This is a genomic window from Mycoplasma sp. 1781 (assembly GCF_053851675.1).
In genome coordinates this window covers 1-57,671 of the sequence record NZ_JBSQBC010000001.1, presented here as the reverse complement: position 1 = coordinate 57,671, position 57,671 = coordinate 1, and the positions used below count along the sequence as shown (strand labels likewise).

The following is a 57,671-nucleotide window of genomic DNA, read 5'->3' as shown; positions in this document are numbered from 1 at the left end:
TTGCCACTGGACGTTACGCATCAGATTTTGTTCTTAATTTAGCTAAACAAACAAATTCGCCATATGTAATATGTCAAAATGGTGGTTTGATTGTTGATTCAAATGGTGAAACCATATTAAAAAACGAAATTCAAAAAGACACTGTAATGTCTATTGTTGAAATTCTAAAAGAAAAAAAATTATTTTTCATTTTCAATAGTGGTAACACAATCTACGGTACATCCTCTAAACTAAAGTTATTCAGACCTTGAATTAAAAATTTAATTCAAAAAACTTATGATGATATTCCTCATATTACTAATGCCACAAAAATCATTACCTTTGGCGGAAGCAGAAAATATATAAGAATGTTAGCGGAAGAATTAGCTAAGAAATTCAGAAACCTTTCACTTCATATTGTTTCAAAGGGTTATGCGATTGAAATTAATGACATAAACGCAGGAAAAGGAAAAGCAATAGATTATGTCTGCAGACTTCTTGATATTAATCCAATTGAAACTGTACATTTTGGAGACTCAGGTAATGACACTTCAACAATCCCATATGTAGGGGCATTTATCGCTATGAATAATGCATTAAAAAACATTAAAATTCAAGCCAAATGAGTAGCTGGCTCTTATAAAAAATCTGGGGTTGCTAAGGCTGTAAAAAAGATCGAAGGTAATAATAACTAATTTTATATTTATTAATAAAAACAAAAATAAGGCACAACCTTTTTTTAATGGGTTGTACCTTATTTTTTTGATTGTTTCTAGCAAACTAATACAATGGTAATATTAAATCCCATAATTTTAAGCAATATTTTTAATAAAGTCCTCAAAATCTAAATTGTAATGATTTGTTAAATCTAAAATTTTATCTTCAAAATAAATTTCAAGACTGTTTTGCGATTCAAGAAGGGTTTTATCTGTATCGATATCTTTTATAAATGTTTGAAGATAATAATTCGTTATTTCTTTTGTTTTAGTTTCAATATTTAAATCCTTAAATGCATTAGCCAAATCATTTTTAAAATTATTCACTAATTCATCAATTTTTCCAAGCAAATCAATTCTAGTTTTTACGGTTTGATAATTAGCATCAGTCGAAAGAAATTTATCTAATAAAATATTAACAACATCATAATATGAATTTATTTCGATTGGATATAATAAAAACTTTTCATAATATTCTTTACCAAGGATACCCTTTTGAACCTTGTCATTATAAACGTCTATTAATTTATTGGCAGATAATAAAAAGTCAATCAATTGTTTATTAAATGTTTCCCTTTTTTGCCATCACAAATCATGCAAATCATAAAATTTTTGCAATTTAGGCATATCAATATTTAAATTATCATCATATAAACCATATCTTTGTATTCTTAACTCTAGTTGTAAATCTGAAAACGCTTTTTCTAGTTCAGCAAAAAACATTGTTTTAGGTGCATATGGTTTTTGATATTTTTCTTCGATATTTTTTTGGGAAGTTAAAGAATCAGTAAAGTCATAAACGTAATTGCTTCTATTAAAATGGGTATATAAAAGTGTTAAAAATCTTTTTAATAAAGGTGTATCAAGATTTTTAACTAATTGTCTATTAATAATAAATTTTTCATAATTTCAATAAAGCCCTTTGTCGTTATAATCCTTTTCTAGAACTTTTTTTAATTTATCATTAAAAACAAAAACATTTTTAAGTTCGTTAGGATAAAGTGGGGATGGGTCATGAGGATTATAAAAGTGCTGGCTGATTTGTTGTCTGACACCTTGCTCATATCTTTCTATAAATGCTTCGGTATTATAATAATGTCTCAATCCCGCTTTTTTAACTTCTTCAACATCTTTTAGATAAATTGGCAGTATTTTATTCTTAAAAATATTATTTAAGTATTCTGCCTTATAATAGCCGTCTGAGATTTTGAATTTTTCATCATTAAATTCTGAATTATCATTAAGAAACTTGCTAAATCTATAGTCACTTTGGTAGTAATCTTTATATTTTTCTTTAAAGTAATTATATTGTTCATTAAGTTCCTTAACATCGTAATTAAGAGCAAAAAATTTTAAGGTTGGTTTATCCTCGCCTTTGTACTTATATTTTAGTAGAATGTATAATTCAGCACTAGGATCGTTAATAATATATTTTTCGTCTTTTAATTGTTTAATGAAATTTTTATCAACAACCTTGATCTCGTTATATTCTAACTCATCCTTATTTGTTATTTTTAAAACCTTAGTATTATCTTTTAAATCTTTAAATAATTCTGGTTGAAATGGAACTTCTTCTTTTAAAACCACACTATTTTGCCTATCCATTGAAGGTTTAGTTTCTTTCGCTGGTAGCACAGTTTCTTTCTTCATTTGATAGGATTGACCTATCCTAATTCCGCCTAGCAAAGCGCCAACAACAACGCCCGTTCCAAAAATAAGCGGAAGTGCAATAGCTAATGCTTTCCTTTTTCTATTTTTTCTTTCTTCTTGCGAAACATTTCCATCTTGCATATATATTCTCCTTTTCATTTTTATTAGCAATTTATATTAATATTTGATATTCGAAAATAAAATAACGCTTATTTTTTAAACGAATCTACAAACTTATTCTTTTATTTACTAATGGATTTTTCTATCTAGTTTTCACCGATAGATATGCGAAAATTTTAAATTATTTTTTATGCTTTTTGAAAAAAAAAAAAAAATAGCGAAAATATAAAAAATAAAATTTTTAAACCTTAAAACTATACTTTTAAACTTTTTTTTAAAATTTAATTCTTGTTTTTTGCATTTTTATAATTTTTCTCTTGTGTAAAATTCTTTTAAATTTTTAAAAAATTCGATTTTTTTCATAATTAATTCCTTTTAATAACAAAAATCTAGACATTAATTTGTCTAGATTTTTAAACTTCATATATCAATATAGGTTTATTTTTTATAAAAAAATTAATATCAAAGTTTTTGCAAAAAACATTTTTGCTAAAAAAACTATTTAAACCAGCAAAAATTATAATGTCTTATTTTAAAAATCCACATTCATACTACACATCATTATTTTCTTCTATATTTTTTGCACTAGCATTTTTTTATATCAATATTTCTTTTTATACCAATAGTAATGTTCTATCACAAATATAAGAATCCTGGCGATTGTAAAAAAGCGGTAATATAAATAAGAATAACATAAAAGCGTCTCATTAGGTGGTCACAACCCAAATATAATATTTTTTTCATTAAAACAATTGTTTATGGCATTTTTTAAAATTATTTTAAGCAATAACAAATTCTTTATTTTGCTCAATATTTATCATTAACCCCCACTAATATATTGATTATCTATAAAAATAAATCAATGATAAGGCTAAAAACTTCTTGATTTTTTAGTTTTTTGAATTTGCTTGCACTACTAAAATAACTTACAAACTTATTAACATTTTGAATTACTCTTATTCTTTTTTAAAAAGGCATAAATCAATTTTTTTATATTTTCCATCCTAAATCGTAATGCGCCAATAAATTACTATTTTTATTTTGCCTACGGAAATAATCGTATGTTGTTGCTCCACCTACAAAAGCAGCTACAAGGTACTCATTTCCTTTAACTTCTTGATGAGTTCTTGCATTATCTAATAAAGCAGCAACGGAAAAAATTCCATCTTTACTTGGATTTTCCTTAAATTTTGCAAAGCCAAATCCTGCAATGGTATCTACAGTTGCATATAAATCCTCTATACTTGTAAGGTTTTTATCTTTTTTAGCTAAACTAATTGCCTGATCAATTAAATTATAGTAATTGTCTAGCGGAAATTGATTTCATTTATGATTTTGAACATAACTGTCATTATATAAATTTGGTTTTCATTGCGTAGCGGCACTGAATATATCTTTAGTGTCCTGCTGATTAAAATATCCAGTTTGATCGTTGCTAATTTGCACTCACATATGTGCAAATTGCGCTAGTGTTCTATCCGAACTATTTGATTCTGTATATGTATAATTATTTTGATACTTTGTTTCGCCGTTATTTTTAAATCCTTTAATAAAATCCTTTTCTTTAAATTTATTAATTAAATTAATATATTTAGGATTTAAAGATTTTTTTGCTTTACTAATAAGAATTTCGCCTATGAACTCAAGTGAATTGAGCACACTGTAAAGACGCTTTGATTCATAGTATCTGCCAAAAATAAATTCACGTTCAATTTGTTCTTCTTGTTGTACGTTAGAAGCTCTTTCAATCTTTTGTTTAAATTCCTTTATATATTGTTCTTCAGGAGCATTAAGAATTTGCTTCTTATTTTTTTCTGGATCAGAATTGCTTGTTTTTAACTGTTTTAATCTAGTTTCAACCCTTTGTACAATTAATTCTTTTCTAGCATTTGATATAATATTTTCTAATTTAGTTAAGGAATCAGCATCATCTAACATACCGTTATATTTTGATTTTGAATCATTACTTTTTAGTTTACTAATCATTGTTTTTAAATCACTTAGTTTTCTTTGATATGATCTTAGCTCAGGAATAATAACATTTTCAATTGTATTTTTATCAGGAGCTAATTGAACTCTTTGGTTAAAAATATTTAATACTGATTTAGGTATTCCACTTTTATCAATTATTAAATAATCAATATATCCATGATATAAAGGAATTGTATAATCATTAAATTTCTTTAACTCCGCTGCACTATTAAATGTTCTTGCATCATTAACTAGCTCTTCATATCGTTTAATTCCATTAAGAACATTTTTGCTTAGTAGGCCCTTGTTGTCTCTTATATATTTTTCAAGATTCTCAGAACTACTTCAAAATCTCGTCAACTCTCTTTTGTACTTTAGAAGATCATTTCTAATTTCTTCTAGCTGTGCTGCATCGCCTGCAGATGCAATCTTTTTAATATAAGCTTTTTCTACTAATAAATCGGTTTTAAATGAATCTTTTAGCAATCTAACCACTTCATTTGCCTTTTCTACAAATTGATTTAATTTATCAATATCATTTTCTTTTGTTATACCCAACTTATCCTTATAAGATTCACGAAGCTTAGACAATTCTTCATTTACTTGTTGACTATGAACTAGTTCATTACCGCTTCCAACATCAGATGATTGTAAATCCGTAATTCTATTAATCTTTTCTAAAACCTGGTCAAATTTATTTATTTTAGCAAGTAATAATCTTAATTTTTCTGATGTATCAGCTTTTGAAAATTCTTCATTTCAAACGGATGTTTTGGTTGCTACATCAATATTTTGAATTTTAGTCTTAATATTATTAACCAATTCATTGAGATTATTTAGTTTGGTTTCCAATGCTTGCACTTCTTGATGATTATTAATTTTAGTACTTATTTTTGTAAAACTATTAACCAAAATATTCTTTAAGTTATTCTTTGAATTCAAGGAGTTTGCTTGATTATGGTTATCATTAGGTAAAGCTAATTTATCAATGAAATTATTGTAATTCGCCTTAACTGCTTCAATATAAATTAAAGCAACTTGTTGCATCCTATTTTCGTCTGGAAAGCCATTTATAGTATCGATTCTTTCTATAAACACTTTTTTAGAATCACCTAAATGTTTGAAAGTGTTGATATGATTTTTAGCTAATACTTTCATTGTTAGCAATAATTGTTTCTCCAATTCACTAACCGTATGGTCAGAAGATTTAGGGTGGGTTCTATTAAATCTTGCTGCAAGATTCGTTTTATTTTGCGCTTCAAAATATTTTTCTAACACTTGCTTATAATAAGCAACTTTTTGACTTCAATCATCTGGAAAAGCAGTCTTTACTTGGAGTATAGTTGTTGCTTTATTTAATTCAGTTTTGATTGCTTGTTTTGCAAATGCATTATTTTCACTATATTGCAGTAAATCAACTTGCGGAGCCTTTTTGCTAATCTCATCATTAAGTTCGCTTAATTCAATTGCTTTATTTATAAATTGATCAATTGTATTTAAATTATCAACACCTACACTTAATACATTAATTGAATGTTGCGCCTCACTACTATTCTTATTTGGATAAGGAATATTATTAATAATTAATTTTAATTTACTCTTAAATTCAGATTTAATTTCATTTATCAAAGAGTTAGCTTCATCACCATCTTGGATAGCGTCAAGTTTTTTATTATATTGATCAAACCTTGTAGCATCTTTGTTATTAAGATTTTTATAGGCTTCAACTAACTCCTTAGATTCGTTATACTTAATTTTAAAATCATTAATTTGAACTATTATGTTTTGCATTGTTTGGATATCTAAAGCATTTAAAATTGTTTTATTAAATGTTGTTTTGTTACTATCCTTAGCAAATAAAGAAAGAATGTCTTTGGCAGTTTTCACTTTTTCATTAAATTGCTTAGCCTCATTTGTTATCCTAGTTATTTCACCATGATAATTTAAATAATTTATTCCTGCTTGTCTAAGTAAGATTATATATTTATTTTGTTGATTGATATTTAGAAAAATCAATTGCTTTACTTGTACAATTGCTTTTGCTCTTGCAATTTCAACTTCAATTTCATTTGCCAGTTGCGATGAAGTATCTGCTTCTTGCAATTTATCTAATCTCGTTTCAAAATCTCTAAGCTTAATTTCTTCTTTTTCATTTAGTGACTTATATTCGTTAAGTTTTAAAGTAGCATTGCTAAATTGATTTCTAAATTGTTCTATCTTATTCAACACATTTTGAATATTGCTTGCATTATTTGCATTTTCAATTTCCATCATTAATTTAGCTCTATTCCCAACCTTTCCAATTTGGGCTAGTTTATTTCTTGATTCAAGTACTTTTTCATTAAATATTTTAGCATCATTAACTTGGAGCTCAATTTGTTGCTTCGTAGTTGCTTTAAGAATTTCATCCCTATAATACTTATGAGCAGCCTGAGTTAGATTATCTTTGGCAATCAATAAATAATCAATAACACCATGATATAAAGGAACCACCTGTTCAATTATGCTCTGCAACTCATTTGGATTAGTTTGAGTTCTTATATGTTTAATGAATTCATCAAATGTTTTGAATTTTGTGCCATTAATTATTCTTTCATTATCGGGCTTGCCAGCATTTTCTAAAAGTTTGTCTCTATGATCAAAAATATAAAAACCGATATAAGGGGATGTCTTTTTTCAAAATACATCCATTTTCTTTTTAACTTCAGATGCATTATTCATTATGGTCTCAATTGAACCTACGCCAATAGCCTCTTTGATTTGCTTTAAAAACACTGACATCATTAATGTATCTCTTTTTACAAATAACATTTTTAGCTTATCATATGCGGCCTTTACTTCACTAACAATAGATTTTAACTGCATTATTTCAGATTGATTATTAGCGCTAAAAATGTAGTTTAATAATTTTTCTCTTAAACTTACTATGTTTTGATTTGCATCTAAAACATCTTCCGCCTTGCTACCGTAACTAATGTCAAATTCATTTTTTTCGAGATCAATAATGGATAAAATATCTCTTTGTAGCTCAACATACCGCTTGATCTTATTTTTAAGTTCCTTTAGTTTTTCTAAGTTATCTGCTCTTGAAAACAAATCATTGTAGAACATTTTTTTGGTAATATCTGTTATCAAATTTATCAGGCTATTTAAGTCATCAACCTGCTCTTTATATTTTCTTAATTTATCATGCAAAATTGTGACTTCTTCATTGACCAAAATAACTTGATTTATCTTAAACGAATCAACTAATTGAGTTTTAATTGTTGCTTTTGATTGGGCGGAATTACTATCTTGTGGATAAGCAAGATTTTGAATAAATTCAATCGCATCATCAGCAATAGCTTTATTAATAATTTGATGCGGTTTTTCAAAAATATCTTGATCTATAGCAAAAATTATACCATCAACTAAGATATCATTAATTTGCTTATGCAATTGTTGTTTTTTACCTTCATCAGCTACTAATAAACTATCAATTTTAATCTTTGCTTGTTTTTTAAATTCGGTTATTAATAGTTGACAAAATTCTTGCAAACTCAAACCTTCGCTATCACTTGCGTTCTTTTGAGGATATGTATGACTTAATTTATTGGTTACAAAATAAGAATTAATACCAAAGTACTTCTCAGCCAATTTCTTGAGTGTTTTAATATGCTGAGGTCAACTTTTAGGAAGAATTTGTTCTAATTCGGCAACTGAGGTTGCAGAATCAAAACCTTCCAAAATTTTAACTAGTGCATGCGAATTGCTTTCGCTATATTCAATGGTTTTTGCTAATTCTATCAATTCTTTGAGCTTAGTATCAAATGTTTGTATCTCTTGCTTCTTTATTGCAACTTCACTATTGTTATTTAAAGCTTGAACTTCATCCTTAATTTTTTTAATTGACTTAGCAACAAAATCATTATTTTTCTTAGGATAAGAAACCCGATCAATTAACTTAAATGTTTCTTCTTTTTTATTTTGCAACTTTGCAGATTCAACTACTAAATTAATGCCAATATCATTAGTTTTTTTATCTATTTCGCTTTTATAGTCTTCTTTTTGTTTGGTAGATAAATCACCTAAATTATCAATTACATCAGCTGCTTTGGCTCTAAGTAATTCTAATCTAATATTCTCAAGATTTTTTATGTCAGTAACACCATTAATTAACTTATTTATTTTATCTTTCCGAAAAGCATCTACAATCAATGAAACCTCATTATTTATTGTGGTTATTTCATTTTTTAATAAATCCAAAATATTGTTAATAGGATACAAGCCCTCTTCGCTCTGAACAGAATCAATTTTTGCATTAAATAAATTTCTTGAATTCTGTGAAGTCGCATCATTAATAGGATACGGTATTTTTTGAATCTTTTGCTTGGAATTTTGTTTTTGAGCTTCAAATATTTTTGCATTAATATCAGTTAACTCTTGTTGTAAATCCAAAATATTTCCAGATATTTTTTGGGTTATTTCTTGTTTTTTAGTTTCCTTAACTAGATTATCTAAATCGGTTAATCCATCAATTAATTTATAGGCGGTTTCACGTTTTGCATTATATATATTTAGTTTTAAAAACTCTTCTTCTTGATCATTGGTTAGAGAACTCAATTCATCAAGTAATTTTGCCTGATTTTCAACTGAAATAGGATACTTAATGCCTTCAATTAATTCCTTATATTTTTCTATCTTGCTTTTTAAATCATTATTAGCTAATTTATTTATTTGGTCTTTATTAATTGACTCATCTAATTTATCATTTAATTTCTTCTTAGCCAAACTAGGTTCCATTGGGTAAGAAAGAGAATTTATTCTATTTTTAGCGTTATTAATGGCTACTTCTAGTTCGCTAAGTTCCTTTAGTTTTAAATAATAACTATTTTCATTTATTATATTGTTTAGTTGTGATTTTAAAATAATTTTAGCTTTGGCGTTACTTAAAGGATAAGGTAATTTGTCAATCTTAGCAATAAGATCAATTATGTAGGCTTCATTTAAAACCGCAACCATTTCATTGTATGATTTGTTATCTAATTTTTTGATTAATTCAGAAGATTTTGTTGTCTTGTCAAGATTAGATAAAGCTTTGATTTTTTGTATTATTTCTTGTTTATCTTCTTGTAATGCTTGATTAATTTTTTTGTTAAATATTTCAAATTTATTTGATTCATCAGCCTTATTGAATTCTATATTTAAATTATCTAAATGCTTAGGATTTATTTTTTCCAAAATTCCTTTAGAATTAAAAATATTTTTCTCAATATCTTCCAGTTCTCGTGCTCATTTATTATTTAATAAATTTGTATCATTAGACATAGTACTAAAATCAACTTCAATCTTTTTAATAATTGAAGTAATTGCTTCAGATTGTTCTGATTTAACTGATGGGTATTCTAATCCTTTAGCTTTTTCAATTAAATTTTGTTTCCGAGATTGACGATATTGAGACTCATTTTCATTTTTTGCTGCATTAATGTTTTTCAACAAATTATCAAAGTTATTTCCATCAACAGATCTATTTAATTCCTCCTTTAAAGCTTGTTTTCTTTGCGCTATATTATTTTTTAATGGACTTTTATCTAAACTATCAATTGCTTCCTTTGCCTTTTTAATTTTTTCTGGAATTGATTTAATTAGATTTTCTAGTACTTCAATTTCATTACTATTTTTAGCTAAATCAATCTTCGAATTCAATATGATAGTTGCAGGGGCTGGCTGAGGAGTATCCTTATAATAATCAAGTTCTAAAATTTGTTTTTTTAACTTATATTTAGCAATCTCGACCTCAACTTTTTCAAGATCACTTTTATTAATTATTGTGGTAATTAACTTTTTAAGTTCAAATTTAACATTATTTACATCAATAACATCTTGCAAGCTTAAAGAATCAATTAAGTCTCTAGCCTTATGAAGTTCGGCAACAAAATCTTTAGTTTGCTCCTTAATTTGATTATAAGAATTATCATCAATAACTATTTGATCAATAACATTATCGAATTGAGCTTTTGTTGTATTAAAATTATTTTTAATCGATACATCTGAATTACTATCATTAACATAGTCGCTCATTGAAATTAGTTTCTTAATTTCTTCTTTTTTATCTTTTAACCTTGCCTCATTGACTATCTTTTTTATATTTTCATAGTCATCATTAGCCTCTATTCTAGCATTAAATGCACTAACTAATTCTTGGCTTAAATTAGTTAACTTAGTTATTTCTGCCTTCGCCTCGACCACATCGCTAGCATGTGCATTAGCAATCTTTTTAATTAATTCATTAAATTCTTGATCGGTGTAAGAATCTCTTAATTTGTTTCAAAGTTCTAATTGATTCTTTTTTGATATTTTATTAATAGCTTGTTTACTTGATTCAATGTTAATTGTTATATTAATAATTTTGTTATCTATTTCAATAATTTTTTCAGAAATTCCAACACCATTCGAATCAGTATAATAACTTTTAATCTTGGAAATAGCTGGGGCATCATTGCTTCCAATGTTAAAAACGCCATCGCTTTTTGGATATGGGAGAGATTCTACCTTATTATCAAGCGCTAATTTATTTGATTGGTTATCAAGTGCATTTTGAACCAAAGTATTTAAATTGTCAAATTCTTCATCTGTATTTGCTTCATCAAATTTTTCTTTTATTTCATTAGAAATTACTAGCAAATTAGATAGTTTTGTATTAACAATAGCAATATTTCTTTTTATTTTTTCGATTATAGATTGGTAATTGATTACTTGTTGCAAATCTTGTAAGGCTTCAATTTGAGAAATTATTTCAAGAACTGCTGGGGCTTTATCCTTATGCGGATATTCAAATTTCTTGACCTCGTTAATTAATTTATTTTTTTGATTTTGCAACTTAGCGTTTATTACTACTTTTTGAATTTCATCATATGTTTTAAAAGTACTATCATTTATTTTTTCTTTAAACTCTTTAGATTGATCAGATGTCAATAAATTAAGTTTTTCTATTTCGGCAATTGCCTCATTTTTATCCTCATTTTTAGCATCTTGAATTATTCTTTTAAGTTCATCAAATTCATTATTATTTGGAGGTAAAAAATTAGAGTTATCAAGTTTATTGTTTAAACGTGCCTGTTTTTGCGGATTTACTTTTTTAATATCATCCTTATAGCGATTTATTTTATCAGCTAAACTATTAATTATTGAAGCTATATTTTTAATTTTTTCTAATTTTTGATTTTGACCTAATGTAGAATCATTTTCAATATTATTTATCTCATTAATCATTTCTTTTATTGCAGGAGCATCTTTACCAGAAGGATAAGGAAGCCTATTAATCTCAGATTTAATAATTTCAATCTCGTCGCCTGCTTCCAAAGCAATAATAAGCTCTGAGTCAACAATAATTTTCTTTATTTCATCCAATGCGATATCTAAGGCTTTATTAATTTTCTTGACTAAATCATTTTGTTTTTCGCGTTGGCCAACATCTTTAATTTTATTGTTAATCAAATATGCTTTGATTTTTTCTAGTATAACATTTAGCTGATAAATATTCGCAGCTTCATTTATTTCATCATTTATCGAATCGCCTAATTGCATACTAAAACTTAATGAGCCAAGTTCATTTATTAGATGCTTTTTCATATCATTAAATAATTTCAATGCTTCAATTTCAATATTTTTATACTCATCCTGCGTAGTATTTTCAGCATTAATTTTCTCTTTAAAAACATGATATTGTGAAGAATTATATGATTTTGAAACATTCATTAATGCTTCATTCTTTGCCTTTTCTAATATAGATTGGGCCTCGGTTATAATGTTACGTAAGTCATTTTCAGTGCTTGATTTATTAGCAATTATGGATTCGAAATTAGACTTTTTGTCGCCTTGTGCAAGACGCATAACTATTTCTGAAGCAACTTTTCTCAAATCTTCTGTATTTGCTAATAATGCATCAATATCTTTTTCTATCTTTTTGATTTCATTCTCTGTTTCTGCTTTAATTAATTCACTATTAAATTTATCCCTTGTTGTTGAATTTTCTATTTTATCGGCCTTATGTTGAACATGATCCTTAAAATCCTTAATATAAGTATTTATTTGATTAATAACATCAAAAATTTGTGAAGGATTATGAATTTCGGTATTTAATTTTTGTTCTATAGCAGTCTTGAAATTTGAAATATTTAGTTTTTTAATCAAATCCTTAGCTTCTGCTTGCAAAATAAAAAGAGCTATTGTATCGTTTACTTCAACCATAACTTCATCTAAATTTTTATTATCTAAATTGTTCACCTTATTAACTAATTCTTCGATCATAGGAGATAAAATTGAACTATCATTAATTTTCTGTATCAAGGAACTATTAATTATTTTGATAAAATCAGCTTTATTTTCAAACTCTAAAGCCTGAAAGAATTTATCTTTAATATCAGTTATTTGCTTAAGATCAAAATTATCGCTTTTTAACAAGGCGCCATACATTTTTTTTATATATTGATCGGATACTCTTGATAACAAAAATTGAGCTTCATTTTTATTAATTTTCTTTGCTCTATCAAATGTATTAAACACTTTTTCAAAAAATATTTCATTTTCTACGGTCTTAATTAAGGCTTCAATTTCATTTTGATTTATTGCCTTATTTTGCTTGTTATAAAAATAGTTTTTCGTTCTTGCAACAACCAATTTTGATACAAGGTCCAAAAGTTTTTTCTTTTTATCATTCAATATTTTTTCAATCTTGTTATTGATATCGTTAAGCTGTTCAATTGTCGTCGAATCCTTTGCTTTTTTAACCAAATTATTTCTTTCTAATCCGTAAGATAGTGCTGAAAGATTATCCAGTGTGGCTATTTTTTGTTTAATAAGTTCGATGTAATTTAATGATTTTGTATCCTTGATTTTATTAATTAAGTCTGCCTTTTCTTCACTACTAAAATTAGAATTTTTCGTTATTTCTTTAATTAAATCTTCCTTAATTTTTTCAAACGTCCCCCGCTCACCACGTTTAGCAAGATATAACAAAATATTAGATTTTAGTCTAGCTAAATCTCCATTATTTGCTACTTTATCTAGTTCTATATAAAATTCTTTAGCTTTATTTTTATCGATTAGAACAACCTTTTTAATTAACAAAATAATTTCATTTTCATATTTTATAAAGTCCACAACTTCTTTCTTTGTGTAGATTTTTTGTTCTAATGAATTAATTTCATCTACTTTATTTTTTTCAATATTTTTAAGAGATTTTGAAACTATGTTATCAGCAAGATTTTTTATTTCTTCTATATCCTTTTTGTTTTCTGCTATTACCTTATTAATCAGTAAAGCAATCTTTTCTTGATTTTGTTTTGTATACTTATTGAAATAAGCATTTTTTAGAAATGCTTGCACTTCAATTTTAAGAGAGCTATCATTATATAAAGAATCGGATTGTTTTTTTAATATATCCTTTAAGTAAAAATAGTTTTGTTTTAAATCCAATTGATTTTTTAAATGCGAATCCAAAAGAATATATGTTCACGTCCCGGCAGTCATTAATGTTGCCGATCCAGCCATTGTATATAATACATTACGTCTCTTTTTATTCAAATTTTTAGCCATATATCACCTCTATAATATACTAAGTATTATATATATATATTGCTTAGATAAAAACTTTTTTATGATAAAAATCAACAAAAACAACAAAAAACATATTTTTTGGTTTTTATTCTTTTTATGAACATTTTATTATTTATATAGCATAGACATCAAAAATAAGCACTATATTTTCATACATGAAAAAATAAAATTTTAGAAATGAAAAACAAAAAACCATCTTAATTAAGAGGTTTTTGTTTACATGCTAAGATTGTTTTGATATATTTACCTTGCTTTTTAATTCTTTGTTTCTTGCTTCGAATCGTTTTTAGATTCTATTGTTTCAAATGAAAATTTCACTAAAAATTTCACCTTATCTATTATTCCGTTTTTATTGATAACCTTTATTTTGAAAATAAAGTCTTCATACTTAATTTCTTTTTTTGCCACAACATTTCTAAAGTATTCGTGTATTTTAGAAAATAATGTCTTTATTTCAAAACCAGTAACATTCTTCTTATTTTCAATAAAAAATGTTTTATTGTTCATAGTAAAATAATATGAAATAGCTAGCTTTAAACTAGTTAATTGTTGAATAAAATATTTAAAATCAATGTCATATTTATTTTTATCTTTAAATTTTTTAAACTCATCTTGCAGCTTCACCACTGCAATTTCCTTATCGGAATTTTTATCTAAAGCAAACACAAATTTCTTATTATCAAAATAACTATCTAAATTATAGCCAGTCTTATAAAACGAGTAGTTTGTCAAAAGATGAACTCCATATTCTCCATTTTGATTCGATATTTCAACTTTCTTGTCCAAATAAAACAATTCGCTTGCTGGTATTTCCTTTTCAAGCACAAATGTTGAAATTGTGTTGTTTTCAGATTTTTCGCTCTTTTCGAATTTAACATCACGTTCGCTATCATATAAGTAATTTACGCTTCTCGACTGATTTGTTGAATAAAATATCGAAACACCAGAAATTACACCGATTGATGCAATTATTCCACAATACATAAAAATAGTTGTCAATAGTTTTTTAATATTCTTTTTAGGTTTTGCTAATAAAGAATTATTCATATCACCTTTAGACTCGATTTTTTTGTTATTCTTTCTCATTAACTACTCCTATATATGTTTTAGCTCTTATCTTCAATTAAAATTTCTTTAATTCTATTAGCTATATTTCTAACTAATTTATCATCATTATTTAAAACCTTATTTTGCAAATAATGAACAAATAATGCCATAATACGATATCTATAAAAATCTAGTGGTTTATGTTTATTATATGATCGTCAAAATTGTTCCTCGATATTTTTATTAACTTTTAAATTTTCAAACATAAATGCAATATCTAAATATCTAGAACTGCGATAAGCAATTGATCAGTCAATCACATAAATACCTTGGTTATCATCTCATAAAATATTTTCAAAATTAAGATTATTATGACAATTTGCATCAATCTCAATTTCTTTTATTCAATTTACAATCTGAGAGATGAGATCATTACTACCAATTTCAATAACTAAATCTTTTTTATTTACATTATCCAAATATCACTTTATTTTTTCATACAATATGTAGTTAGGAAATTGAACATTTGAATCGTGATAGGTTCTCATAATTTTAGCCAATATCTTAATAGTTCTATGAGTTAATTGAAATTTATCCTTTCTAGTTAGCCATCTTCAAATAATTTTATTCTCATCTTCATAAATAAAAGTTGGAACAAAATAAAAATCTTCAATTGTCTTAATTTTAAGACGGTTATCAAATTGATTGTGGTGCTTATGCACAATAAATTTGTTGTTAATTATTGAGGTTCTAGTTTTATACACATTTAGGGACTCAGGAATTATATCCTTATTAATTGTTAAATAACGATAATCACTCTTATATTCTGCCTCGCGGTATGTATTAACCAAATATATGTAATCATCAAAAACATCCTTGTCTAAATTAAAATAGTCAATAATCATTTTTTTATCAATTCCAATGTTAATGTGCAGTAGTACAAAATCAAAATATGGGGAGTTAAGAGATACGCTATCCATATCCACCAACTTAACAAAGTTATACTTGTTAACTATAATATTATGTTTTTGGATATTGTTATGGCTCAAAACCTGTTCTTCATTTTTGTACTTATGAAGCAATTCATGATATTTTTTGTCTTGAATAATAAACTTATTTCAATTAAATTTTTGCACCTCAATATTACACTCATGAAAACTCTTTACACAATTAAATATTGAATAAATAGTGACCTTTTTAAATTTTATATGAAATAAATCTTCACCCGGAAATCATTTTTTTATATATATTCCGTCTTTAGCAAAAATATAATCCTTAAAATGTTTAATAACAATAAATTCATTCTCACATTCAGCATCAAATTTATGTTTAGGTATTCTTATTTGTACTCAAAGATTATTATACTTAGCAATAAAATATGTCTTATTTAATTCATGACGATAAAAACGGACATGAGAAATTCTCTTTGCAACTTCTTCATCAAAAGTAGTTCTAATCATTTCAAACATTCTTTCAATTTCAAACAAATGCGAATTATCAATAATATGATTGTTTTTTTCTTCTAAATACATAGATCTTCTTTATAAATTTGCCTTATATTCTTTATCATATTCAACTATTAACTTATCAACCCTATCTAGATAAAGTTTGTCATCAAATGGTTTTATTGCATGTTTATTTATTCATAAAACAATTAATGCATTAACTATAATTTTATGAGCAAGTAAATATTTATGTTCAAAATCATCTCCATAAGCATCCAAAAATATTTTTTCCTGTTCCTTGCTAAGATTTGATGATTCAATAAAATATGCTAAATCAAAATGTACATCGCCCATTGTTGCATACTCTCAATCTGTTATAAATATCCCTTTTTCATTGTCGATAAAGTTAAATAATCATAAATCATTATGAACAGGAGCTGAATTATCAATATTTTTTAAAAATAAGTTAATTTTTTTGTAATGTTTGTCTAAAATTGGAATTTTACGACCTAACTTAGATATTGTTTCGCGATAAACCTTAAACCTTCTAGCTATTTGATTTTCCTTATAAAACTTTAATTTCGAATTATGAAGAGTAATCAATTTATTACCTATCTCTTTTAATTGTTCATTTGTTAATGTATTTGGATTTAGGATATCTCCTGGAATTCATTCATTAATAACCATGGTTTCATCTTCGGATATTGTTTTAGGAACAAAACTAAAACAATTTAAAATACTATTAGGTGTCTTATGATTGAAAGAATCAAACTTTTTTATTTTAATGAATTGTTTATTTTCTTCATCAAAATATGTGGTGTTGGTATATCCTTGATTTTTAACTAACTTCATTCTTATTCCTTAAAAATCAATATTAGATACATATTTAGCATTTTCTTCAATAAAGTCATGTCTTGGTTCAACTTCTTCACCCATTAGTGTTGTAAATACGCGGTCGCAAACAGCTACATCATTAATTTGTACCTGAAGCATTTTTCTAGCATCAGGATTCATAGTGGTTTCTCACAACTGTTCAGCATCCATTTCTCCAAGCCCTTTATAGCGTTGTATAGAGATAGCTTTTCTATCATCAAATTTGCTTAATATTTCTTCTTTTTGAGCATCGTTGTAGGCGTATTCAACTCTCTTTCCTGCAACTATTTTATATAGCGGAGGTAAGGCTATATATACAAAACCATATTCAATCAGCGGTTTTAAATAACGATAAAAGAAGGTTAATAGCAATGTTGAAATATGAGCACCATCAACGTCAGCGTCAGTCATAATAATAATTTTGTGATATTTTAGTTTATTAATATTAAAATCATGTCCAATACCAGTACCTAAAGCATGAATAATAGTCTGAATTTCTTGATTTGATAAAAATTTAACCTTATCATTTTTTTCAGCATTTATTACCTTTCCTCTTAAAGGCAGTATAGCTTGAATAGATCTATCCCTTCCGCCTTTCGCTGAGCCACCAGCAGAATTCCCTTCGACAATAAATAATTCTCTTATTTCCGCATTCTTAGATGAACAGTCGGCAAGTTTCCCAGGAAGACCGCTAAATTCCAACCCATCTTTTTTTCTTGAAGCTTCCTTGGCAGCATTAGCAGCTAATCTAGCACGTTGTGATTGCAAACATTTGTTAATAATATTTTTAGCAATATTAGGATTTTCAGCTAAATATCTTTCTAAAGACTCTGAAACAACTTTGTTCGTTGCATAACGCGCATTTGCTGAGCCAAATTTTGATTTTGTTTGACCATCAAAAACAGGATCACTATGCTTAATAGAAATAACTGCAATAAGTCCTTCTTTAGAATCCTCTTTGCTTATTTTTTCATTTCCCTTAAACAATCTATTTTCCTCAGCATATTTATTAAAGATTCTTACTATAGAATCATAAAACCCATTCTCATGTGTCCCGCCCTCAGTAGTTTGAATATTATTAGCATATGAAATAACTGTTGATTGATAGGCTTCATTATATTGAAAAGCAACCTCTACTAAAATTTCAACTTGCTTAGGCGGTTTGTTATTAGCAATCTGCTCCTCAGTTGGTTTGTCAACATCACTAAATGTGCCTAAGGCATAAATAACTTCTGGGTTTATAGTCTTTTTACCTTTATTAAGTTCTTTGACGTAGTCAACAATACCTCCATCAAAACAAAAAGTTTTTTTAGTATCTTTTGTTAAATCAATTAGGTTAAACATAAGGCTCTTATTCAAATAAGCCACCTGCTTAATATGATCGCTAATAGTACTAAAATCAAAATCTATTTTATCCATAACTGTATAATCAGGATGGAATTTAATTCTTGTGCCAGTTTCACCGATAGGTACTTCACCAATAACTCTTAAATCATCAATGGGTTTTCCACCATTTTCGTATTTTTGATAATGTAATTTACCTGCTCTTTTTACTCAAACTTCAAAAGAATCACTTAAAGCATTAACCACAGAAGCTCCAACACCGTGTAATCCACCACTAACTTTATAGTTGCTTGAGTCAAACTTTCCGCCAGCATGCAAAACTGTTAAGATTGTTTCAACAGCAGATTTTTGTGTTGAAGGATGGATGTCGACAGGCATGCCACGTCCATTATCCTCAATCTCAATAAAATTATCCTTATGCAAGGTAACGCTTATCTCAGTAGCATAACCAGCCATTGCCTCATCAACCGAGTTATCTAAAATTTCCCAAATGAGATGATGAATTCCTCTATAGCCGGTTGAGCCAATATACATTCCTGGTCTAACACGTACAGGATCTAACCCTTCAAGAACTTGAATATCACTAGCAACATATTTTTTTTCCTCAGGCATTTTTTCTCCTTACAATATAATTGCTTTGCAATTATAATAAATAAATTATATCAAAAAGTCATGAAAAAATGGTTTTATGTAAGCATGGTTAATATTAATAAATGTAAAATTTTCTAATTAATATGTTGTTCCGCCTAACAAGTGATATTTTTCTTTTCATTTTAAGGAATAAAATGCAAATAAACATAACTTTATTAATATATTTTTTAGTATTCTAATATACAAAAACATCAATAACTACAATATTTAACATATATCTATCTTTGCATAATCAACAAGTGCAAAATTTAAACCCTTTTCTTCTCCTACTTTTCGTAAATTGTTATTATTTTTTAGTTATTGGCCTTTTCGAAACCAGTTCCTTTTTAGGACTTTGTCACTTTTTATATTAAATTACCTTTTGCTAAAATATATATTTTTTACATATTTTTTTATATATTAAAGCTGTTAGCTTCTTTTAAATAGCGCTTTTAAATGCCATGGGCGCAATCCCTTATTTGTTTAAAAAGATCTAATCTGTTCTTTTATATTTGACTATCGCACATGATTAAATTTAATTTAAAAAAATCCGGGCACAAGTGTGTCTGGATTTTTTGACCGTGTTTGATTTGTTTTGATATTTTTATTATTTAAACGCGCCTGTTAAACTGCTAGTATCAACATCTTGTCTTTCTACTTCACTAGCTTGAAATAGTGGTTGGTTATAAATATTGTTCTTATTAGCAACAATGTTTGTTCAAAATTTATAAATTTCAGCATTAAAACTTCTTGCTTGAGCATTATAGTTTCTAATAGTTGCATAAATTTCATCTTCTTGAATAGCAATTTCGGTTTGAAATTGAAGATATGATCTATCAGCTTTTAGATTTGGATATTGTTCAATTTGAATATTAATTGCTCTTTGAACTGAATTTAACGTATCTGATACTTTTTTGACGTCTTTTTCTCCCTCTATGTCAACTAATTGTGAACGTAGTTTAATTATTTCTTTCTGAGTTGATTGTTCATATTCGGCATATCCTTTAACAACATCAAGTTGTTTAATCAATGTTGCTCTTCTTTTCTTTTCAGCCGCTTGAATAAGAGAAGATGCCTCTTGAATTCTATTCATTCTTTCAAGTAGTTCATTTCTTTTGCGAATGGCAACTAATAGTATTATTCCGATTGTTATAATACATAAAATTATAAATAACGTTCTTTCACCTTTAGTTGGTTCTGGAATTTTGATTGAATTATCAACATTAGGCTTAAACCCTTCATTTGATTGAGGTGTTCTTGAATCAAATAGCATATTGCCTCCTTTATGATTAAATAATTATACTATCTAAACATAGCAAAAATTTTATTTATCTCATCTTCACTAATTTTTTCATTTATATAAATATATGTACCGTTGCTATCAATTGATATTTTATAATCTTTATTAGCAATAAGCGATTTTTTTATTCTGTTAACAAACAAAAGACAATCATCCAGTTCATTACTTCTATTATTATGCAAGCTCTTATTAAAGGCTAAATATTTATCTGTATATTTCGCTGCATCCATAAATGAATTTGAAATTGAATTTTCTCGAAACAAATCACCATATGATACAAAATCATTATCTTCATTTAAGGAAACAGAAGGAATTCAAATAATAAATTTTTCTTCTGTAAATAAATGAAACCTTTCAAATGGCACCTTAATAACAATCCCACTTTTATATACTTCATCAATAAGTTGCTCTTTTCAATATGAATCAATACTAATCTTTAAAATAAGGGCATTTGAGCGCTTTATTCCAGTATCTTTCTTATATTCTCTATCAATAATTTGTTCTACATATTTAACATATAATTCACGAACATTATCTTTTGTTTTCATTGAAAACTTATTTCCAGTAATTGCTTTATTAATTACATCAAAATAATTAAAAAAGTCTGTTTTATCCTCACTAACACTAGCATCTTCATAAACATATTCGGATAAATATCTATCGCCCCGTTTTTCATATTTTTCTGATGCAATATTTGGATTTAAGTATGCCTTAGTTATTGCCTTAAATACAGGTATTAAATTATTTGCAATGATTAAAAGCATTCTTGAATATATGTCCCCAATAGTAATCAAATTATTTAAATCAAATAAAAATCCCATCCAATTATGCAATGAGGAATAACCGATTTTTTCCTCATTATAAACTCTTGAAAGCAATATATTATTTTTATACTTACTAAATAGCGGTCCTGGATAACCAAAATATTGCGCATAGTTAATAAAATTTTCTTGCGTTTTAACCTTAAAATAGTCTATAAAACCAATTTGATTATCATAATTAAAATTGTAATTTTTATAAAATTCAGGTCTTTCGAGTAAAAATTCTCCTTTTCTAAAAAGCTTATTATATTCTTTCTCGTTTAAATATTCTCGAGTTTCAATAAAGCTTAGATCAGGACGATAATTTGTTGGAATATTTAAGGCATGCATGGGCACTATAAATGGTGTAGGCTCTGTATGATAGGCATAAACAGCTTCTTCTACTCACGAGTCCTTAGTCCTAACAGTAATATATCCAACACCTCGTGTTACAACATCTCTTCATTCTTCAATGTTATATAAAACATCATAAAAATAAGAATTTCTAACTTTATATTTTTCTATCGCACTAAAACCGTAAAAGTCATCTCTATTAAAAATAGGACTAAATTCCTTTTTGCAAATTCCATATATTTTTTTAATATCCATTAGTGCTAAAACTTTATTTTTTCATTCCAACATTGAATACTTATTAAAAATTGTTGCTAGTATACTATTATTTTCATTTATTTTCGTTTGAATAATAGATAGCTTTTTACTTTTGAATTCTTTGAAATCTTTAATAGTTTTTTTATTATTATTAAAAATAGGGATAAAAAATAAACCTATTATTAAAAAGAAAAGAAAAATAATCAAACCATTAACGAATTTCCTAGAATTAATTTTGTTTTCCTTCTTGTTCTTGATAATTTCTTGCTCTAGTTCTTTTATTTTATTAATATTTTCGTCAACAATTTTAATTTCGTTTTCATTATTCTTATAGACTTCTTCCTCAAAAATTTTATCAAGAGCTGGCTTAATATTAAATGCTAATGGTTCGTATAAAGTATTAATTTGGTTGGAAAAAATTTTATTTCAGTCTATTTTCTTGAATTTGTTTTGTTCCAAAGTACTTTCATTCATATCTTAATTATTCCTTAAAATAGATCTTCTTTATCTTTTATCAAAGTAAAGTTTTGTTTTGGCTTTTCATATTGCTTCTTATTGCTAACAGCACTATTAATTTTAAAATCTTTCTTTTTTTCAATGCCTAGATCATCCTGATCAAAAATATTTTCTTTTTTATTAACTTCCTCATTTTTTAAAACAATAGATTCTTCTTGTTTATCAATCAATATTTTTTGTTGCTCATCAATTTTTTTTAGGCCAGCCGGATTAATATCCAAATCACCAGAATTTAGAGTACTAATGTTTTGCTCATCAATTAAGCCATTAGTAATATTTTCTCGATTTTGATCATCATACATTGAAGCTTCAAATTCCTGCGTGCTAAAATCAGGTTCATCTGGAATTATACATATACTATCAGCAGTTACCTCTCTCGAATCACTTAAGGTGCTATCATCAAGAATGTATACTTCTTGACTTTGCACTATTGATGTATCATCAATCAGTATTGTCTCCCTGGTGGCATTATCTTCAGAAAAAATATCTTTCTTATCTAAGTTAACATTAAGATTATTTACTTCCATATCTCTTTTTAGCTTTTTATTTCTTAGTGATATTTTCTTCAATTTTAAATCACTAATAAAAAAGAAACATAAGCTAATTACCAAAATAATGATAGGAATGATAAACGATAAAACGATTCCAATCTTATTACCAGGAAAAGCCATCGCCACATATATAAATGAATTAATCAAACCTGCATTTCATTTATTTGGCAATCATAAATTTTGTTCATTCTTAAAATCAGAATACCATTTATCAAATATTGCTAAAAAAGCATTTTTAGAATTATATGGTGCCGGCTTCAATTTAGCATAATAAATTGATGTGCCCAATAAAATTAGCGCAATAAAAATAAACAAAAGCCGCCATAAGCTAAAATGGAAAACACCAACAGAATATGTGTTTTTCATTTTAAAGATATTCTTAATTGCTAAAAAAAACAAATATAGAAAAAAAATAGGAGAAAATAAACCAAAAAACATTCCAAAAGTGTATGTATGTATTGTCGTCAAGCCCTTAACATTTAAAAAAGATACAACAGTAAAAAACACAACTATAAAACATATCATAGTCCAAATAAAAGGTTTGTCTTTGGATCAAAAATATGTCTTTTTTCTTTTTATTTTTTTAGGAATTTGCTCTTGTTTTGTATCATTTTCAATATTTGCTTCTGATGCCATATTATCCTCTAAATTTCATATAAAGTTATAACAATCATTGGTTCTTTTGATAGCACCTTAAATATTTTTCTTTTTATACTTTTCCGTAATTTTTCCTGTATTTCTTTTAAATCAATATCATTAGCCTTTTTATCCTTAAATTCTTTGGAAACCATGTCATTAACAATTAAGGTAATAGTTTCTTTATTGTCTTTAGTGATTATCCCATAAGAAGAAATATGAAGTTGGCCAATTGGTTGTTTGGTTTTATAATCAACTAAAGTGCTTATTGCAATAACTCCGTCTCTCGAAAGATTTTCGCGTTCATTAATTACTTCCTGAGAAATATCGCCAACGCCAAAACCGTCGATAATTGTATCCCCAACAGATTTAATAGAATGTTTTTGGGATATAAGCTCATTGTTTAAAAATTCTGCCACTTTACCATTTTGTAAAATTATACAATTGCCAAAATTCATCCCTGCATCACGCGCTACATGAGATGCAACCACTAAATAACGATAAAGTCCTTGTATAGGAATAAAATATTTTGGTTTTAATGTTTTGATTATATTGTATATATCTTCTTTAGCAGGATTACATGAATAATACTGATCTGAGCTTAATTCAATTAAATTTGGTGTGTTTCTTGCTATTTCATCTAATGTCAATGCGTAATTAACTTCAAGGCCATTTACAGGAGGCGCAATTATTATTACTGCATCATCAGATCTAAGTTTTAAATAAACGTCATTATTTGATGCGATTCTAATAAATCTTAAATATAGCCTTTCAATAGCGCCAGTAACAAGAATTACCGCATTCTTTGTTTCATTAGCAACACGATAATCAATGAATTCTGGTAATTGAAGATCTGGGTTAATTTTTGATACTAAATTAATAAATTGCGAATAATTTCTTCCATATGTAACAACAGGACGATTATATCTTTTGGCTAGAACTAAAACTTCATGTGCTGTTATCATATCTTCATCATACAAACCAACTATTATTCTTTTGTTATTAGGGGTTTCCTTGAATTTATATTCAATTTTTTTTGAAATTCAAAGTTTATCTATACTTCTTCCAGGGTAATTCGAATGCCCGGAATCTAAGATTAATAACTGCAATTTCTTTCCATTATTGATAATTTGCCTAATTTTAGGAACATCAGTTTTTCCATAAGGGCCCAAGTCTCCATCAACAAAATTTGCCATAAAGAGAATATTTCCATCCTTATATTCGAAGTTAAAACCTATTTGTCCAATCAATCCACCAGCTAGATCAAAAGGAGTAACAACTACATCATTAAATTCAATAGGCATGCTAATTGTTTTTACATCATAACTATGATTATTGATATTGTATTTTGAAATTCTATCCATAATAACAATACGATTAAATGGACTTGTATAAATTTTTAGGTTGGGAATTCTCATTAATAATCAAGGAATAGCAGAAAATGATTCATTTTTAACGTCGGTTATAAACACTCCAACAATATCTTTTTCTCTCTTCACAAGGTAATCATAATTGCAAATTAAAGTATCAATCCCGTTATGCGAATTTATTGGCACCTTAGTGCCTGAATTAATAATAAAAAGTTTTTCATTAATCTCCAAAACATAAGAGTTTTTACCATTTTCATCCAATCCACCTAGTGCAAAAAAATTTATTTTGTTCATATTCCCCCATATCAAAATTATTCATTGAAATCTTATAAGAATTTAATTAAAATAATTTTAGCAACTTTTTTTATTTCTATAAGAAATTAAAAAAAATAAAGCGGTCTACGCTTTATTTAATTAGGAACTCAGCCCACACATAAGTATGATCCGAAAGCACAGAACCGTTTCGAATTTTTTCATCTTGACCAATTTCAATTCCCAATTTTGTTAATTCTTCAACAAGTTTGCTATCCTCTTTTGTTTTATAAATATCAAAGATGCCAGATTCTTCAAGTTTATAATCGGTTTTATAAAAAAGTTTATCATATGGTTCTGAGAATCTTTTGCTTGTACCAAGTGATGTGCTGAATTTTTCAGTGTCACCAAACACAGACTTATATTTTCCTTCAAGTGTACTAAAAACGAATGATTGTTTTCCGTGTTTTATATTAGTGTCTCCGCCAAAGAAAATATTGCTTTGAGGTCCATCTATTGAATCAAAATAATCTAATACATTAACTAGTTGTTGGCCCTCTCTATATTCGAATGTTCCAACCCCTTTATTTGTTTTTTCACCGATTGCTCTATTTGACTTAGAAGCTCCTGGAGCGTCAAAATGATCGAATACAAAAGTTAGTTTAACATCTGGTTTTAATTTATATTTAAATTTTATACCATAGGGAGGTCTTGCATATTGAGCCTTTTCACTGCTAGAACTAATAGTAAATTCTTGTGTATAACTATAACCAATTTCGCCATTTGAGAATGCTTCTGGTTCCATTTCTTTTGTGTTATATATAACTGCTACATGCTCTGCAACTTTAGCCCCAAATTTATCGCCTTTCAATTTTTTTGAAGCTATGTATGCATACATATTTGAACTTGATAATTTATTCATTTCATCAACAATATTTTTAACACCATCGGCATTATCAACCTCAGTTAGGCCCAAAACATCAAAATTTTCTTGTTTTGCTAGATAAGCAATTCTTTTGGTTTTCTTTTCTTGTTTTGTTAAATCACCTGTGAAATTTAAAATATTTCAATGCCCATATTTAACTTTATTGTCGCCACTTGGATCAGGTTGCAAAGGTTCTTTGTCTTTCTTTTCATCATCTTTATTATGCTCAGTTTCACCAGGATTCTTTGGTAGTGGAGTAGATGAAGAATCACTTGATCCATTATTTTGTTCTTTGCTATCGTTGCCCTTATCTTGGCCAGGGTCCTTTGTATCCTTATTTCCTTCTTCTTTTTTTTCTTTTTCAGGATTTTGTTTTAAGTCCTGGTCATTATTTCCATTATCTTTTTCTTGGCTTTCCTTTTCTTCTGGCTTTTTGCTATGATCAACATCATTATTATTTTTATTACCGCAACTTGCAGCAATCAATGGCAACAACACAAGTGGTGATGCACATAGTGATAATAATATTTTCATCTTTTTGCTTTTATTTTTCATAATATAAATTTTACTACTTTATAAAAAATATCATCTAGGAGATATATAGTTTAGGTTTGTCCTCTTTTAAATTTACAATATTTACTATAAAATTTTAAAAAAATAAAATTATAAATTTTTGTTTTTAATTTAAGCTATTTTTTATCAAAATCATAACCTAATTCAAATAACAAATCCTTTATTTCCTGAGCTTTTGCAAAATCTCATTTCTTTGAAGCTAGCTGCATCTCTCTAATTAATTCATTAATGTATGACTTTTTAGCCTTTAATTTATAATCATTACCAAATTTAGAATTTAAAATAAGATCAACATTAATTTTGGGAATCGGTTTAATAACTGTTTTTGGAATAATATTGTGTTCTTTGTTAAACTTTATTTGAATTTCTCTCTTTTTTAAATTATCATCTATAGTTTCTTTCATTGCTTCAGAAACTTTATCAGCAAAGAAAACTACTTTTCCATGGTCGTTTCTTGCGGCTCTACCAACAATTTGAATAAGTGAGGATGTATCTCTTGAAAATCCGTTTAAATCGGCATCCAAAACAATAATTAAACTAACTTCAGGTAAATCAATGCCCTCTTTCAATAAATTAATTCCTATTACAACGTCGAACTTTCCCATGCGAAGGCCCGCTAGAATAGCATTTCTTTCAAAAATTTCTAATTCATGATGAATGTAAGCTGATTTAAATTTTTTTTCTTTTAAAAAATCCGAAAATTCTTCTGCGCTTTCTTTTGTCAAGGTTAATATTAATGTTCTTTCGTTTCTTTGGATCTGCGATTTTAGTAAATCATATATTTTGGCTTGTTGATTCTCTTTAAGCATAATCTCAATTTCTGGGTCCAACAGCCCAGTTGGCCTAATAATCTGTGTAATAACCTCACCATTAGCATATTCAATTTCTCTTTTTTTGCTTGGTGTTGCAGACATATAAATGCGAGGAAAATCATACTCAAAAAATTCTTCATATTTTAATGGCCTATTATCAAGAGCAGATGGTAAACGGTAACCATATTCAACAAGAGTATCTTTTCTCGATTTATCACCGAGATACATTCCTTCCAATTGCGGTAATAATAAGTGACTTTCATCGATGTAAATCACAGCATCCTTTGGCAAATAATCAAACATTGTATAAGGTTTTTGACCCGGCAGTCTACGATCAAGATATCTTGAATAATTTTCCATGCCTTTTGTATAACCAAAATCTTCAATAGAAGCAATGTCAGCATTAATACGCTCATTTAGCCTTTCATACTCAAGGAGTTTGTTATTCGATTTGAAAAAATCTAGCTGGCTAGATAATTCATCTTTGATCTCTGCAGATATCATTTGAATTCAATCTTTATTCATGATATAAGTGGTACATGGAAAAATGGTAGTACTGCTAACAATTTCAATAACATCCTTAGTTATAGAATTAATTATTTTAATACTCTCAATTATATTATTTTCATTAACTTCTATTCTTATTTGGCCATTATGCTTATAACCAGGGCATATTGTTAAGACAGAACCATATGCAGAAAATTCACCAAATTCAATATCAGGATAGATCTTTTTATTTTGATAACCCATTTGTACTAATGAATATTTTATTTCCTTGATGCTTATGCCCATTCCGACATAAATATTTAATAAATATTTCTTGTACTCATGTGGATTAAAAGCGCCATAAATTGCTGCAACAGATGCGACAACAATAGTGTCCCTTCTATTGAGTAATGAATTAAAAGCTGAAATTCTCATTGATTCAATTTCCTTATTAATTGTAGATGACTTTTCAATAAACAAATTATCTTTAGGCAAATAAGATTCAGGACGATAATAATCAAAATATGAAACAAAGTACTCAACTTTATTTTCGGGAAATAGTTCTTTAAGTTCGTTATATAATTGGCTAGCTAAAGTTTTATTATGACTAATCACTAAAGCGGGTCTATTGCTATTTTGAATAACATTGGCCAAGGTAAATGTTTTACCAGACCCTGTAACGCCTAATAAAACTTGATGTTTTTTGCCCTCTTTTAACCCCTGAATTAATTTATTAATTGCTTGGGGTTGGTCGCCAGATGGCTTATAGTCAGAAACAAGTTTAAAATTCTTCATAATTTAAATTATATACTAAGCATATTTATCTATCAGAAACATCCCTTCTATATAAAATTATGATACAATTAGTTAATTATGAAGATAGCAAAAAAAATATTATTAACATTAACAAGTATTTCTGTTCCTTGCATCTCTACTGCTCTTGTTGTTTCGTGTTCGAGAGGCGAATCATTGAATGATTTTGCGAAAGCCTTCGTTTTAGGAACGGCTGGTAGAGAAAACTACAAAAAAGATACTAAAACACTAGATTTAAGCAAAACTAATCTAAAGGTTATTCCAGCTGGAGCCTTCTCAGGAAATTCATTGCATGGTTTGTTTTTAAACACTAATGAACAATCGCATGCAGCTCCTGAATTTCTTGCTGCACCAGGAATCTTTGATATTAAAAAAAATGAGATTAATATAGAAAAAATTATTCTTCCTAGCAGTTTAGAAATTATTGAAAAAGGTGCTTTTGCCAATTTAGGATTAAAAGAAATTCAATTTGATATTTCTTCAAATAACCTAACAAAAATTGAAGAGGAAGCTTTTGCAAACAACAGATTAACTAAAGTAGAACTACCATCATCAATTGCAGAAATAAATGAAAAAGCATTCTATAACAATCAAATAACTTCAATCAATATCGAAGCCGCGACAAGACTAAAAAAACTAAGTTTTGGTGTTCTCGCTAAAAATAAATTAACTCAAATAAATTTAAAGAACATTAACACTATTGAAGACTCGGCATTGGCGCTAAATGAATTTACAATGCTTAACTTACCAAAAAATGTTACTCGTGTTTCAGAAAAAATGTTTTTCTTCTTTGGAAAAAATAGTGATGCTCATAGCGTAGAATTAACCATTGAAAATGATACTGTTAAAAAACAACTAACTAACGCGCTTAAAGAAAATAATGATCTTCACTATTCAATCAAATAATTTTTGATCAGCTAATGGCTGATTTTTTTATTTATTTTTTGTTTTTTGGATTAAAAATTATTTAATTATTCCGATTTTAAGCTAAAACCTAATTATCCAAAATTAATTAGGAATAACTTTATTAAACGATATGATTTCGTAATTAAATATTAAGAAAAAATATAAAAATATCCTTGCTTTATTTGCCTATTAATTCTTAAAAATTATTCATTAATCTTTATTATCTATTGCATAACAAAGAAGGCACTTATATTATGCTGCTCCCCAAAAAGGTGAGGAAATATCCACGAAAAATAACATTTGCACATTATATATTTTTAAAAAAATAGTGCATCGCCATTATATTAACGCTTATTTTATACTATGAACATAACATAATAATTCTTTTTTTAAAAAATCAATAATTTAATTTTAGATATTTGCTGCTTTAAAGTTTTTTTGCAAATTTCTTCCAAGCATCTGCATTTCAACGTAACAAATATAATAAAGTCCTAAATAGTGGATCAATTATTGCAATAGAACTTAAACTTATTAAAAATATTTCTTGACTTATATTATTGCTTCCAAAAAGAATTAGAATATATACAAAACTAGTTTGTAATCCAATCATTGTGAATATAGAAATTAAATTAGGCATTCAAACATCATTGGCTCCCCACAAAGATCTTAATGTTGTTAATGGCCCCACATCCATCAATGATTTAATTGCAAAAACACTCATTAAAATGTAACAATATTGGTTTATTAATTTTGTCTCTATTGAATATATTTTAAACAAGGGGTAAGTTAAAATAATTCCCAAAATGCCGAATAATAGCTGAACTATAAAACCAGTTTTATAAGCCAAATTACCAATTTTTTTAGCCTTATCAAGTTTATTTTTTCCGATTTGTGTTGCCACAACAGATGAGGTAACATAACTTAACGCTAGCAAATAAGCAGCAAATAAATCATAGATATTATTCAAAGCCCTTCAAAGACCAATAAACCTATCATTTAATTTAGCGTCCGGAATAGCCTTGGATAATAAATATTGCGAAACAAATCAAATCCCTGTTTCTAGTGAGATCGGGAAACCGATTTTAAGAATTTCCTTAATATATTTATTATTCCATGTTTCTTTAAACTTAATTTTATGATTCTTGACAACATATTTTTTCACTAAGATACTAGATATCACAATATTAATTAATGAACCTATGATAATTTCAAGTGAGGCTAGGAATGCATTTTTTATTACAAAAAGAATCATAAAAATTCAAATTGTTCTAACAATTGTTCCAACAATTACGCCAATTATAGCAAGTTTATTTTTCTTTATTGCTTGCAATGAAGAATTCATTATAAAGGCAATGGAAGTTATAAAAATATCAATAGTACCAATTCTTAAAAATTTTATAGCAAAACTATGTTCATTTTTAACTTCTACTTCAACATTAGTCGGAATATAATTGATCCCATCAGCAAATCCACCAACAAATATTTTATGATTTAAATCAAGTTGATAAACCTGCTCTAATTTTAAGTTAGATTTCTTTAAATTACTTATAAAATTGTTATAGTCAACTTCCTTTTTTCAACCAATAATAAAAGTATTTTTAGCGCCTGAAAGTGATAAAAGTTTAGGAGCACTAAAAAATACAATTAAATATATTACGCCATTCAAAATTAGTGATAAATAAAAAGCTGATCAAAGAAGTTTTGCAATTTCTTTTTGCTTTCCTTGACCATAAAGATTGGATGCTACAACTAAAACACCAAGTTGGAATAATAATGGTAAGAAAGTTATTATTTTATATACAACAAATATCTTTGCAAAAGTATAAAAATAATAGCCATTGTAAGACCCATCAGCATGATAAACACGATTATAAAAACTGACAGCTAATGATCCCGCAATGGTGACTGTGGCAAAAAATAATGTCTGAATAAAAATGGGAAAAGATAACCTTAAGAGATATTTGAAGTTATATTTTTGTTTAAAATATTTATCGTTTTCAATTGCTTTAATATTCATAGTTTATCTATTAATTTTACTAAAAACATAATTATAATTTTTATAATAAAATATATAGATAAAATCATATCAAAACATATAGGAGAAATTATGGGTTTCTGGTCAAAACTAAAAGATAAACTTTTTGGAACAAAAGAGGAAAGAATTGCAAAAAAACAAGCTAAAATAGAAAGTAAGGAAAAGAAAAATCTTGCAAAAGAATTAAACAAAAAAAATAAATTAGAAAATTACATAGCAGGTTTATCTAAATCAAATTCCTCATTCATTGAAAGCATTAAACAAATACAAAATAGGCATAATAAAATTGATGATAATTTCTTTGATGAACTCGAAGAATTACTTATTATGTCAGACATTTCAATAAAATTAGTTCAAATAATAATTAATGAATGTAAAAAAGAAGTTAAAAACGAAAACATTCAAGACCCTAAATTGATTAATGAAATTATTGCAGACAAATTATTTACTTTCTATGCCTCTAATTCAATTATTGATACAAGTCTTAATGTTCAAGACAACCGAATTAACGTAATTTTGGTTGTTGGTGTTAATGGCTCTGGTAAAACTACTTCAATATCTAAAATCGCTCACAAGTTAATTCAAGAACAAAAAAAAGTTTTAATTGCTGCTGCGGATACATTTAGAGCTGCAGCCGTTGAACAGTTAGAGATATGAGCTAATAAAGTTGGGGCAGATATAGTAAAACCGCTTAACAATGAAACAGATCCTGCGGCAGTTGTTTATCGCGCAATTGATAAAGTTAAAAACGATAATTATGATGTTCTAATAATTGATACTGCAGGAAGATTGCAAAACAAAATTAACCTTATGCATGAATTAGCTAAAATTAATAAAGTACTGCAATCAAAAATACCAGGCGCTCCTCATGAAAGTTTATTAGTTTTAGATGCTACAACCGGCCAAAACGGTATTTCACAAGCAAAAGCTTTTGGTGAAGTGACAAATCTAACTGGAATTATTTTAACAAAAATGGACGGAACCTCAAAAGGGGGGATTGTATTAACAATTAAAGATGAAATTAATCTAGCCGTAAAATTCATAGGTTTAGGGGAAGGGATAGACGATTTAGCCGAATTCGATCTTGATTCATATATTTATGGTTTAATGAAGGGTATAAATGAATAATGGAAGATATTGAAGAAAGAGAAAAAATTATTAAATTGTTTGATAAATATGGGCAATTATTACCACAATCACAAAAGCAAGCCCTATATCTCCATTTAATTGAAGATTTATCTTTTGCTGAAATTGCTGATGAGTTGGCAATGTCAAGACCGGGCGCATTTGATGCTGTTAAAAAAGCAAGGCAAAAACTTATATTGCTTGATAAGAAACTAGGTTAAAAGTACTTATTTTGTTGAGTTAAAATAGTTATATTAATTTTAAAAAATATATAATTTTAAAAATAGTAAAACTTTTTAGAGGAGTTATTTAATGTCTTATAAATATAAAAGGGTTTTAATAAAACTTTCAGGAGAAGGATTAGCAAATAAAGAAAAACATTTAGCTATTGACTATGAACTAGTTGAAAAATTTGCTAAACAACTTAAAGTTATTATTGCCAATAATGTCGAGGTTGCAATTGTTGTTGGCGGCGGTAATTTTTGAAGAGGAACAAGCGCTGCGAAAAATGGTATTCAAAGAGTTAGAGCTGATTACATTGGTATGCTAGCAACGACTATGAATGCACTTGCCTTACAATCAGGTTTCGAACATAACGGATTACAAACTAGAGTATTATCTTCATTAACACTAGATCCCAAGGTTTGCGAGGTTTATATAAATGAAAAGGCTAAAAAATACCTAAAAAGTGGCGAGGTAGTAATTTTTGCTGGCGGAACTGGTAGACCTTTTTTTACAACAGACACCGCTTCAACATTATATGCTTCCGAAATAGAAGCTGATGCAATATTAATGGGTAAAAACAATATTGATGGTGTGTATGATAGTGACCCTAAATTCAATAAAAATGCAATTAAATTCAATACATTAACTTATGATGAATTGCTGGAAAAAGACCTTAAGGTTATTGATCAAACCGCTGCATCAATGGCAAAAGAAAATAATATTGATATAATAGTTTTTGATATTAATGAAAATGAAGCATTATTAAGAGCTATTGAAAATAAAATACCAAATACAATCATTGCTAATAAAAAATAGAGGAATTATGGAGTTAAGTTTTTATATAGAAGATTTAAAAAAGAATATTAAAAAAACAATCGACAATTTTGAAGTGCAATCATTAAAAGTTGCTGTCGGAAAAGCAAACCCCGCTTTGATTAATAAAATTAAAATTAATTACTATGAATCGTGAATGAATTTAGATGAATTAGCTTCAATAAGTTCAAATGGACCATTAGAATTATTAGTTAAACCTTATGATATGGCAATTCTAAAAATAGTTGAAAAAACTCTTATAGACCAAAAACTAAATATTACTATTATTAATATGGGACATCAATTAAGATTAATTTATCCGCAAATGACAACAGAAAAACGTATGGAAATGACTAAGTTATTAAATCAAATCGCTGAACAAGCAAAGGTGGGGATAAGACAAATCCGCCAGGATATTAATAAACACATCAAAGCAGATAAAGAACTGTCAGAAGATCTACAAAAGAATTATTTGGACCAAATCCAAAAAGAGATAGACAAATCAATTGAAAACATAAATTCACTAACTAAAATAAAAGAAAAAGATTTAATGACAATTTAATAAAATCAAAATAGTTCATCGGAATTACTGAGAATAAAAAAATAAGTAAATTTATAAGAAGTATACTTGTTCAAAAAGGCAAAACTATAATAAAAGATTAATGCATCTCATTAAAACTAAAAAAGTTTTGTGCAAATCTATTAGACCTTTCTTAAGAAATTTTATTAGGAAGGGTCTTTTAATTATAAAAAATAAAAAAAGAAATAATTAAACCTAAATTATTAATAAATTCACAAACGGGATTTTAACAAATTGTCTCTTTTAAAAACTATTGTGCAAATTCTAAAGGTAGTGTAAAAAAAATGTGTAAGTTAATCTCTAACTTGCTTTTTAGTAAGTGATTTGAGATTAGCAATTACACAAATGTAAATTTATTATACAAAAACAGGTCCTCAATTAAAAACAACTTTATTTCATTTTTCTAACTGATTTTGGATTGCAAAATAAACTATCTTTATTAAAGAGCCATCAGTAGGAAATGAAGTTTTGTTTCTTGATATTTTTCTAATATTTCTATTTAAATTTTCGATGACATTTGTTATATAAATTAGCTTTCTAATTTCAGTTAGAAAATTAAAAAAAAGCAATTAGTTCATTGATGTTTTTTTGTCAACTTTTAAGCGCATAGTGATATTTAGAATCTCATTTTTCTTTGAAAATATCTAGGAATCTAGATACTTCATCTTAGGGACTATAGATATTTTTGTTTTGTTTACAATTAATGTTTTATATAGTGCATTTTCTATTAATATTACTTTAATTTATTTGCTTTGTCGCTAAACATAATATAAATATAGGCTTCAATAATTTGATTTGTACGTTCATCAATAGATTTTTTTCGATTTTTAAAATCCTCAAGACATTTAATAGGTTCTCCAACTATTGGGCTAAAAGATATTTTAGTTAAATTGCCTTCTTTATCAGGTAGCAAGGACATTATTGGTGTGTTTAATGCAAAATTTGTTTTTGATACCATATTATATTTACTTGGATCTTTAACCATTTCATTACTTAATCTTGAGTTATCTGGCTTAAACATTAAATCACCATTACCAATCTTGTAAACTAATGTCATATAGTCTGTATTAAAATCGATATTCATATTTTTTAAATCTTTGCAATCTTCTGGCGAGGGGGTTTGCGGCAATATGTGTTCATAACTTAAATTTAAATAGCTTAAATCATTTTGACGTTCATCTTCACTTCTAAACTTTTCATATCAAAAAGGCTGTTCGCGCTTATTTTTGAAACCGCTAAATACACATGCAATAATTAATTTATACAGTTTATTTGACACTGGTTTAAATGATGAATTCTCATCAGTTATTTCATAATTAAATTTATTATTAAGATGTTCGCGCAATAATTTAATATTTTTATCGTCTTCATCATTTAATGATAGCATCTTAATAAGTTCTTTATAAATTTGATTAGCAAATTCAACATCTACAGGCTTATTATCTTTGAATAACAATTTATTTGTTTTATTAATTATTGATGTACTTAGGGATTGTCCTTTAAAATCAAGTTCCCATAATGTGTCAAACTTTTCAATTTTGTATAGTACTTTAGACAAAATAATAAGATTTTCTTCATTTAAATCAACATTTGGAAAAAAGTTTAATTTGTTTAGGATTGATATGATTAAAGGAACATAAATAGATTTAGAACCACCCGATGTTATATTATTGATTTGCAAATTAATAAAATTAATATATTTAATTTTTTGTATTTCATCTCTCGGACTAAAAAGGTGTGTTTTAATTTTGTAATTAAATATATTTACAACTTTAATATCATCTATTACAAAATCTACTATAAAAAAATATAAATATAAAACTTTTTTTACATCATTAATAAACTGTTAGTGTCTATAATTATTAAATATGAAAAATATTAAGCTAAGAATAAAGTCAGCAATGATTTTAGCATTAATTTTATTGCCTTTTTTATTTATAACATATTTTGGAAAAATACCAGGAAAAGTTATTGGCTTCTCCTTCTTTGCTATCATTTCTGCATGAGCAACTTATGAGGTTCTTTCTCATAACATTTTAAAAAGATGGGAAAATATTCTTATAGCTATTTTAACAGTATTAGTTTGGGCTTTTCCGTTGGATTGGTTTTCAGCGCAACCAGAACATAGTAATTTTATAGGTCTTGCAAAAACAACTGGTTCAAATATATTGATAGTAACAAAACAAATAAAAAAATCAATTTTTTTTGGATATGATAGTCTATCTAAATTTAGAGCATTACAGCTATTGCTAATAATTCTCTTTATAACTTGCATATTTCTAGTAAATCTTTTTATTACTAAAACCATAAAAAGAGACTTTATTTTTTCTTATTTTATTGCTATTTTTTCAACATGATTTATTCCACTTGCTTTTAAAAGCTTGTTTATATATAACGCTGCAAATTTATATTTTGTCTTTGCTATTATTATAATACCAGTTATCACTGATACGATGGCCTATGTCGGCGGTTCTTTATTTGGAAAAAAATTAATTAAACGAGGGATGGCTCCTAAAATAAGTCCAAAGAAGTCATGAGAAGGCGCTTTTGTAGGTTTTATATTTGGATCGATTTTTGTATTTATAACAATGTATTTAGGCCATATAACACAAAACAAAACATTTTCTATTTTTACTAATTGAAAACAATTAATAGCTGGCATATTCCTTTTACCATTTATATCTATTCTAGGCGATCTTGTTTTTTCGCTAATCAAAAGATTATATAGAATAAAGGATTTTTCAAATTTAATACCAGGGCATGGTGGTTTTATGGATCGTTTTGATTCAACTTCATTTGTTGTAATCATGACTTCAATAATATTATTTATTAATTAGATTTGGAGGTAATTCATATGATGGATGAATATTTTAAACAACTATGTAAAGAGGTAAAATTTGAGCCATCTAATGAATTTGATGGTGCTAAACTTTTATTAGTACATCCTGCTATTAAAGAGGGATTTGAAAACTGAGTTTTTGATGTACAATTTGATCAACATATTAACATCAATGAATATAAGAAATTTCATAAAGCTGTCGAGTCTCGATTTCCAAAATGCCGCATTAATTTAATTATTCAAAATGTTATTTTAGATAAAAAAAACATTGCTGACTATCTAAAATATGTTATTGATAAAAGTTTTCCTTCATTGAATGACATTTCTGGTTTTATAAATTCGGCTCATATAGAAGTGACTGACAATGAAATAAATTTTCTTATTCCATTAAAAACTGCATATGAGAAATTCAAACAAAATAATAACCTAATTGTTCAAGGACTAGAAAAAATAGGATTTGAATTTCTTAAACCTATTTATAAATTAGCTGATAATTCAAATAATAGTAAGAAAAAAACCATAAACAATTTAATAAACTCCTACTCAATTCAGCAAAAAGAGGAATTAAGTTTTTCGCAAAAAAATCCAGATAAAAATACAACAAATAGTAACGGTCAAAAATATTACGCAAAACCTAAGGCTAAATTAGTTGAAATGGATATTGCTACCGCCTTAACAACATTTGAAGAACTAAGAGTTATTGTAAAAGGGGAAATTTATTTTTTAGAATGGAAATCGTTAAAAAATAACAAACGCCTTTTAACATTAAAAATTTCAGATTATAACGAAGCTATTTCTGTCAATTTTATTCAAAACGAATCAGAAGAAAAACCTTCTATCAATGAAGGCGATACTATTTATGTAACGGGTATGCTAACTGATGACAAATTTACACAAGCTAAGGTTATAATGGCATACGGTGCGCAAGCGTTTACCAAAACAGAGCCAATAACTTCATTAGCCGAAGATAATGAGGTTGAAAAAAGAATAGATTTAGCCACAAGAACACACATGAGTGTTCAAGACGGAATTTCTTCCCCTAATGAATATATAAAAGCTGCCATAAAATATGGCCATGAATTTATCGCAATTACGGATTTAGATAATGTGCAAAGTTTCCCATCTTTCTATAATGCCTTAAAAAAAGAAAAAAGAATTAAACCTATATACGGAGCAACACTATCTACAATTTCAAAGAAAAATTTAATTTTTAAAGGATATGAAAAATTTAAGGATTTTGATTTAAAAGAAGCTGAGTACGTTGTTTTTGACCTCGAAACTACAGGACTATCATGCCGCTTTGACGATATTATTGAGTTTGGAGCTACAATAATTAAAAATGGCATAATAGTAGAAAAAATTCAGTTTTTTATCAAAACAAAAAAGACACTAAGCCAAAAAATCAAAGAACTAACCAAAATAAATGAACAACTTTTAGAAGGGGGGCTATCCCCTGAAGAGGGAATTAAAAAAATCCATTCTATTTTAAACGGGCGCATTGGTGTAGCGCACAATGCTGCGTTTGATATAAATATGTGTATGGAAAAATTTAGAAAATTAGGTCTTGATACAAGCAATCTAATTTGTGTTGACTCCTTGTGGGTTTCATATTTTTTAGATAAAAGTGAAGCAAGGCATAAAATGAATTATGTATGTAAGAGACATAATGTTATTTATACATTTAGCGACGCTCATAGGGCTGATTATGATGCTCATGCTTTGGCTCAAGTCTGATTAAAAATGATTACAAGATTAGCCATTGAAAAAAACATCTTTAGCGCATCCGAGCTATTAAATGTTGATGCTACACAATGATCAAACAGAATAATGTCTTCCGAAATAAGAGTATTAGCAAAAAACCAAAGAGGACTTAAAGAATTATTCAATATTCTATCTTCATCACTAACAAAAAATTATAATGACGGTCCAAAGTTTTACATTGAGGATAAAATAAAATACAATAATATTTTGTTTGGTTCAGGGACACATCGCTCAAAATTATGGGACAAAATAATCCTGGGTACAAATGAATCAATAGAAAAAGAAATTGTTAACTTTGATTATATTGAATTGCCACCGATTTCATCTTTTGTGTATTTAGTAGAGGGTGAGGAACTTATCTCATGAGAAAATCTTAAATTCGCATATCATGACTTAATCGAAAAATGCAAAAAGCTTAACAAAATGTGTGTTGCAACATCTGATTCAAGATATGTTTATGATTTTCAAAAAACTATTCATGCCATTTACATTAACGCTCCTTCGCTTGGTGGCGGGGTACATTGATTAAAAAGAAAAACACAACCAAAGTTGCAATATCTAACAACTAGACAAATGTTAGATGAATTCGCTTTTTTAGGTGATGAAAAATTAATTAAAGATATTGTTATTTATAATCCCAAAAAAATTGCTAATCAAATTGAGAACATACAAGTTATTAAAGATAAATTGTATGTTCCGACCTTTGATGATTCACCAACTAAATTGCGTAATTTAGTATATGAAAATCTTTATAAAAAATATGGAAAAAGTCCTGATCCAATAATCATTGAAAGAATAGAAAAAGAGTTAAACCCTATTATTAAGTATGGTTACTCAGTAATTTATTGAATTAGCCATAAATTAGTTAAACGTTCAAATGAAGATGGTTATCAAGTGGGTAGTCGTGGCTCAGTAGGTTCCTCGATAGTAGCTAACCTATCAGAAATATCAGAAGTTAATCCGCTTGAACCACATTATTTATGTTTGGAATGCAAATATTTTGAATGAAATAATGATCCCAATATATATTCAGGATGGGATCTCCCTAATAAGAATTGTCCAAATTGCAATAAAAAACTTTCAAAGGATGGGCATAATATACCTTTCGAAACCTTTTTAGGTTTTGAAGCTAACAAAGTTCCGGACATTGATTTAAATTTCAGTGGTGATTATCAACCAAAAATTCACAATTTAGTTAAGGAATTATTTGGTGAAAATCATTCATTCAGGGCCGGAACTATATCTAAAATTGCCTTAAAGACCGCATATGGTTTTTGCCGAAAATATATGGAAGAAGTGCGATTAAGTGAAACGCCGTGATCAAGAACTTTTCTTGATTTCTTAGCAAATAAATCGGCCGGGGTTAAAAGAACAACAGGGCAACACCCGGGAGGAATTATTATTATTCCCAAGGAATTTGATGTTGAGGACTTTACACCTGTTAATTATCCCGCAAATGATGTTAATAGTTCATGAAAAACTACACACCTTAATTTTGAATCCATTCATGATAATGTTTTAAAACTTGATTTACTAGGTCACGATGATCCAACAACAATAAAAATGCTTGAAGATTTAACAAAAACAAATGCCAAAGACATACCAAAATCTGACCCAGAAGTTATGAAGTTATTCTATACAACTGAATCGCTAAAAATCGATCCAAAAATGATTGATGGTGAAACTACAGGTGCTTATGGTTTGCCAGAGTTTGGAACGGGTTTTGTTAGAAACATGTTAAGAGAAGCGCAACCACGGACATTTAATGATTTAATCTTATTAAGTGGTCTAAGTCACGGAACTAATGTGTGGGCCGGAAATGCTGAAGAGTTAGTCAAAAAAGGGTTTAAATTAAAAGATTGTGTATGTTGTCGTGATGATATTATGCAAGAATTAATAAGAAAAAATATCGAGCCATTAAAAGCCTTTGAAATAATGGAAAAAGTCCGTAAGGGTAAGGGCTTATCCGCAGAGCAAGAGGAACTATTAATAAAAAATAATGTTCCAGACTGATACATTAATTCACTAAAAAAAATTGAATATATGTTTCCTAAGGCTCATGCAACGGCTTATGTTATTATGGCCTGAAGAATTGCTTGGTATAAACTTTATTATCCTCTACAATTTTACGCTTCATATTTTTCAATAAGACCAGATGCAATTGATATTGAAACAATGTCAAAAGGGTATACTAGCGTTGATATAAAACTAATGAATTTAAAAAAGAGAAAGAACGATATAAGTAATGCGCTTTCAACAAAAGAGTCAGCATTAATTACCACATTTGAAATAACAAAGGAAATGTATGCTCGAGGGTTTAAAATTCAAAACGTTTCTTTATCAATATCTCATTCCAAGGATTGAATTGTTGATGAAAAAACCAAATCCTTAATACCGCCATTTATTGTTGTTGATGGACTAGGTGATACCGTTGCAGAACAAATAGTTAATGCTCGAAATCAGCAAGAATTTTTATCTATCGAAGATCTTTGCCAGAGAGGAAAAGTAAATTCTAAGATTTGTTCCGAACTAAAAAAGCTAGGTATATTAGATAATTTAAATGATACAAATCAAGTTGAATTATTTTAACAAAATAACCTTAATTATAATTAAAAAACGTCTTGTATGTATTCAACATAAAAGACGTTTTTATTTATTTCTTCTTAATTTTTTCAGCGCATTAATTGCAGCATTGGTTTCGGCTTCTTTTTTAGATTTACCATAACCCTCGCCATATCTTTGAGATTCATGCAATACAATAGAACCAAATTCATTGTTAGGAAGCATTTCGGTGACATACTCAATTCTAGAATGACTAAATTGTTGTAATAATTCTTGCAACTCGCTTTTAGGATGCACATGGGTTTTGTTACATTGCAAATTAAATGATTCTCATAATGTTAGGTTAGTAATTTTCTTTACCCCCTCAATACCATAAACCAAATATATAGCACCTATAAATGCTTCATAAAGATTAGATTTTGTTTTGATATTAGTTCCATTAGAAAATGCAGAATTACCATATCTTAATCATTTAAATAATGAGTACTTTTCAACAATTTTGGCAAGGTTATTTTTATCTACTATACTACTTCTTAATTTACTTGCTAAACCTGCCTCATATTGCGGAAATTTATTGGCAATTCAACTTGTTACAACAAATTGTAATACACCATCTCCAATGAATTCAAGATATTCATTATGAGGTCTTGTCTTATGTTCATTCGTAAAAGATTTATGTGTAAATGCAGTTATTAAAATAAACAAATGTTCATCACTTAATTCTTTTGTTTTTACTCCCAATTGTTTTAAAAAGGGCAAGACATTATCTAGGATTTTTAAATCACTACCATTAAATTTCATTATTTTCAATATCCCCCAATTGCTTTGAAAGGTTCTTTATAAAATCTTCCTTTTCTAGCAAAAGCTTAATTTGGTTTAATGCGTTTTCAAATGCTAATTCATCAGAACCACCGTGAGCTTTAACAACAATTTTTTCTAAACCAATTATATATGCACCGCCAATATTTCGGTAGTCAAATTTTTCTTTAAATTTTTTCAAATCATTTTTCAAAAAAAGACCCGCTATCTTTGTTTTTATATTTTTATAAATTATTTTCTTGAGAAGTTTCCCAAAATTAATAAATGAAGATTCAAGAGTTTTTAGAAATATATTTCCTTGTTGTCCTTCAGCTAAAATAATATCAACCTTTCCGGCAATGGCATCGTTAGGCTCAATAAATCCATAAAAATTAATTTTCTTATTTTCCTTTAATAGCGTGTAAGCGTTTTTGATATTTTGGCTACCCTTATATTCCTCAGTGCCAACATTTAACAATCCAATACTTGGGTTAAATTTTTTAAAAATTAATTCAAAATATTTACTAGCTACAATAGCTCAGTTGTTAATATATTGAGCTGGTGTATCAATATTTGCGCCGGCATCTAATAACAGGGAAAAATGGTCAGACATTGTAGGCAATATGGGCATAAAAGCAGGTCTAAAAACGTTTGGTAATCTTTTTGTTTTTAGGGTTGCTAATGAAATAAAAGACCCGCTATCACCACTGCTCAAGATTGCATCAAAATCATTCTCATTTAAATAATTAAAAGCATCCAACATTGATGATGGCTTTTTTAAAACGTCTCTTATCGAAGAATTGATGGTTGCTAAATTGGGTGAATCAATAATTATAAAATCTTCTTTTTTTATTAAATAAGTATTGTTTTTAATTTCTTTTTCAATAAGTTTTTTATCGCCAACTAAGGCAATTTGATAATCCTTATTTTTACTCATAAAGGCCAATGCCCCTTGGATTGCTTCTTTATAACCATTATCATTATTCATTACATCGAAAACTATTTTTTTCATTTCAATTCTCCTATTCCGCTGAAATTAAATAAGGATAAATACTTTGACCACCATTGTGTATTTCGATATCTACATCAAAATTTATTTCAATATAATTTTGTAATTCATCTATATCTGACTCAGTAACATCTTGGCCATAAAAAATGTTAACTAATTGCGTTTCGGGAGTAATTAATTCATGAAGTAATTTTATTGCTGCACCATTAAATGTTGGATCTGTATCTTTCAATCTCCCTTCTTTTATAGCCATAAAATCACCGGCTTTAACCTTAATACCGTTGAGTTTAGTGGTTTTAATTGAAGGCGAAACCTCGCCATAATGAATATTTAAAAGAGCATCATTCATTAGTTGTTGATTATCAGAAACACTATTTTCCTCACTATAGTTAAATAAAATACTTAGTGTTTGGGCCTGTGATTTTGTTGGAATTACTATAATTTCTTTATCTTGTACGATAGTTGAGGCTTGTTGGGCTGAGAGGATAATATTTTTATTATTTGGAAGAATAAAAATAGTTTCAGCTCTTACGGCGTTAATAGCGGATACAATGTCATTTATTGATGGGTTATTAGTTTGCCCACCTTCAACAATATACGAGACACCATTTTCTTTCAAAAGATCAATAATGCCAGTTCCAGAATTGCACGAGATTACAGCGGTCTTTTTTATTGGACCGCAATCATGTTGATTATCGTCACAACATTGATCATTACTATTATTATCATTTTTATTTCTTTTACTATCATTAGCTTGTAAGGTCATATTTTCAATCTTAATTTTTATAAATTGTCCCAAGCTATTTGCAATATTTAAAACATCACCAGGTCTAGTGACATGAATATGAACCTTTAAAAATGAGTCATCCTGCACAAGAACCATTGAACTACCATGTTTCTCTAATTTCGAAATTAATAAATCCTTTTTGAATTTTTTCTTATTTTTTAATTCGACAATAAACTCGGTGCAATAACCAAACTCACCATCAAAAACTTCATTATCAGATATAAATTTATTTACCTCAGTTTGTTTTTCCAAAAGCGTAATAGGTTGACCTTGAAAGTATAAATGCATTCCCTCAAGAATAGCATACAAACCTTCACCGCCTGAATCAGTAACCTCAACTTCTTTTAAAACCGGTAATAGATCAGGTGTATGATCGCAACTTATTCTAGCAAGTTCCACGGCAACACGTGAAACGTCAGTAATATCACTATCAATAAGAATTTTTTCTTTTAACCCTTCTGATGTTTGTCTGATAACAGTTAATATTGTCCCCTCAACAGGTTTTAAAACAGCTTTGTAAGCGTATTTATAAGCTTCCTCAAACCCTTTTACCAAATCATAAGAATTTATCTCTTTTTTATCCTTGAAAGCAACTGCGAAACCTTTAAAAATTTGGCTTAAAATTACCCCAGAGTTACCTCTGGCGGAAAATAATAATGATTGACCTATTTGACTGGAAATATCAGAAATATTGCTAAATTCATCTGCCTTAATATTTTCAACTGCAATAATTGTTGATGTCATATTCGACCCTGTATCACCATCAGGAACAGGGAAAACATTCAATGCATTAATAAGATTTTGTTTGTTGCTTAAATTATAAGCACCAGACAAAATAGCGCCCAGCCATTGTTTTCCGTTAATTTTTTTCATTACTTATTCCTTTTATAAAAACACAAAGTTTTGATAATTTTATATTTTCGCTTTTTAGTTTGTAGGTTAAGATTTGGTATATTTCTTCCACTAGGTTTTTTGCATTTAAGTTTATCAAAATTATTAATCCAATAGTTACAGAAATTCCGTTTTTTTGTTTCGGCATCTTTTCCACAACTATTCCCGTATTAGCAAAATTAACCATATTTGTTTCATCCAAAGCCTTAAAATCAACTACGCCAGCAATTGAACCAATTCAGTTCTTAATATCTGTTTCTAATTTTTCTAACATTGAAACCTCTAACATTAATTTTTGATGTAACTTCTTTTTATTGGAAACATATTAGTTAGTTTAGCTACTTCTTTTTTAATAACTGTTTTTAAATTCTCGTTATTCGGATCTCTTAACAACTTATCCATTAGGTTAGCTAAAATGATAAATTCATCTTCGCCAAAACCACGAGAAGTCATGGCGGCCGATCCTAATCTAATGCCGCTAGATACTAATGGTGTTTCTGTATCGTTCGGTATTGAATTCTTATTAACGGTGATATTGCATTCTTGTAATACTCTTGATGCTTCTTTGCCAGTTAAACCATATGTACTTTTAACATCAATCATAAAAAGATGATTTGCTGTTAAACCAGAAATAACTTTCGCTCCTTTATTCATAAAAGTTTGACAAAAAACTTTTGAATTAATCAATAACTGTTTTTGATAATCAATAAATTCAGGTTGAAGCGCTTCATAAAAAGAAACAGCCTTACCGGCAATTTGATGAAACAAGGCTCCCCCTTGGCAACCAGGAAAAACTGCCTTATCGATCTTTTTAGCCAATTCTTCATCATTTGTTAGAATAATTGCACCTCTTGTCCCTCTTAGTGTTTTATGAGTTGTTGTCATAATCACATCGGCATAACCTACTGGTGATGGATGCAATTTTGCTATCACTAACCCCGAGATATGCGATATGTCTGCAAATAAATATGCACCTACTTCATCTGCAATATCTCGAAATCTATCAAATTCTACAATTTGCGAATAGGCTGAGTATCCGCATATAATCATCTTAGGTTTAACCTTTTTAGCTATTTTTAAGACTTCATCAAAGTCTATTACTCCATTTTCGTCAACCGAATAAGTATATGATTCATAAAAAATTCCGCTAAAAGAGATTTTGTAACCATGAGTCAAATGACCTCCTGAATCAAGAGAAAGACCTAATACTCTATCGCCCGGTTTTAACAAGGCCATGTAAACAGCAGCGTTAGCAACTGATCCTGAATATGGTTGAACATTTGCAAATTTAGTACCAAAGAGTTTTTTTGCCCTTTCCTGTGCTAATGTTTCAATTTGGTCAATAAATTCACAGCCTCCATAGTATCTTTTATTAGGGTATCCTTCACCATATTTATTTGTCAAACACGATCCAACAGCATTTAGTACTTGCTCAGAAACGTAATTTTCTGAGGCAATTAATTCAATATGGTCAGTTTGTCTCTTTGCTTCATTATTGATTATTTCTGCAATTTCTTTATCAATTAGCGAAATTTTCTTATACATATAATCTCCTTGGAAAGTAAATATTTTATTTTGGCTTAATTTAAAACTAATTTAGATATAAAATAAAAAACTAAACTTAATTTAGTCTAGTAATGTTCTTTTTGCTCTTTCTTCTTGTTCAAACTGTAATTTTTGTTTTTCTTTTTTCTTTTTTTCAATATGTTTAAACACAAGCAATATTGGTAACGATAAAAATGCAAGACCAACAGCTGGCATGACTCTGTAAGGCCACTCTTCAACGCCTGATGAAACTAAGAACGAAGCCATAGCAATTGCAAATGGAACTAAAAAAACGAATGAACTACTGCTATAAACCTTAAATTTAAAAACTATTAAAGAAACAACTGCAGTTTGAATAATAACAATACCAATAGCAATAGGCAAGAGCATAGACCATCTTTCCATTTTTTTTGTTATTTCAAATGCCCATCCGTCTCGGCCGAGCAAAATAAATAAAATAAATGAAGGAATTGCTACTAGGAATAAACCAGTTAAAGCTATCTTTCAAGAGCTAGATAATGCTTTTCTTTGCTTTTGAACCTCAAGTGTTCTATAGTTATTAATGTTAATTTTTTTATTTTTTCATTTTTTATTATTGGACATATTGGTACCTCAATACTAATAAAGCTTTATTTTTATTAATTTTATCAAAATTAAAAAAATATTTAACTATAAGGCTTTTTACAACAAACTTACACTTCTTTTAAAAAGTTATTTTATATGTTTTAATGATTAATTTTTATTCTTATTTTTACTCTTAAAACTTTAATAAAAATTACTAACAAACTTGTATTGTAAAATGAATAATCGTGCTTAAAATAAAATGAAAACAATTTATTAATTCATTATAAATTTATTATCAAAAATGGCTTTTATAACAACAACATTGAAAAAAATGTTTTTTGCTAATCCTTTTTAAAAATAGTTATTATAATAATTTATATTATTATTTTTAAGTCTTCATTGAAAAACGGAAAGGAAAATAATGAAATTAATTCAAGTTGAATCACATGGTTTTAAATCCTTTGCTGATAAGGTTACATTAAAATTCGACGGCGGTGTTGTTGCAATTATTGGACCAAATGGCTCAGGTAAATCAAACATTAATGATGCTATCAGATGAGTTTTAGGTGAAACTAGTTCAAAAGTTTTACGTGGTGATAATATGGAGGACGTAATTTTTGCGGGCTCAAAAACAGAAAAGGAAATGAATCGCGCAGAAGTCATACTTACTTTTGATAATCGTGATCGTGCCGCTAATATTCCCCATGATTTTTTTACAATTTCTCGTGTCTTAAATAGAGGAAAAGGTGCCAATGAGTACTATATAAATGGCGAAGTAGCAAGACAAAAGGACATTAAAGAAATTGCTATGCAAAGTGGCATTTCAAAATCATCATTAGCAATTATAGGGCAAGGAACTATTTCTGATATCGCTGAGGCAACACCAGAAAGAAGAAGAGAAATTTTTGAGGAAGCATCTGGAACATCGATGTATCGCTCAAAAAAACAAGAAGCATTGCGCAAATTAGAAAGAACGCAAGAAGCCTTAGATCAAATAGCAATTGTTGTACAGGAATTAGAAAAACAAATAAAACCTTTGCAAAAACAGGCTGAGAAAGCAAAGAAATATAAAATAATGAGCGAACAACTTAAAGAAGTTGAAGTCTCATTGTTAGTTCACGATTTTATGGCTCATTCAGAAAAGTTAGATGAACTAAACGCTAATTCAATGATTTATAGTCAAAAAAAAGAGGATCTTGAAATAAAAATCAAACTTTACAATGATATAACAAAGCAAAAAAACGATCTCATGGTTGAACTCGATGCTGCGATTATTAATCTAAATTCTCGCATTGATGAAATAAGTAGAGAAATTAATGATTTAGAAATAAGATCTGCAAGGGAATCAAAACAACGTGAAATGCTTATTAGTGGAAGTATTGAAGCAAACGTAGAGCAAAAAAGAGAAGCCCTAAAAGACGAATTAAGTAGCCTAAATACAAAAATTTCACTTTCTAAAAATTTTATTAAACAACAAAAAGAAAAAATCAACACCATTAATCAATCTATCTTAAATATTTCAGCTCAAAAAAATGACCTTAAAAGAGAACTAGATAACGACAAAGAAAAGCTACAAAAAATAAATTCAAAATTAGATTATATTCATGAAGTAAAGCAAAGCAAAAGCAATTTACAAAAAGGGACAAAAAATATTGTTGAAAACTCGCATTTATTTAAAGGATATAAGGCTCTAGTTTCAGAAATTATAAGCGTTGATGCTAAATTTGGCCTTGCTATTGAAACAATTCTAGCAGGAGCCTTACAACATATAGTTGTTGATAATTCTGAAACAGCTGTTAAGGCTATTGAATTCCTAAAAGAAAATAATGGTGGTAGAGCAACTTTCATTCCATTAGCATCCATAAATCCTAAATACGTTTCGGAACACCATATTGTTGTAGCCCAAACTCAAAAAGGATTTTTAGGTATTGCATCAGAGTTGGTTTATACTGAACGTGAGTTTGATATTTTAAGAAAATTTTTATTAGGCAATATCTTGGTTGCGGATAATATTGAAAATGCTAATAGATTATCACAGCTACTTGAAAAACGCTATATGGTTGTCACTCTCGAAGGAGACATAATTAGAGTTGGTGGTGTTTTAAGTGGGGGGCAAAAAAGCGACAACATATCAGCATTTGGCCTTGATGAGCAAATAAAAAAGATTGAATCACTGAAACCAGAACTGTTAAAAATAATTTCTGAACGACAAACAAAATTAAATGATCTAGAACAAGAAATTCAAAAATTACTTAGTTTATTCTCAAACTTAAGCCTTAATTTATCAAAACAAGAACTTATACAAAACGATGATTTGGCAAAATTTGATGAATTAAGAATTCAATATGAAAATATATCAAAAGAAAAAATAAAAGAGCTAGAGACTGTTAACATTGCATATGAAATTCAAAAACTAGTACTTGAAAGAAGCCATCTTTTAACAAACAAAACTTCTCAAAATGAATTATTACAAGTTGCTAAAAAAGAGTTTGCAGAAGCAAACGCAAAACAAAGCGCAGCTAATAATGATTTAAATAAACTCATTAGTGAAAATGCTATCCAAATAGCAGAAAAAGCAAAATCAGAAGCAGCTATTAATTATGCAAAACAAAGACTTTCAGAACAATATAATATGCTTTTTGAGACAGCAAAAGAGTTTTATATAGCAGATTTAGATTTCGAAATAGCAAGAAAAATTGTTTCTGATTTAAAAAATGATATAAAAGATCTTGGCCATGTAAGTTTAGACTCAATCGAACAACTCAAAGAAACAGAGGATAGATACGATGAAGTCAAAAAGCAAGAAAAAGATATTGTTGAAGCAAAAACAACAATTGAAGAAGTTATTAGTGAAATGGATAAGATAATAATCGAAAGAATAACTAACACCGTCGATCTTGCAAATAAGGAAATAAAGTTTGTTTTCTCAAAAATGTTCGGTGGTGGAATGGCAGAAATTAGATACACAGATCCAGAGAATCTTCTAGATAGTGGAATTGATGTTGTGGCACAGCCGCCTGGCAAATCTATCAAAAATTTAAGACTTTTTTCTGGCGGTGAGAAAGCACTTATTGCAATTTCACTATTATTCTCCCTATTAAAAGCAAAGCCATTGCCATTATGTATATTAGATGAAGTAGAAGCCGCACTTGATGAAGCAAATGTAATCCGTTTTGCAGAATTCTTACAAAATCTTAAAGAAAAAACACAATTTATCGTTATCACTCATCGCCAAGGCACAATGGAAAGGGTTGATAAACTTTATGGTGCAACAATGCAGAAAAGAGGTGTTACAACTTTCTTTAGCGTAAACCTAGCTGAAGCATCAAGATTAATTGAAAAGAATTAAATTAAAGCAATTAAAAAATGATGCAATATGGGTTTAGTATGCACAAAAATAGCAAGATAAAAAAGTAGACATTCCTCCTATGAGGGTGTCTACTTTTTCCTATGTTTTCTAATTAAATCTTAAACTTTTTGTGGTTTTTTAACTAAAACAAGTTTATATTGATTTTTCGGTACCGTAGATAATTTTTATTTATTTTTATTTTGCGTTTTAGGTGTTTTTAGAAATCCAAGATGACCAACACCTGTTCGATGAAGAAATGTATATTTTATTAAAAATTCATCTGTTTCTTTATTGTCAAACGTTATTTTGGTTAAAAGAAAAATTCCTGGTTTAGTTTGGTTTTTGTATTTATGAACTCAAGCCTTAAATTCCAAAATATAATTTTTATTTCTATCTCATCTTGTATTTTTTTCTTTTGGGTCAAAAATATTTGTAAAATGTTTATCTTTATATTGAGCATAAAAGGCAGCTTCTGTTTGTTTTTTTGTTTCAGGATTTTTTAGCATTTCAATAACTTGATCTTCAGTGTACATGGTTGTTTCTAATTTTGTTTTATCTATTTTTATTAGATTAGCACCATTTTTTAATTCATCAATAAATGTTCACAATTGTGTTAATGCAATATTGTAATCGTGCATTTTATGAATATCTAAATTTGTTGACAAGGTATAGTAAGCATCATTTTGGTTTTGTAACCAAGTTTTATATGTGATTTTTTCTCCTAATTTTTTAATAGCGTTTTTACGATATTGAATTAATTTGTCAAAATCTCCGTGAGTGATTTTTCTTTCATCTATTTGTTGCTTAGTTATAAATTTATTTTGTTGAAAAAGTGGAAATTTTTCTCCAAATTCTTTAAGATCTGCAAAACTAAATAGCAAAATGTTTAACATTCTAAAATAGTTATTGACATCTTTTTTGTCTTGTAATAATTGTCTTATCGTTCTTTTTGATGGATCAATTTGTTTATAATAGTTATTTATGCTATTTTTAATGTCATTAGCAGCGACACCGTTAGACGTAAATAAAGACTCATCATAAATATTATTCATCTTTTGTCATTCTTTATTTATATATTCTTCAAAAGTATCTAGGATTTGTTTTTGCTTTTGTTTTTCAAATGAAGATATTAAAACCTTACTATATTTTTCACTTAAATATGTTTTACTGTTATTTTTTAAAGCAAAAACTATCTCGTCCGCTAATGAGTTTAAATGTTTTTGTTTGTTTTCGTCTACCTTAATCTTATTGACATTAATATCTTTATTAAAGATATATTCTTGCCCTTCTAATGAAAAAGAAAATCTAATTCCTTTTTCCTCTTTTGAGGGGTCGTATTTTTGATATAGATATTGATTATAATAATTATTAACTATCTTTTGAATTTGTTCATTTGAAGGCTCATTATAATCAAAAATAATATCTGGAGCAATGTTTTTGAAAGCATTCTCGTCTAACTTTATAGATGGTTTATGAGGTTTTTTATCATCTGTTGAAGGATTCGTTTGTTTTTGTGAATTTTGTTTTCCTATTTGTCTATTAAAATCTTCTTCTGTAATCAATTTATCGATAGAAGGCTTATTTAATTCTTCTTTATCAAAACCTAACAGTTCAATTGATGAAGGTGTTTGGGGTGTCTTTTTTGGTTTTTGAGAATCTTGCGGATTAACTGGATTTGATGGGTTATTTGGTTTATTTGGTTCTTTTTTTGTAGCGCAAGATATTGTCATAATAGGAACTAATAATGCAGATGAAGTTCCTAAAAGAAAAAGTTTAGATTTTTTTGTCATCTTATTACTCCTTAATATAAAAAATATTTATTGTAATATTATATATATATATATATATGTTGCATTTTTATGCAATTTTGATACGTAAGACATAACAAATAAAAACAATTCATTTTTTAAAAAGATTTTAAAGTCAATAATCAATTATTAAAAATATATTCTTATCTATATTTTTGCAACAAAAACCAATATTTATTGAAGCTATTTCTATGATTTACTTTGCGTTAATATTTTTTTTAAAAAATTAATAAAAATAAAAAAGACTTGAATTTCAATAAAACTTTCAAGTCTTTTGTTTCATCAGGTTTTTTAATTTCCTTATTAATTTTTAAATTTAATAAGAAGTAACTACTTTTTTAAGGGTATATTTTTAAGGGTAATGGTGGTATAATTAAATATATATTTTTTACATTATAGAGGTATATATGTACGGTCTTGTTTTTTATCTAAAAAAAGAATTATTAATTAGAGAATATGGAGTCGGCGAGGAAAATTATAAACAAGCATACGAAGAAATAAGGGATATTTTAAGACACTATGGTTTTCACTGATTGTCAAACAGCTTTTATTTCTCGCGTTCAATAAATAATTTATTACAAATTACAAAAGCCTTACAACATATAAAAACTATTCCTTGATTTAAAAAATCACTAGTTTCGCTTCATGTTTTTAAAATGGAAGACTTATCAAACTTTACTGAATATATAATTGATGAAAAGTAAGTTTTTGACTTACTTTTTTAAATTTAAATTTTATTAAGATTTCTTTTCTAGTAAAACTAGAGTTTCAATATGTTGAGTTTGTGGAAACATATCGTAAGGCTGTACTTCTATTAATTCATATCCGAAACTTGTTATATTCTGTAGATCACGAACTAATGTTTTAGGCTCGCAACTTAAATATATTATTTTCTTAATATCAGAATCCTTAATTGATTTAATAGTTTCTGAATCTAAACCTTCTCGAGGCGGATCAAAAATCACTAGATCAATTTTTTCTTTATTTAAAATAAGCCACTTATTTGCATCATCATTTATTACTTCGATATTAGAAATTTTATTTTCTTCAATATTTTCAATAGCCATTAATGATGATTTTTTGTTTATCTCAACCGAATAAACCTTACGGCATTTATGCGCAATAAAGCAAGCGATTGTACCAACTCCACCAAAAGCATCCAAAACGTTCAATTCATTACTAGGTATTCAATCACTTATCTTTTTATATATATTATTCATAACCGTTTCGTTTATTTGATAAAAAGTATCATTAACAACATTAAACACTAATTTTCCAAGTTCATATTTTATACCATTATGATTTAGCAAATTAATCCACTTATTAGAAGTTGTATTAAAGAAAGTTACTTTATAGCTTAGATTGTCCTTTAATAAGGCTTCAAATAATTTTATATTCTCAGGACTTAAATCTTCCTTAATATGAAGAATGATTTCAATGCAACAAAATGAGCTTTTTGGCGATCTTAAAGTAATTTTAAATGGTTTAACCTGAAATATAAGATTTTTAAAATCTTTTTCAAAATCTGTTTTTGGACTAATTAGCACTTTTTTATAAAATTCCCTAATTGCAACAACCGCAAGTTCCATTTCTGTTTGCTCAACTAGATCATGGCTATATTTTTTAAAAAAACCTATTTTTGGACCTTTTTCATCATATTTTATTTGCAACGAAATTTTATTGCGGTAAAACCATTGGCAATTTGATTCAAGTATAGGTAAAACTTTTGTGTAATTTAAATTTCTTTCAAATAAATTCTTAATAATATATTGCTTAAATTTTAACTGGTTTTCATAATTAATCCCAGCTAGTGGAGTAGAACCTGTTTCATACAATAAAACTCCCGAAGGTTCCATTTTTTCTCTCAATAATGAACAAGTTCTATATTTTTTTACTTTTGCAAAACAACATTTTTTAGAGCAATATGTTATTTCGATATCAACTTCTTCGTCAGGTAGTAAATTATAAACAAATATAGGAACTTTAAAATCTCTTATTATCCCTAAACCTTCATACGAAAGGCCTAAATAAAAGGGTTTTGATTCATTTTTAACCCATTTCAATATTTGGCCTTCTTTTAGTTCGACTTTTCTGCTATAACTCATTTTTCACCTTTTTTTTACTTTCCTAAACAAAATTTATTAAACATATTATCCAATAGAGATTCGTTATCATGCTCTTTGTTTAAAATTTCTCTAAGTAGTGACCATGCTTTATTAATATCGAGTATTACAATCTCAGGGCCGAAACCTTTATCCATGCTTAAAATCGCATTATTTAATTCAATATAGCATTGCTTTAACAAACCTAATCTTCTAGTATTATAAATTAATTCCCTGTCATTATAATCAAGATTTAAATAGTTTTTTACCAAACTATTCTTTAATTCTCAAATATTTTTATTTTTTGCTGATGTTAATATATAATCAGATGAAACTTTATCATTTAATAAATCACTTTTATTCAATACTGGAATATATATTTTTCCTTTTGACATTTCTTTTATTAATTCATCTTCTTTGTTTTCTTTTTGACCTGGGTTAAATAAATGGACAATAATTTTTGCTTCTTTAATTGCATTTAATGAACGATCTATTCCAATTGATTCTATCTTATCTTGAGTTTTTCTAATTCCTGCAGTATCTATTATTTTAAAAGGAATTCCATTTATTTCATAATCGCCTTCAATAATATCTCTTGTTGTTCCTTCGATATCTGTAACAATTGCTTTTTCTTTATTTAATAATAAATTTAAAATTGAAGATTTCCCGGTATTAGGTCTTCCGACGATAGCCACTTTTATTCCATTATATACATCAGTTGCAAATTCTGATTTTTTTATTATTATTTCAATATATTGTTTTAAATTTGTTATTAACTTTAAAAGTTTTGTTTTATCCATTTGCTCAATATCATTATATTCTGAGTAGTCAATGTTTATTTCTATAATTGAAATAATATTAATTAGTTGTTCTTCTAATTTATTAATTAATTCATTATCTTTATCTTCAAATTGATTAATAGCAATTTCTGCTTGTATATTAGTTTTTGCATGTATAAGAGAATTTATTGCTTCTGCTTTTTCAAGACTAATTTTGCCATTTATGAATGCTCGTCTTGTAAACTCACCGCGAGTTGCTAATCTTGCTCCATTTGAGATTATTAAATTTAAAATTTTATTCGTAACAATTATCCCACCATGAGCATTTATTTCAATCGTATCTTCTCCTACATAGTTTTTATTACCTATAAAAAAACTAACTAATACTTCATCTATTTTTTTGTTGGTTATTGGATCTATTATAAATCCATAAGTTATTGTTTTATCTTTCCCGATTTTTCCTGTATAAATTTTTTTAATTATACTTATTGCCTCAGGTCCCGATATTCTTATAATTGATATGGCTTGATTAATATTGCCAGAAGAAATAGCTGCTATAGTATCATTATAATAATTAATATTCATAGAATTTTAATTATATTAAAATTATTCGAAAATAATTTAAAATAAAAAAGAAAAATATATGTTTATTATTTTGTTTAATTAATAATAAAAATAATGAATGTCGATAAGTCAAAAAAAATAAAAAAACCTTAATTTTAAAAGAAAAAAAGTTTTTTTAGTGTCAATTGTTTTGTTTTTTATTTGCTATTTAATAACATTTCTATTCTTTGTTACTTTATTACAAAAAAACAGAATTATTTTTTAAAAAGCATTTTGTTAATTAATGCTATACTAATATAAGCAATGTGAAAAAAATGTAAATATTTTTTGTATGTTTTTTTGATAATAAGTATTATGCTATTTATCTTAAGTTTTTCGATTATGTTGCCAATAGTTATTAAACCTTTTTACTATTATCATTTATCTAATCTGGATTACAAAAATATCAAATTTAATAATGGTGAGCTAAATTATGATCAACTTAAATTAGCATATAACGAACTTTTTGATTATTTAGTTTTATTTAAGAAATTTGGGACTGGGAAATTAGATTATTCATCTTTAGGGATGGCGCATTTCGCAGATGTCAAAAGACTGATTTTAATAGATTTTATTATTTTAGGTTTTTCTTTATTTACAATTCTTTTAGTTTTTTTAATATCAAAATTTACAAAAATAAGAATAAAAATTATTAAATCTTGTTTTATTGCTTCGACAATTTTACTAGGGGTGCTGATTATTGTTATAGGGTTGGTAATTAGTAATTATGATGTTGCTTTCCGTAAGTTTCATGAATTATTTTTTGCTGGTAAAACAAATTGAATATTTGAACCTTCAAAAGATGAAATTATTAAAATTTTACCTTCTGCTTTTTTTAAGAACAGTGCTATTTTTATAGCATCAGTAATTATTTTTTGAATTTCTCTTTTTATTTTTTTACAATTAATTTTATTTTTAAAACGAAAAAGAAAACAATCCGTTTTGTTACATTAAAAAAACCTCCTTCTTTTTTAAAATACAAGAAGGGGGGGTTAATTATCAAATTTTTACTCTTTTTTTCGGGCTTAGGAACATTTGGTCAGACTCTGATATTTTAAAAGTCTTATAAAAATCGTCAGAGTTTTGTACCTGAATGTTTGTTCTCAGTATAGCAGGAGCATGAACATCAGAAGCTAATAGTAATTTTTGAAGTTCAGGTCTTTGTTTAGATCTTCAGGTGATAGCATAATTTATGTAAAAATGTTTTGGGTTGTAATCTTTTTCGCTTTTTGCTGCTTCAAGGGCACATGATAACCCGCCTGCATCTGCGATGTTTTCGGATACTGTTAGTCTTCCGTCGCATTTACCAACTTCTGTTTTTTTATTATCAAATAATTTAACCATTTTTTCAGCTCTTTTGTTAAATTCTTTTTTATCATCTTCGGTTCACCAATTTACCATATTACCTACTTCATCAAAGTTAGCCCCATTATTATCAAAGGCATGTGATATTTCATGAGCAATAACTGCCCCTATACCACCGTAGTTTGAAGAAGAGGATTGTTTTGAACTATAAAATGGAGATTGTAAAATGCCTGCTGGGAAAACTATTTTATTACTTGAAGGGTTATAATA

Annotated in this window: 36 protein-coding genes (1 of these 36 running past the window's edge); 11 read left to right on the top strand and 25 right to left on the bottom strand. The window is 27.5% G+C overall.

Annotated elements, in window-relative coordinates:
* Positions 1 to 674, top strand: the 3' portion of a protein-coding gene (locus ACWXVP_RS00180) for an HAD family hydrolase (protein ID WP_444704933.1). The gene continues 139 nt to the left of window position 1, outside the view; 674 of the gene's 813 nt are visible here — the last part of the coding sequence; its start codon lies off the left edge, out of view; the stop codon is at positions 672 to 674.
* A gap of 117 nt (positions 675 to 791) precedes the next feature.
* Here ACWXVP_RS00180 and ACWXVP_RS00175 read toward each other — a convergent pair whose 3' ends face one another.
* From ACWXVP_RS00175 to uvrB, 12 genes are all read right to left on the bottom strand, one after another.
* Positions 792 to 2,486, bottom strand: coding sequence for a hypothetical protein (locus ACWXVP_RS00175; protein ID WP_456012502.1), 1,695 nt, complete (start codon positions 2,484 to 2,486; stop codon positions 792 to 794).
* A gap of 969 nt (positions 2,487 to 3,455) precedes the next feature.
* Positions 3,456 to 14,012, bottom strand: a complete 10,557-nt coding sequence (locus tag ACWXVP_RS00170; RefSeq protein WP_456012501.1) for a hypothetical protein — start codon at positions 14,010 to 14,012, stop codon at positions 3,456 to 3,458.
* Between the two features lie 276 nt (positions 14,013 to 14,288).
* Positions 14,289 to 15,119: a hypothetical protein gene (locus tag ACWXVP_RS00165; RefSeq protein WP_456012500.1), complete on the bottom strand. Its 831-nt coding sequence runs from the start codon at positions 15,117 to 15,119 to the stop codon at positions 14,289 to 14,291.
* 20 nt (positions 15,120 to 15,139) lie between these two features.
* Positions 15,140 to 16,612 carry a hypothetical protein gene (locus ACWXVP_RS00160; RefSeq protein ID WP_456012043.1) on the bottom strand — a complete coding sequence of 491 codons (1,473 nt, stop codon included), beginning with the start codon at positions 16,610 to 16,612 and terminating at the stop codon, positions 15,140 to 15,142.
* A 9-nt stretch (positions 16,613 to 16,621) separates the two neighbouring features.
* The gene (locus tag ACWXVP_RS00155) at positions 16,622 to 17,377 is read right to left on the bottom strand and encodes a phosphotransferase family protein (RefSeq protein WP_444704915.1); all 756 of its coding nucleotides are present in this window, start codon (positions 17,375 to 17,377) and stop codon (positions 16,622 to 16,624) included.
* Between the two features lie 9 nt (positions 17,378 to 17,386).
* Positions 17,387 to 19,354, bottom strand: coding sequence for a DNA topoisomerase (ATP-hydrolyzing) subunit B (gene gyrB, locus ACWXVP_RS00150; RefSeq protein WP_438340523.1), 1,968 nt, complete (start codon positions 19,352 to 19,354; stop codon positions 17,387 to 17,389).
* A 625-nt stretch (positions 19,355 to 19,979) separates the two neighbouring features.
* Entirely contained in the window at positions 19,980 to 20,645 is a 666-nt protein-coding gene (locus ACWXVP_RS00145) for a LemA family protein (RefSeq protein WP_456012499.1), read from the bottom strand.
* A 29-nt stretch (positions 20,646 to 20,674) separates the two neighbouring features.
* Positions 20,675 to 22,555: a hypothetical protein gene (locus tag ACWXVP_RS00140; RefSeq protein WP_456012498.1), complete on the bottom strand. Its 1,881-nt coding sequence runs from the start codon at positions 22,553 to 22,555 to the stop codon at positions 20,675 to 20,677.
* Between the two features lie 14 nt (positions 22,556 to 22,569).
* Entirely contained in the window at positions 22,570 to 23,784 is a 1,215-nt protein-coding gene (locus ACWXVP_RS00135) for a hypothetical protein (protein ID WP_456012497.1), read from the bottom strand.
* 8 nt (positions 23,785 to 23,792) lie between these two features.
* Positions 23,793 to 25,448: a ribonuclease J gene (locus tag ACWXVP_RS00130; RefSeq protein ID WP_438340519.1), complete on the bottom strand. Its 1,656-nt coding sequence runs from the start codon at positions 25,446 to 25,448 to the stop codon at positions 23,793 to 23,795.
* Positions 25,449 to 25,560: 112 nt separating this feature from the next.
* Positions 25,561 to 26,886 carry an MnuA family membrane nuclease gene (locus ACWXVP_RS00125; RefSeq protein WP_456012496.1) on the bottom strand — a complete coding sequence of 442 codons (1,326 nt, stop codon included), beginning with the start codon at positions 26,884 to 26,886 and terminating at the stop codon, positions 25,561 to 25,563.
* Positions 26,887 to 27,020: 134 nt separating this feature from the next.
* Positions 27,021 to 28,997 (bottom strand): excinuclease ABC subunit UvrB, encoded by a 1,977-nt coding sequence (gene uvrB, locus ACWXVP_RS00120; protein ID WP_456012495.1) that lies wholly within the window; start codon positions 28,995 to 28,997, stop codon positions 27,021 to 27,023.
* A gap of 78 nt (positions 28,998 to 29,075) precedes the next feature.
* On the opposite strand from uvrB, the gene ACWXVP_RS00115 reads away from it, so the two are divergent.
* Positions 29,076 to 29,921 (top strand): leucine-rich repeat protein, encoded by an 846-nt coding sequence (locus ACWXVP_RS00115; RefSeq protein ID WP_456012494.1) that lies wholly within the window; start codon positions 29,076 to 29,078, stop codon positions 29,919 to 29,921.
* A gap of 427 nt (positions 29,922 to 30,348) precedes the next feature.
* Here ACWXVP_RS00115 and ACWXVP_RS00110 read toward each other — a convergent pair whose 3' ends face one another.
* Positions 30,349 to 31,938: an MATE family efflux transporter gene (locus ACWXVP_RS00110; protein ID WP_456012493.1), complete on the bottom strand. Its 1,590-nt coding sequence runs from the start codon at positions 31,936 to 31,938 to the stop codon at positions 30,349 to 30,351.
* A gap of 90 nt (positions 31,939 to 32,028) precedes the next feature.
* Between ACWXVP_RS00110 and ftsY the strand changes: the two genes are divergently transcribed.
* From ftsY to ACWXVP_RS00090, 4 genes are all read left to right on the top strand, one after another.
* Entirely contained in the window at positions 32,029 to 33,084 is a 1,056-nt protein-coding gene (gene ftsY / locus ACWXVP_RS00105; RefSeq protein WP_456012492.1) for a signal recognition particle-docking protein FtsY, read from the top strand.
* On the top strand, positions 33,084 to 33,302 hold the full coding sequence (locus tag ACWXVP_RS00100; protein ID WP_438340513.1) for a sigma factor-like helix-turn-helix DNA-binding protein: 219 nt from the start codon (positions 33,084 to 33,086) through the stop codon (positions 33,300 to 33,302). The genes ftsY and ACWXVP_RS00100 overlap by 1 nt, the downstream gene beginning before the upstream one ends.
* 91 nt (positions 33,303 to 33,393) lie before the next feature.
* Entirely contained in the window at positions 33,394 to 34,122 is a 729-nt protein-coding gene (pyrH, locus tag ACWXVP_RS00095) for a UMP kinase (protein ID WP_438340512.1), read from the top strand.
* A gap of 7 nt (positions 34,123 to 34,129) precedes the next feature.
* Positions 34,130 to 34,681, top strand: a complete 552-nt coding sequence (locus ACWXVP_RS00090) for a ribosome recycling factor (RefSeq protein ID WP_438340511.1) — start codon at positions 34,130 to 34,132, stop codon at positions 34,679 to 34,681.
* Positions 34,682 to 35,055: 374 nt separating this feature from the next.
* On the opposite strand, the gene ACWXVP_RS00085 is transcribed toward ACWXVP_RS00090, so the two are convergent.
* Positions 35,056 to 35,268: a transposase gene (locus ACWXVP_RS00085; protein ID WP_456012491.1), complete on the bottom strand. Its 213-nt coding sequence runs from the start codon at positions 35,266 to 35,268 to the stop codon at positions 35,056 to 35,058.
* A 164-nt stretch (positions 35,269 to 35,432) separates the two neighbouring features.
* Entirely contained in the window at positions 35,433 to 36,380 is a 948-nt protein-coding gene (locus tag ACWXVP_RS00080; protein WP_456012490.1) for a hypothetical protein, read from the bottom strand.
* A 187-nt stretch (positions 36,381 to 36,567) separates the two neighbouring features.
* On the opposite strand from ACWXVP_RS00080, the gene ACWXVP_RS00075 reads away from it, so the two are divergent.
* Together ACWXVP_RS00075 and ACWXVP_RS00070 are read left to right on the top strand one after the other, a co-directional pair.
* Positions 36,568 to 37,536, top strand: a complete 969-nt coding sequence (locus tag ACWXVP_RS00075) for a phosphatidate cytidylyltransferase (RefSeq protein WP_438340507.1) — start codon at positions 36,568 to 36,570, stop codon at positions 37,534 to 37,536.
* Between the two features lie 17 nt (positions 37,537 to 37,553).
* Positions 37,554 to 41,888, top strand: coding sequence for a PolC-type DNA polymerase III (locus ACWXVP_RS00070; RefSeq protein ID WP_456012489.1), 4,335 nt, complete (start codon positions 37,554 to 37,556; stop codon positions 41,886 to 41,888).
* A 60-nt stretch (positions 41,889 to 41,948) separates the two neighbouring features.
* Here the strand turns inward: ACWXVP_RS00070 and rnc are convergent, their stop codons facing one another.
* From rnc to ACWXVP_RS00040, 6 genes are all read right to left on the bottom strand, one after another.
* A complete protein-coding gene (rnc, locus tag ACWXVP_RS00065) occupies positions 41,949 to 42,662 on the bottom strand; it encodes a ribonuclease III (protein WP_456012488.1) in 714 nt (237 codons plus the stop codon).
* Positions 42,652 to 43,671 carry a phosphate acyltransferase PlsX gene (gene plsX, locus ACWXVP_RS00060; RefSeq protein ID WP_444704900.1) on the bottom strand — a complete coding sequence of 340 codons (1,020 nt, stop codon included), beginning with the start codon at positions 43,669 to 43,671 and terminating at the stop codon, positions 42,652 to 42,654. The genes rnc and plsX overlap by 11 nt, the downstream gene beginning before the upstream one ends.
* Before the next feature lie 10 nt (positions 43,672 to 43,681).
* Positions 43,682 to 45,328 carry a DAK2 domain-containing protein gene (locus ACWXVP_RS00055; RefSeq protein WP_444704899.1) on the bottom strand — a complete coding sequence of 549 codons (1,647 nt, stop codon included), beginning with the start codon at positions 45,326 to 45,328 and terminating at the stop codon, positions 43,682 to 43,684.
* Positions 45,315 to 45,620 carry a hypothetical protein gene (locus ACWXVP_RS00050; protein WP_438340502.1) on the bottom strand — a complete coding sequence of 102 codons (306 nt, stop codon included), beginning with the start codon at positions 45,618 to 45,620 and terminating at the stop codon, positions 45,315 to 45,317. Before ACWXVP_RS00050 ends, ACWXVP_RS00055 begins: the two co-directional genes overlap by 14 nt.
* 14 nt (positions 45,621 to 45,634) lie before the next feature.
* Entirely contained in the window at positions 45,635 to 46,891 is a 1,257-nt protein-coding gene (gene glyA, locus ACWXVP_RS00045; protein ID WP_455965942.1) for a serine hydroxymethyltransferase, read from the bottom strand.
* Between the two features lie 81 nt (positions 46,892 to 46,972).
* Positions 46,973 to 47,494 carry a hypothetical protein gene (locus ACWXVP_RS00040; RefSeq protein WP_438340500.1) on the bottom strand — a complete coding sequence of 174 codons (522 nt, stop codon included), beginning with the start codon at positions 47,492 to 47,494 and terminating at the stop codon, positions 46,973 to 46,975.
* Positions 47,495 to 47,876: 382 nt separating this feature from the next.
* Between ACWXVP_RS00040 and ACWXVP_RS00035 the strand changes: the two genes are divergently transcribed.
* Complete coding sequence (locus ACWXVP_RS00035) at positions 47,877 to 50,804, top strand: AAA family ATPase (protein ID WP_456012487.1); 2,928 nt, start codon at positions 47,877 to 47,879, stop codon at positions 50,802 to 50,804.
* Positions 50,805 to 50,989: 185 nt separating this feature from the next.
* Here ACWXVP_RS00035 and ACWXVP_RS00030 read toward each other — a convergent pair whose 3' ends face one another.
* Positions 50,990 to 52,594 carry a hypothetical protein gene (locus ACWXVP_RS00030; RefSeq protein WP_456012486.1) on the bottom strand — a complete coding sequence of 535 codons (1,605 nt, stop codon included), beginning with the start codon at positions 52,592 to 52,594 and terminating at the stop codon, positions 50,990 to 50,992.
* Positions 52,595 to 53,019: 425 nt separating this feature from the next.
* Between ACWXVP_RS00030 and ACWXVP_RS00025 the strand changes: the two genes are divergently transcribed.
* Positions 53,020 to 53,316, top strand: a complete 297-nt coding sequence (locus ACWXVP_RS00025) for a hypothetical protein (RefSeq protein WP_438340497.1) — start codon at positions 53,020 to 53,022, stop codon at positions 53,314 to 53,316.
* Positions 53,317 to 53,349: 33 nt separating this feature from the next.
* Here ACWXVP_RS00025 and rlmD read toward each other — a convergent pair whose 3' ends face one another.
* Positions 53,350 to 54,717: a 23S rRNA (uracil(1939)-C(5))-methyltransferase RlmD gene (gene rlmD / locus ACWXVP_RS00020; RefSeq protein ID WP_456012485.1), complete on the bottom strand. Its 1,368-nt coding sequence runs from the start codon at positions 54,715 to 54,717 to the stop codon at positions 53,350 to 53,352.
* Positions 54,718 to 54,731: 14 nt separating this feature from the next.
* A complete protein-coding gene (gene mnmE, locus ACWXVP_RS00015) occupies positions 54,732 to 56,078 on the bottom strand; it encodes a tRNA uridine-5-carboxymethylaminomethyl(34) synthesis GTPase MnmE (RefSeq protein WP_444704892.1) in 1,347 nt (448 codons plus the stop codon).
* Between the two features lie 282 nt (positions 56,079 to 56,360).
* Between mnmE and ACWXVP_RS00010 the strand changes: the two genes are divergently transcribed.
* Positions 56,361 to 57,050, top strand: a complete 690-nt coding sequence (locus tag ACWXVP_RS00010; protein ID WP_456012484.1) for a TIGR01906 family membrane protein — start codon at positions 56,361 to 56,363, stop codon at positions 57,048 to 57,050.
* 42 nt (positions 57,051 to 57,092) lie between these two features.
* On the opposite strand, the gene ACWXVP_RS00005 is transcribed toward ACWXVP_RS00010, so the two are convergent.
* A partial coding sequence (locus tag ACWXVP_RS00005; RefSeq protein ID WP_456012483.1) for a M13-type metalloendopeptidase occupies positions 57,093 to 57,671 on the bottom strand: 579 nt, incomplete at its 5' end.